This window comes from Streptomyces sp. CHD11 (assembly GCF_018638295.1).
Classification (GTDB): Bacteria; Actinomycetota; Actinomycetes; order Streptomycetales; family Streptomycetaceae; genus Streptomyces.
Genome location: NZ_JABTTS010000026.1, coordinates 115,343 through 173,013, shown reverse-complemented (window position 1 = coordinate 173,013; position 57,671 = coordinate 115,343). Strand labels below are relative to the sequence as shown.

Annotated in this window: 44 protein-coding genes and 1 riboswitch (1 of these 45 cut by a window edge); of the genes, 27 read left to right on the top strand and 17 right to left on the bottom strand. The window is 73.2% G+C overall.

Going from position 1 to position 57,671, the window contains the following annotated elements; all coding sequences use genetic code 11:
• Nucleotides 1–158 precede the first annotated feature (158 nt).
• The 9 genes from HTV45_RS23560 (at nt 159) to fxsT (ending at nt 15,188) form a co-directional block, all read left to right on the top strand.
• Nucleotides 159–1,271, top strand: coding sequence for an ATP-binding protein (locus HTV45_RS23560; RefSeq protein WP_251692643.1), 1,113 nt, complete (start codon nt 159–161; stop codon nt 1,269–1,271).
• On the top strand, nt 1,264–1,635 hold the full coding sequence (locus tag HTV45_RS23555) for a nucleotide pyrophosphohydrolase (protein ID WP_215207846.1): 372 nt from the start codon (nt 1,264–1,266) through the stop codon (nt 1,633–1,635). Before HTV45_RS23560 ends, HTV45_RS23555 begins: the two co-directional genes overlap by 8 nt.
• A 189-nt stretch (nt 1,636–1,824) precedes the next feature.
• Nucleotides 1,825–2,295, top strand: a complete 471-nt coding sequence (locus HTV45_RS23550; RefSeq protein ID WP_215207845.1) for a DUF6099 family protein — start codon at nt 1,825–1,827, stop codon at nt 2,293–2,295.
• 300 nt (nt 2,296–2,595) lie between these two features.
• Nucleotides 2,596–3,519: an LLM class F420-dependent oxidoreductase gene (locus HTV45_RS23545; protein WP_215207844.1), complete on the top strand. Its 924-nt coding sequence runs from the start codon at nt 2,596–2,598 to the stop codon at nt 3,517–3,519.
• A gap of 165 nt (nt 3,520–3,684) precedes the next feature.
• Nucleotides 3,685–5,148: a 3' terminal RNA ribose 2'-O-methyltransferase Hen1 gene (locus HTV45_RS23540; protein ID WP_215207843.1), complete on the top strand. Its 1,464-nt coding sequence runs from the start codon at nt 3,685–3,687 to the stop codon at nt 5,146–5,148.
• Nucleotides 5,145–7,730: a polynucleotide kinase-phosphatase gene (locus tag HTV45_RS23535; RefSeq protein ID WP_215207842.1), complete on the top strand. Its 2,586-nt coding sequence runs from the start codon at nt 5,145–5,147 to the stop codon at nt 7,728–7,730. Before HTV45_RS23540 ends, HTV45_RS23535 begins: the two co-directional genes overlap by 4 nt.
• A 283-nt stretch (nt 7,731–8,013) precedes the next feature.
• Complete coding sequence (locus HTV45_RS23530; protein WP_215207841.1) at nt 8,014–9,567, top strand: hypothetical protein; 1,554 nt, start codon at nt 8,014–8,016, stop codon at nt 9,565–9,567.
• Nucleotides 9,564–10,640: a MoxR family ATPase gene (locus HTV45_RS23525; RefSeq protein WP_215207840.1), complete on the top strand. Its 1,077-nt coding sequence runs from the start codon at nt 9,564–9,566 to the stop codon at nt 10,638–10,640. The genes HTV45_RS23530 and HTV45_RS23525 overlap by 4 nt, the downstream gene beginning before the upstream one ends.
• A complete protein-coding gene (gene fxsT / locus HTV45_RS23520) occupies nt 10,641–15,188 on the top strand; it encodes an FxSxx-COOH system tetratricopeptide repeat protein (protein ID WP_215207839.1) in 4,548 nt (1,515 codons plus the stop codon). It begins immediately after the preceding gene.
• 137 nt (nt 15,189–15,325) lie between these two features.
• On the opposite strand, the gene HTV45_RS23515 is transcribed toward fxsT, so the two are convergent.
• Complete coding sequence (locus HTV45_RS23515; protein ID WP_308309739.1) at nt 15,326–16,633, bottom strand: cation:proton antiporter; 1,308 nt, start codon at nt 16,631–16,633, stop codon at nt 15,326–15,328.
• A gap of 627 nt (nt 16,634–17,260) precedes the next feature.
• Between HTV45_RS23515 and HTV45_RS23510 the strand changes: the two genes are divergently transcribed.
• The 4 genes from HTV45_RS23510 to argF all read left to right on the top strand — a co-directional run bounded on the left by HTV45_RS23510 (nt 17,261) and on the right by argF (nt 21,767).
• Nucleotides 17,261–17,482, top strand: a complete 222-nt coding sequence (locus HTV45_RS23510) for a hypothetical protein (RefSeq protein ID WP_215207837.1) — start codon at nt 17,261–17,263, stop codon at nt 17,480–17,482.
• A 124-nt stretch (nt 17,483–17,606) separates the two neighbouring features.
• Complete coding sequence (locus HTV45_RS23505) at nt 17,607–19,391, top strand: HEXXH motif domain-containing protein (RefSeq protein WP_251692611.1); 1,785 nt, start codon at nt 17,607–17,609, stop codon at nt 19,389–19,391.
• A 74-nt stretch (nt 19,392–19,465) separates the two neighbouring features.
• Nucleotides 19,466–20,689 (top strand): arginine deiminase, encoded by a 1,224-nt coding sequence (locus tag HTV45_RS23500; RefSeq protein WP_215207835.1) that lies wholly within the window; start codon nt 19,466–19,468, stop codon nt 20,687–20,689.
• 70 nt (nt 20,690–20,759) lie between these two features.
• Nucleotides 20,760–21,767 carry an ornithine carbamoyltransferase gene (argF, locus tag HTV45_RS23495; protein WP_215207834.1) on the top strand — a complete coding sequence of 336 codons (1,008 nt, stop codon included), beginning with the start codon at nt 20,760–20,762 and terminating at the stop codon, nt 21,765–21,767.
• Nucleotides 21,768–21,790: 23 nt separating this feature from the next.
• On the opposite strand, the gene HTV45_RS23490 is transcribed toward argF, so the two are convergent.
• Nucleotides 21,791–22,234 (bottom strand): ATP-binding protein, encoded by a 444-nt coding sequence (locus HTV45_RS23490; protein ID WP_215207833.1) that lies wholly within the window; start codon nt 22,232–22,234, stop codon nt 21,791–21,793.
• Between the two features lie 307 nt (nt 22,235–22,541).
• Between HTV45_RS23490 and HTV45_RS23485 the strand changes: the two genes are divergently transcribed.
• Together HTV45_RS23485 and HTV45_RS23480 are read left to right on the top strand one after the other, a co-directional pair.
• Nucleotides 22,542–23,369, top strand: a complete 828-nt coding sequence (locus HTV45_RS23485) for an enoyl-CoA hydratase family protein (RefSeq protein WP_215207832.1) — start codon at nt 22,542–22,544, stop codon at nt 23,367–23,369.
• 75 nt (nt 23,370–23,444) lie between these two features.
• Nucleotides 23,445–25,859, top strand: coding sequence for a bifunctional salicylyl-CoA 5-hydroxylase/oxidoreductase (locus tag HTV45_RS23480; protein WP_215207831.1), 2,415 nt, complete (start codon nt 23,445–23,447; stop codon nt 25,857–25,859).
• Between the two features lie 25 nt (nt 25,860–25,884).
• Here the strand turns inward: HTV45_RS23480 and HTV45_RS23475 are convergent, their stop codons facing one another.
• Nucleotides 25,885–26,709, bottom strand: a complete 825-nt coding sequence (locus HTV45_RS23475; protein ID WP_215207830.1) for a PaaX family transcriptional regulator C-terminal domain-containing protein — start codon at nt 26,707–26,709, stop codon at nt 25,885–25,887.
• Between the two features lie 35 nt (nt 26,710–26,744).
• Complete coding sequence (locus HTV45_RS23470; protein WP_215207829.1) at nt 26,745–28,355, bottom strand: AMP-binding protein; 1,611 nt, start codon at nt 28,353–28,355, stop codon at nt 26,745–26,747.
• 116 nt (nt 28,356–28,471) lie between these two features.
• On the opposite strand from HTV45_RS23470, the gene HTV45_RS34465 reads away from it, so the two are divergent.
• Genes HTV45_RS34465 through HTV45_RS23450 form a run of 3 tightly spaced genes read left to right on the top strand, consistent with a single transcriptional unit; the run spans nt 28,472 to nt 31,256 of the window.
• Entirely contained in the window at nt 28,472–29,986 is a 1,515-nt protein-coding gene (locus tag HTV45_RS34465; protein WP_251692610.1) for an acyl-CoA dehydrogenase family protein, read from the top strand.
• On the top strand, nt 29,983–30,381 hold the full coding sequence (locus tag HTV45_RS23455) for a RidA family protein (RefSeq protein ID WP_215207828.1): 399 nt from the start codon (nt 29,983–29,985) through the stop codon (nt 30,379–30,381). Before HTV45_RS34465 ends, HTV45_RS23455 begins: the two co-directional genes overlap by 4 nt.
• Nucleotides 30,382–30,431: 50 nt before the next feature.
• Nucleotides 30,432–31,256 carry an alpha/beta fold hydrolase gene (locus HTV45_RS23450; protein WP_215207827.1) on the top strand — a complete coding sequence of 275 codons (825 nt, stop codon included), beginning with the start codon at nt 30,432–30,434 and terminating at the stop codon, nt 31,254–31,256.
• Between the two features lie 17 nt (nt 31,257–31,273).
• Here the strand turns inward: HTV45_RS23450 and HTV45_RS23445 are convergent, their stop codons facing one another.
• Complete coding sequence (locus tag HTV45_RS23445; RefSeq protein WP_215207826.1) at nt 31,274–31,468, bottom strand: DUF5999 family protein; 195 nt, start codon at nt 31,466–31,468, stop codon at nt 31,274–31,276.
• A 234-nt stretch (nt 31,469–31,702) separates the two neighbouring features.
• Here HTV45_RS23445 and HTV45_RS23440 point away from each other — a divergent pair, with 234 nt between their 5' ends.
• Together HTV45_RS23440 and HTV45_RS23435 are read left to right on the top strand one after the other, a co-directional pair.
• On the top strand, nt 31,703–32,146 hold the full coding sequence (locus HTV45_RS23440) for a DUF6299 family protein (RefSeq protein ID WP_215207825.1): 444 nt from the start codon (nt 31,703–31,705) through the stop codon (nt 32,144–32,146).
• 107 nt (nt 32,147–32,253) lie between these two features.
• Entirely contained in the window at nt 32,254–33,015 is a 762-nt protein-coding gene (locus HTV45_RS23435; RefSeq protein ID WP_215207824.1) for a hypothetical protein, read from the top strand.
• A gap of 279 nt (nt 33,016–33,294) precedes the next feature.
• Here the strand turns inward: HTV45_RS23435 and HTV45_RS23430 are convergent, their stop codons facing one another.
• Complete coding sequence (locus HTV45_RS23430) at nt 33,295–34,353, bottom strand: CdaR family transcriptional regulator (RefSeq protein ID WP_215207823.1); 1,059 nt, start codon at nt 34,351–34,353, stop codon at nt 33,295–33,297.
• A 550-nt stretch (nt 34,354–34,903) separates the two neighbouring features.
• Here HTV45_RS23430 and HTV45_RS23425 point away from each other — a divergent pair.
• From HTV45_RS23425 to HTV45_RS23415, 3 genes are all read left to right on the top strand, one after another.
• Complete coding sequence (locus HTV45_RS23425) at nt 34,904–36,949, top strand: flotillin family protein (protein WP_215207822.1); 2,046 nt, start codon at nt 34,904–34,906, stop codon at nt 36,947–36,949.
• 70 nt (nt 36,950–37,019) lie between these two features.
• A complete protein-coding gene (locus HTV45_RS23420; RefSeq protein ID WP_215207821.1) occupies nt 37,020–42,047 on the top strand; it encodes a DNA repair ATPase in 5,028 nt (1,675 codons plus the stop codon).
• Nucleotides 42,048–42,276: 229 nt separating this feature from the next.
• Nucleotides 42,277–43,071, top strand: coding sequence for an SGNH/GDSL hydrolase family protein (locus HTV45_RS23415; RefSeq protein WP_308309738.1), 795 nt, complete (start codon nt 42,277–42,279; stop codon nt 43,069–43,071).
• A 20-nt stretch (nt 43,072–43,091) separates the two neighbouring features.
• On the opposite strand, the gene HTV45_RS23410 is transcribed toward HTV45_RS23415, so the two are convergent.
• The 4 genes from HTV45_RS23410 to HTV45_RS23395 are packed head-to-tail and all read right to left on the bottom strand — an operon-like array spanning nt 43,092 to nt 45,807.
• On the bottom strand, nt 43,092–43,934 hold the full coding sequence (locus HTV45_RS23410; RefSeq protein ID WP_215207925.1) for an ATP-binding cassette domain-containing protein: 843 nt from the start codon (nt 43,932–43,934) through the stop codon (nt 43,092–43,094).
• Nucleotides 43,931–44,680, bottom strand: coding sequence for a cobalt ECF transporter T component CbiQ (gene cbiQ, locus HTV45_RS23405; protein ID WP_215207820.1), 750 nt, complete (start codon nt 44,678–44,680; stop codon nt 43,931–43,933). Before cbiQ ends, HTV45_RS23410 begins: the two co-directional genes overlap by 4 nt.
• 6 nt (nt 44,681–44,686) lie before the next feature.
• On the bottom strand, nt 44,687–45,109 hold the full coding sequence (locus HTV45_RS23400) for an energy-coupling factor ABC transporter substrate-binding protein (RefSeq protein ID WP_251692609.1): 423 nt from the start codon (nt 45,107–45,109) through the stop codon (nt 44,687–44,689).
• Entirely contained in the window at nt 45,106–45,807 is a 702-nt protein-coding gene (locus tag HTV45_RS23395) for an energy-coupling factor ABC transporter permease (protein ID WP_215207819.1), read from the bottom strand. Before HTV45_RS23395 ends, HTV45_RS23400 begins: the two co-directional genes overlap by 4 nt.
• A gap of 29 nt (nt 45,808–45,836) precedes the next feature.
• Nucleotides 45,837–46,020: riboswitch (cobalamin riboswitch) on the bottom strand.
• A 176-nt stretch (nt 46,021–46,196) separates the two neighbouring features.
• On the opposite strand from HTV45_RS23395, the gene HTV45_RS23390 reads away from it, so the two are divergent.
• A complete protein-coding gene (locus HTV45_RS23390; RefSeq protein WP_215207818.1) occupies nt 46,197–46,535 on the top strand; it encodes a PadR family transcriptional regulator in 339 nt (112 codons plus the stop codon).
• The gene (locus tag HTV45_RS23385) at nt 46,532–47,470 is read left to right on the top strand and encodes a hypothetical protein (RefSeq protein ID WP_215207817.1); all 939 of its coding nucleotides are present in this window, start codon (nt 46,532–46,534) and stop codon (nt 47,468–47,470) included. The genes HTV45_RS23390 and HTV45_RS23385 overlap by 4 nt, the downstream gene beginning before the upstream one ends.
• Before the next feature lie 66 nt (nt 47,471–47,536).
• Here HTV45_RS23385 and HTV45_RS23380 read toward each other — a convergent pair whose 3' ends face one another.
• The 5 genes from HTV45_RS23380 to HTV45_RS34880 form a co-directional block, all read right to left on the bottom strand.
• The gene (locus HTV45_RS23380) at nt 47,537–49,033 is read right to left on the bottom strand and encodes an AMP-binding protein (protein ID WP_215207816.1); all 1,497 of its coding nucleotides are present in this window, start codon (nt 49,031–49,033) and stop codon (nt 47,537–47,539) included.
• Nucleotides 49,030–49,329 (bottom strand): acyl carrier protein, encoded by a 300-nt coding sequence (locus HTV45_RS23375; RefSeq protein ID WP_215207815.1) that lies wholly within the window; start codon nt 49,327–49,329, stop codon nt 49,030–49,032. The genes HTV45_RS23380 and HTV45_RS23375 overlap by 4 nt, the downstream gene beginning before the upstream one ends.
• Before the next feature lie 47 nt (nt 49,330–49,376).
• Entirely contained in the window at nt 49,377–50,405 is a 1,029-nt protein-coding gene (locus HTV45_RS23370) for a 3-oxoacyl-ACP synthase III family protein (RefSeq protein ID WP_215207814.1), read from the bottom strand.
• A gap of 30 nt (nt 50,406–50,435) precedes the next feature.
• Nucleotides 50,436–51,851 carry an MFS transporter gene (locus HTV45_RS23365; protein WP_215207813.1) on the bottom strand — a complete coding sequence of 472 codons (1,416 nt, stop codon included), beginning with the start codon at nt 51,849–51,851 and terminating at the stop codon, nt 50,436–50,438.
• 160 nt (nt 51,852–52,011) lie between these two features.
• Nucleotides 52,012–52,953: a helix-turn-helix transcriptional regulator gene (locus HTV45_RS34880; RefSeq protein WP_215207812.1), complete on the bottom strand. Its 942-nt coding sequence runs from the start codon at nt 52,951–52,953 to the stop codon at nt 52,012–52,014.
• Nucleotides 52,954–53,127: 174 nt separating this feature from the next.
• On the opposite strand from HTV45_RS34880, the gene HTV45_RS23355 reads away from it, so the two are divergent.
• Both HTV45_RS23355 and HTV45_RS23350 read left to right on the top strand, forming a co-directional pair.
• On the top strand, nt 53,128–53,829 hold the full coding sequence (locus HTV45_RS23355; protein ID WP_215207811.1) for a 4'-phosphopantetheinyl transferase: 702 nt from the start codon (nt 53,128–53,130) through the stop codon (nt 53,827–53,829).
• A gap of 221 nt (nt 53,830–54,050) precedes the next feature.
• Nucleotides 54,051–55,442: a helix-turn-helix domain-containing protein gene (locus HTV45_RS23350; protein WP_215207810.1), complete on the top strand. Its 1,392-nt coding sequence runs from the start codon at nt 54,051–54,053 to the stop codon at nt 55,440–55,442.
• Nucleotides 55,443–55,588: 146 nt separating this feature from the next.
• On the opposite strand, the gene HTV45_RS23345 is transcribed toward HTV45_RS23350, so the two are convergent.
• Nucleotides 55,589–57,331, bottom strand: a complete 1,743-nt coding sequence (locus tag HTV45_RS23345) for an acyl-CoA dehydrogenase family protein (protein WP_215207809.1) — start codon at nt 57,329–57,331, stop codon at nt 55,589–55,591.
• On the bottom strand, nt 57,328–57,671 hold the 3' portion of the coding sequence (locus HTV45_RS23340; RefSeq protein ID WP_215207808.1) for an acyl carrier protein. The gene runs 1 nt beyond the window's last position; 344 of the gene's 345 nt are visible here — the last part of the coding sequence; only part of the start codon is in view: it crosses the right edge, with 2 bases visible at nt 57,670–57,671; its stop codon occupies nt 57,328–57,330. Before HTV45_RS23340 ends, HTV45_RS23345 begins: the two co-directional genes overlap by 4 nt.

Below are 57,671 nucleotides of genomic sequence, written 5' to 3'. Positions count from 1 at the left end.
CGGCTCCGACCTCGGCCTCGTCGTCTGCCGCCACGCCGACCCCTGCTCCCGCCCCGCCCGTGCCCGTGCCCGGGTCGGGGTCCGGGGCCGGCCGGAGCGTGGGTGGCCCGGGACCCCGGCCCGGGGCGCCGACCGGCGGGGCGGGCCGTCGCCCCGCTCTGCCGCGGGTCACCGAGCTGCTGCTGTCGGCGTTCGCCGGGCACCGCGGCGTCACGCTGCCCTTCGGAGCGCTCACGCTGATCGCCGGGCCCAGCGGGAGCGGCAAGACCAGCGCGCTGCGGGCGTACGAGGCGCTCGCCCGGCTCGGCGGCGGGGCCGAGCTGGGCGAGGCCTTCCCGGAGCCCGGCGCCTGCGTGCCGGAACGGGCCCGCGCCGACGCCCAGCACCGCCGCGGTTTCCGTATCGGCTGCACGGCCGACGGACCCGAGGGGCCGGTGCGGCTGGAGATCGCCGTGCAGGCCGAACCCGGACTGCGCATCGTGGGGGAGCGGCTGACGGCGGACGGGCAGGTGCTGCTGGAGACCGCCCTGCGCGATCCGGGCCGCCGCACCGTACAGGCCGCCTGGTACACGGCCGGCACCTCACCGGTGACCCGCGCCCCGCTGCCCGATGACCGGCTCGGCACCGCACTGCTGCCGCTGCGCGTCGCCGGCAAGACACCCGGGCAGCGCAGGGTGCTCGCCGCCGCCGAGCAGATGGTGGTCGCCCTGCGCTCGGTCTTCCCCTGCGACCCCCGCCCCGACCGGATGCGCCGCCCCGTACCGGCCGGGCCGGGCCGGCTGCTCGGCGGCTGCGACAACCTCGCCGACGTCCTGTGGCGCACCCGCGCCGAGTGCGGACGCCGGCACGCGCTCCTGGTGGAGGCGGTACGCGCCGGCTGCGCCGGTCCCGTCACCGACCTGCGCGCCGAGCCGTACGACGCCGGACGGCTGGTCCGTGCCCTGCTCGACCGGGGCGACGGCACCCGCAGCGAGCTGCGACGGCTCGGCGACGGCGAACTGAGGTACATCGCCCTCGCGCTGGTGCTGCTCACCGGCCCCGGGGTCCTGGAGACCGACGTACCCGGCGAGGTACCCGCCGCGCTCCGCACCCTCACCGTCCTCGCCGACGGCCTGGACCGGGACCTCGACCCCGGACAGCGGGCGCATCTGCTGGGCCTGGCGGCGCGGATGTGCGAGCGCGGACACATCCGCCTGGCCGGAACGGTGAGCGACGCCTCATGGGCCGACGGAGTGACCGGCGCGACAGTGGTACACCTGGACCGTGACTGATCCGTACGACGACACCAAGCGCGAGTCCCTCGACCTCGCCCGACTCCAGCGCCGCCTGGCCGAGTTCGCCGCCGCTCGCGGCTGGCAGCCCTACCACACACCGAAGAACCTCGTGGCCGCACTCAGTGTGGAGGCCTCCGAACTCCAGGAGATCTTCCAGTGGCTGACGCCCGAGGAGTCCGCCCGCGTCATGGACGACCCCGACCGCGCGCACCGGGTCACCGACGAGGTCGCCGACGTCCTCGCCTATCTTCTTCAGCTCTGCGAGGTCCTCGGCGTCGACCCGCTGTCCGCTCTCGCCGCGAAGATCGACCGGAACGAGCACAGGTTCCCGGCCGGAAGGCAGCGGTCGTCCCACACGTAGAGAAGGGGGAACCCGTCAACTCCGTTGTCACTCTCCGTATACGATGATGCGGGCTTGCTCGAATTTGTGTCCACAGATTTCGGTCTTCCTCTGGCTTTTTGTCTCACGCTCCCTCACTCTGGGTAGTGTACAAGGGAGTTCGACGGATGCGGACGCGTGGGCAGCGCGTCGGACAGACGGGGGCAGCGCATGGACGCTGTGCGGCTCATCGTGACGAGCAGAAGGGCACTGGCCGCGGCCGGCGGCGTGCCGGATCTGCTGACCGAGGTGTGGCAGGCGCAGGCCCTGGCACAGGCGATAGGCGGCAGGCTGGCGGTGGTCGGCCCGCCCGAACTGCGCGGCGAGGCCCTGGGGCTGACCGAGCTGGCCGGTCGCGGCTGCGGCGTGCTGAGCACCCCGGGGTTCGGTCCGGGAGAACCGCGCGCGGCCCAGCTCACCGAAGTGGGCGAGGCCCGGCAGTGTCTGATGTGCCTCGGCGGTCTGCTCGGCGAGGTCGGTATCGCCCTGGTGGGCATCGCCTGCTCCGTGAACGACGAGGCGATGTACTGGCAGTGCATGGAGGTCATCGACGCGGCGGACGAGTCCCGGGACCGGGTGCTGGAGATGCTCCGCAGGCTGGCGGACCGGGAAGAGGCGTTACCGGTGCGGGAGGCCGGCTGAGCACCACGGCCTTCCGCACCGTCCGGCGCGACGCCGTCGCCGCGCTTCCGTCTGCCCGGCGACGCGGCAGGACCCGGGAACCGGCACGACGACGCCCCGGCGCACACCCCCGGCAAGGGTGCCGGCCGTTCCGGCTCCGCCCGAGCCGGCGATCTTCACCGTGCCGGTCGCCGGCTGCCCTGACGTACCGCGTCACCGTCCTCCGCCCGGCTTCATCCGACCGTGGCCGCGCCGGGGCACGCCGTACGGTCGGCCGTGGCCGTCCACGCCCGTGAGCGTGCGGGCGTGCAGGATGGAGATATGGATCTCCGTATCTTCACCGAGCCCCAGCAGGGGGCCACCTACGACACCTTGCTCACCGTCGCCAAGGCCACCGAGGACCTCGGCTTCGACGCCTTCTTCCGCTCCGACCACTACCTCGGCATGGGCTCCGGCGACGGCCTGCCCGGCCCCACCGACGCCTGGATCACCCTCGCGGGACTCGCCCGCGAGACCCGGCGCATCCGGCTCGGCACACTGATGACCGCCGGCACCTTCCGCCTCCCCGGCGTGCTCGCCATCCAGGTCGCCCAGGTCGACCAGATGTCCGGTGGCCGCATCGAACTCGGCCTGGGAGCAGGCTGGTTCGAGGAGGAGCACAAGGCGTACGGCATCCCCTTCCCGAAGGAGAGGTTCGCCCGCCTCGAGGAGCAGCTGGAGATCGTCACCGGACTGTGGGCCACCGAGCCCGGCCGGACCTTCGACCACCACGGCACCCACTACGACCTCACCGACTCGCCCGCGCTCCCCAAGCCCGTCCAGGCCAAGGTGCCGGTGCTCATCGGCGGCCACGGCGCGACCCGCACCCCGCGCCTCGCGGCCCGGTACGCGGACGAGTTCAACATGCCCTTCGCCTCCGTCGAGGACACGGCCCGCCAGTTCGGCCGGGTACGCGACGCCGCCCGGGAGGCCGGCCGCGACCCGGGCGACCTCGTCTACTCCAACGCCCTCGTCGTCTGCGTCGGCAAGGACGACCGGGAGGTCGCCCGCCGTGCCGCCGCGATCGGCCGTGAGGTCGACGAGCTCAAGGCCAACGGCCTGGCGGGCTCCCCGGCCGAGGTCGTCGAGAAGATCGGCCGCTACGCCGGGACCGGCTCCCGGCGCATCTACCTCCAGTTCCTCGACCTCTCCGACCTGGACCACCTGGAGCTGATCTCCTCCCAGGTGCAGTCCCAGCTGCCGTAGGGGCGCGCACGGCGAGCCGGACCGCCTCCAGCCGGGGGCGGTCCCCTCGCACTCCGTGGCGCCGAAATTCCGTGCGACCTCGTGACCCCTTCCCTGTACGTTGATCGGACGCGCCGGAGTCCCGGTGTGTACGCAGCTCAGAAGGTGTTTCGAGGTGTAACCACCGTGTTCCTGACGATCAGTACCACCGGCTCCGCCGGACAACCCGCGACCGACCTCGGCTTCCTGTTGCACAAGCATCCCGACAAGGCGCAGGCGTTCTCCACCTCCTACGGCACGGCACACGTCCTCTATCCCGAGGCGGACGCCGAGCGCTGCACGGCGGCGCTGCTGCTGGAGGTGGACGCGGTGGCACTGGTCCGGCGCGGCAAGGGCAAGGGGCGCGGCGGCGCACCCGACGCCGCCCTCGCGCAGTACGTCAACGACCGCCCCTACGCGGCCTCCTCACTGCTCGCCGTCGCGCTGAGCGCCGTCTTCTCCAGCGCGATGCGCGGTGTGTGCACCGCCCGCCCGCAGCTCCCGGCCCAGCCGCGGCCGCTGCACATCGAGGTGCCCGCGCTGCCCGCGCGTGGCGGCCCCGGACTCGTCCGCGGGCTCTTCGAGCCGCTCGGCTGGACGGTCACCGCCGAGCCCGTGCCGCTGGACAGCGAGTTCCCGCAGTGGGGCGACTCCCGTTACCTACGCCTGGTCCTGGACGCGGACACGCTCACCCTCGCCGAGGCACTGCGCCACCTCTACGTACTGCTCCCCGTCCTCGACGACGCCAAGCACTACTGGGTCTCCTCCGACGAGGTCGACAAACTGCTGCGGGCCGGCGAGGGCTGGCTGCCCGGACACCCGGAACAGCGGCTGATCACCAGCCGCTACCTCTCCCGCCGCTGGTCACTCGCCCGGCAGGCGACGGAACGCCTGGAGCTGGTCAGGCTGGCCGAGACGGACGACACCGCCGTCGAGGACGTCGACAACGCCGTCGGGGCGGAGACCGAGCAGGAGGAGAAGCCGACGCCCCTCGCCGTGCGGCGCCGCGAGTCGATCCTCGCCGCGCTCCGCGCCGCCGGTGCCGCCCGGGTGCTCGACCTCGGCTGCGGCCAGGGGCAACTGGTGCAGCAGCTCCTCAAGGACCCGGCGTTCACCGAGATCGTCGGCGTCGACGTGTCGATGCGGGCGCTCACCATCGCCTCCCGGCGGCTGAAGCTGGACCGCATGGGGGAGCGGCAGTCCGCGCGCGTGAACCTCCTCCAGGGTTCCCTCGCCTACACCGACAAGAGGCTGCGGGGCTACGACGCCGCCGTGCTCAGCGAGGTGATCGAGCACCTCGACCTGCCCCGGCTGCCCGCCCTGGAGTACGCGGTGTTCGGCGCCGCCCGCCCCCGCACGGTGCTGGTGACCACCCCCAACGTCGAGTACAACGTGCGCTGGGCGAGCCTGCCGGCCGGTCATGTCCGGCACGGCGACCACCGCTTCGAGTGGACCCGTGAGGAGTTCCGCTCCTGGGCGGAGCAGGTGGCCGGACGCTACGGGTACGGCGTCGCGTTCGAGCCCGTCGGGCCCGACGATCCCGAGGTCGGGCCGCCCACGCAGATGGCCGTGTTCCAGGCCGGGACCCCGAAGGAGGCCAAGGCCGCATGACCACCGACGACACCACCGGCTCCCCCGGTCGGGCCCGCACCCTGCCGGTCACCGACCTCTCCCTCGTCGTGCTGATCGGCGCCTCCGGCTCCGGCAAGTCCACCTTCGCCCGCCGCCACTTCAAGCCCACCGAGGTCATCTCCTCCGACTTCTGCCGCGGCCTGGTCGCCGACGACGAGAACGACCAGAGCGCGTCACGCGACGCCTTCGACGTGCTGCACTACATCGCCGGCAAGCGCCTCGCCGCAGGCCGCCGCACCGTCGTCGACGCCACCAGCGTCCAGCAGGACGCCCGCCGTCAGCTGATCGACCTCGCCAGGCAGCACGACGTCCTGCCCATCGCCATCGTGCTCGACGTGCCCGAGCAGGTGTGCGCCGAGCGCAACGCGGGCCGCACCGACCGCGCGGACATGCCGCGCCGGGTCATCCAGCGCCACACCCGCGAACTCCGCCGCTCCCTGCGCCACCTGGAGCGCGAGGGCTTCCGCAAGGTACATGTGCTGCGCGGCGTGGAGGAGACCGAGCACGCGGTCGTCGTCACCGAGAAGCGGCACAACGACCTCACCCACCTCACCGGCCCCTTCGACATCATCGGCGACATCCACGGCTGCTCCGCCGAACTGGAGTCCCTGCTCGGCAAGCTGGGCTACACCGACGGGGTCCACCCCGAGGGCCGTACCGCCGTCTTCGTCGGCGACCTCGTCGACCGCGGCCCGGACAGCCCCGCGGTACTGCGCCGCGTGATGTCCATGGTGAGGTCGGGCAACGCCCTCTGCGTGCCCGGGAACCACGAGAACAAGTTCGGCCGCCACCTGCGCGGCCGCACCGTCCAGCACACCCACGGACTCGCCGCGACCGTCGCCCAGATGGACGCGGAGAGCGACGAGTTCCGCGCCGAGGTACGGCAGTTCATCGACGGACTCGTCAGCCACTACGTCCTCGACGGGGGCGCACTGGTCGTCTGCCACGCCGGTCTGCCGGAGAAGTACCACGGCCGCACCTCCGGCCGGGTCCGCAGCCACGCCCTGTACGGCGACACCACCGGTGAGACCGACGAGTTCGGCCTGCCGGTGCGCTACCCGTGGGCCGAGGACTACCGCGGCCGGGCTGCCGTCGTCTACGGGCACACCCCCGTCCCGGAGGCCACCTGGCTCAACAACACCATCTGCCTGGACACCGGCGCGGTCTTCGGCGGCAGACTCACCGCGCTGCGCTGGCCCGAGCGCGAACTGGTCGATGTACCGGCCGAGCGGGTCTGGTACGAGCCGGCCCGCCCGCTGCGCACCGATGCGCCGGGCGGCCGTGAGGGGCGCCCGCTGGACCTGGCGGACGTGCACGGACGCCGGACCGTGGAGACCCGGTACGCCGGCCGGGTCTCCGTCCGCGAGGACAACGCGGCCGCGGCCCTCGAGGTCATGAGCCGCTTCGCGATCGACCCGCGCCTGCTGCCGTACCTCCCGCCGACGATGGCACCCACCGCCACCTCCCACCTCGACGGGTACCTGGAGCACCCGGTGGAGGCCTTCGCCCAGTACGAGCGGGACGGCGTCGGCCGGGTGGTGTGCGAGGAGAAGCACATGGGTTCGCGGGCGGTCGCCCTGGTCTGCCGGGACGCGGACGTGGCCGCGGGGCGCTTCGGCGCCGACGGCGGCGTGACCGGCTCGCTGTACACCCGCACCGGGCGCCCCTTCTTCGACGACGCGTCCGTCACGGAGGAGATCCTCGGACGGCTGCGCGCCGCCGTCACCGGGGCCGGCCTCTGGGAGGAACTGGCTGCGTCCGACAGCGCCTCCGGCGCGTGCGACTGGATCCTGCTGGACGCCGAACTGATGCCGTGGTCCCTGAAGGCGTCCGGTCTGCTGCGCTCGCAGTACGCCGCCGTCGGGGCCGCCTCCGGCGCGGTCTTCCCGGGCGCCCTGGCCGCCCTGGAGGGCGCGGCGGCCCGGGGCGTCGAGGTGGGCGAGCTGCTGGCCCGCCAGCGCGAACGCGCCCGCGCCGCCTCGGCGTTCACCGACGCCTACCGCCGCTACTGCTGGACCACGGACGGTCTTGACGGTGTTCACCTGGCGCCGTTCCAGATCCTCGCCGTCCAGGGCCGCAGCCTCGCCGCCCTGCCCCACGACCGGCAGCTCGCCCTGCTCGACCGCATGATCGAGCACGATGCGACGGGCCTGCTCCGGACCACCCGGCGTCTGCACGTCGACACGGCCGACCCCGAGTCGGTGCGGGCCGGCGTCGACTGGTGGCTGGAGATGACCGGACGCGGCGGAGAGGGCATGGTCGTCAAACCGGCCGGCGCCGTGGTCCGTGACGCCTCGGGCCGCCTGGTGCAGCCGGGCATCAAGTGCCGGGGCCGCGAGTACCTGCGGATCATCTACGGGCCCGAGTACACCCGCCCGGAGAACCTGGCCCGGCTGCGCGGCCGCTTCCTCAACCACAAGCGCTCCCTCGCCGTCCGCGAGTACGCGCTCGGCCTGGAAGCCCTGGACCGCCTCGCCGAGGGCGAACCCCTCTGGCGCGTCCACGAGCCGGTCTTCGCCGTCCTGGCACTGGAGTCGGAACCGGTCGACCCGCGGCTGTGACCGCCCCCGCGCGCCGGCTCCCGCGTTCCCGCGCGGGGGCCGACGCCCGGACGGTCGTCGCGGCGACCGGGAAGGGGCGGCGGTGTGCCGGCGCCGGCTCCCGGTGTGGCGGCGCGGTGGTCCGGATCGCGGGTGCGAACGATCCCAGCCAGCGACGTCACCCGTGCGAGTGATCCTCACCGTGGGGTGGGGCGGCGGTCTCATTCGTCCCTGGTTAACCGCTGGTAGCCGTGCTAACTTCGCTGACCGGTCAGGCAGACGAACCGGCTCAGGGGGAAAGTCGGTGACAACGGACACGGGGCTCGGTGAACCCGAGCGCGCGCGGGGCAGCCGGGTGCTGCTGGGGCTGACCAACGCCCTGTGCGACCTCGGCTGCATGGAGGACGCGCAGAGCCGGCTGCACTTCGCCGTGGTGCTGGGCGACCTGCTGGGCGGTCAGGTCGACCTGCGGGGCGTCAAATTACGCGAGGACGTCGTCCTGCTCGTACGTGCGGCACTGAACACGGCGGGCGGCGAGAGCGTACTGGTCGAAGTGGTGCGGATCCTCGAGGGAGACCTGGCGGGCGACGAGCTGGACCGGCTGCTCGACGGACTGCTCGGCCGGGCACCGGACACGGCGGGCTCCGACCTTCTGGCCGGCCCCGTGATCTCCCGCGAGGACGAGCTCGGTGCCCGCGCCGTCCTGGCCCGGGGCGACTTACCCGCCACCCGGCTGCGCGACGCGCTCGTGGAGGAACTCAACGGGCGCGACCTGCCCACCGGGCTGACCCCCGATCAGCTCTTCTCGCACGTTCTCGCCCGGACCGCGCAACTGGACGGACTGCCGCCCGCCGTGCTCCTGGTCGACCACGCCGCACGCCTGGCCGCCACCCCCGCCCACCGCGACGCCCTGAGCGGCTGGGCCGGCGACTGGGCCCGCCGGTCCGGCCTGGCCGAACAGCTGGAAAGACGCCGGCGGACCGCCCCTGCCGCGCCGGGCGACCCGGACATACCCTGCTGCCTCGTCATCGCCGTCGAACCGGCGCGCGACGGCACCCGGGACATCGTCGTACGCCCCTGGCTCAACACCGTGCCCGGATACTGGAACCCCCAGCCGGGTGAACCCGCCTGCACGACGCTGGACGACCTCGGTACCGCCGTCGAACGGGCGCTGAGGCAGGGCACCCGGCTCTGGACGGCGCCGCGCGAGCCGGACACCGGAGGGCGCCGGCCCCCGCCGCCGTACATCGAGTTCCTGCTCCCCTACGACCTGCTCAACCACGATGTGGCCGGGCTGACGCACCGGATCGGCGATGGCCAGCCGCTGCCGCTCAGTCTCAAGTACGGCGTCCACCTGCGCAGTCTGGAACGGATGTACTCGGACGACACCGTGATCCGCGACCAGTGGCGGGAGCGCTGGCGCACCCTGGGGGAGCAGGGCGTCACCGTGCACGACTGGCGCGAACCGGACGGCCGGCATCCCGGGGCGTGGCAGGCGGGGCTCGCCGGGGAATCAAGACATACGGCGGTGGTGCTGGACGCCCCCAGCGGCACCGGGGCACTGGCGGCGCTCAAGGCCGCCATCGCCGAGGGGATAGGGCTCGCGATATGGGACCGCAGAGGAGTCTTCGTCGAGGAGCGACGGGAGGTGGTGACCGCGTTGTTCGCCGCCGCCCAGACTCCGGCCCGTATCCCGACGGCCGTCCACCTGCTGCGCAGGAACGCCGAGAGCGACGGCCAGGGGCCGGGTGAGCTGCTCGGCAGGCATATCGGCTTCTTCTGGGACGATCCCACCCGGCCCATCGATTTCCAGCCCACCGACCCCGGCGATCTCGCCAGCGAGGAGGCACCGGCATGACGGCTCAGGAGCAGTCGGCCCCAGGCGGCTGGCGGGTGTTCCACGGCACGGGCCGGGTACCGGCGGTGCCGCCGGCGCTGCCGCAGGCTCCGCCATGGCGGCTGTTCCGTGGCGCCCCGCCCCGCCCGGTGCCCGGCGCCGACACCCAGGCGGCCGTGCGCCGCCTCGGCCCCGGCGACGTCGCGCCGCAGCTGGGCGAGGAGGAGATCCACGTCGTCAACGCCGCCCTGCTGCTGCGCCGGCCGCTGCTGATCACCGGACCGCCCGGGGTCGGCAAGTCCACCCTCGCCTATCTGATCTCGAGGGAACTCGGCCTCGGCCGGGTACTCGAATGGAACATCGTCAGCCGCACCACCCTGCGGGACGGCCTGTACGCCCATGACGCCATGGGCAGGGCGCAGGCCATCGCCGCCTGGCGCGCGGGACTGGGGACCGCGGGCGGCGACGGTCCGGAGGCACCGGTGGACGACGCCGACGAGTCAAGTACGCGTCAACTTCCGCCGCAGCTGGGTGACTTCGTCACTCTCGGGCCACTCGGCACGGCTCTGCTGCCCTACGATCGACCCCGGGTGCTTCTTGTCGACGAGCTCGACAAGAGCGACATCGACCTGCCCAACGATCTGCTGCACGTCCTGGAGAATGGAAGCTATGAGGTCCCGGAACTGGTGCGTGACGCCGCGGACTCGGCCCGCGTCCACACCAGTGACCCCGGGAGCCGGGCGGACGTGCTGGGTGGCCGGGTCGAGTGCCGGGAGTTCCCGGTCGTGGTGATCACCAGTAACGGAGAGCGTGAGTTTCCGGCCGCTTTTCGCCGGCGGTGTCTGCCGCTGGAGATGCGTACGCCCACGCGAGAGCAGCTTCTGGCGATGGTGGAGGGGCACCTCGGCACCCGGCCCCAGGGCACCGAAGACCTGGTGGACCTGTTCGTCCAGCGGGTCGAGGCGGGCGGCACCCACTCGCTCGACCAGTTGCTCAATGCTGTCCAGATGACTACGGCGGGTGGTTTCCAGGCGGATGGGGACGGGCGTAAGCTCGTCGAAATGCTCCTGCGCGACCTCGCGAAGGGCCGCTGAATGAAGGGCTATCCCAGGGAGCACGCATCCGGGCCAGGCGACGGGTTCCCCGTGTCGGGGTCGTCGCCTCCTTCGGCGTTCCCCGAGTCCGCCCACCGGGCGAACGGGCACGGAGCGACGACCAGGGACGGCCCGGACCGGTCCGGGCCACGCTGGCAGGACCTCGCCGACGCGGTCTGGCTGGCCGCGTACTGGGACCGCCACGGCGGCCCGGCCGCCGGCGCGCCGCCCCCGGACCCCGTCCCCGATCCCGCGTCACCCCCGGCGGTCCGGCACCCCGAACCCTCGCCGACGCCGGTAAGGGCGGACGGGGAAGGACCGGACACGCCCGCGGCCGACGAGCCCCCGACCGCCGTCGAGCCTTTACCCCTGCCCTCACCCCTGCCCTCCGCCGATGTATGCCCGGCCTCCGCCGTCCCCTCCCGGCCCCGCACGGCGGCCCCGACGAGCGGCGGATCCGCGGAGCACCTCCTGGCCGGCATCGAGGGCCCCTTCGCCGTGGACGCCGGGCGACCACTGCTGCCCGCCGGCGACCGGTCGCACTACGGACCCGGACGGGTCACCGCGCAATACGCGCGCGCCCTGCACCTGCTGTCCCGCCGCGTCCCCTCCCGCGACGCCCTGGAGCTCGACGAGGAGACCACCGCGGAGCAGGGGGTGGTCGACGGGATGTGGATGCCCTTCCTGCGCCCGGCCCGCACCGCGGCCTTCCACCTGGTCCTCGTCGTCGACGACGCCCCGACGCTGCGGATCTGGCAGGAATCCGTCACCCGCCTCGCCAGGGCCGCCGAGCACAGCGGGGCCTTCCGCACGGTGCGCACCGTCCGGGTGAGCCTGCCGCGCAGCGGGCCCGCCACACTCCGCTGGGGCACGGGGCGGGCCACCTCCGGGATCGGCGAGCTCCTCGACGGCGGCGGCAGCCGCGTCCACCTCGTCGTCACCGACGGGCTGGCCCACGGCTGGGCCGCGCCCGCCGCCGACGAACTCCTCGGCCGGCTCGCCCACTCGGGCCCCACGGCCCTCGTCCACCTGCTGCCGCCCCATATGCGCCGCCGCTCCACGCTCTACCCGTACGAGGCCGTACTGGAGGCCGGCGGTTTCGGCGCCGCCAACGACGCCCTCACCCACTGGCCCCCGCCCGGCGGCCCCGACCCGCTGCGCCCGCTGCCGGACGGAGGTGACGGATCGGTACCGGTGCCCGTGCTCTCACTCAAACCGGGCTCGATCGCGGCCTGGGCCGTCCTGGTGACCGGGGACCGGGGGGTACGCCGCGCCCTGCCGGTCGTGCTCGCCGGCACCCTCGTCAAGGGTGCGCCCGCGCCCGGACTGCGCGCCCCCCGCTTCCCGCGCGCCGCCAGGGCCGCCGTCCGCCGCTTCTCCACCCTCGCCACCCCGGCCGCCCGCAAGCTCGCCGCCCAGCTCGCCGCCGTGCCGTTCGACTTCGACCTCTTCGAGCAGCTGCGACACCGCACCATGCCCGAGACCCGGCCGGACCATCTGGCGGAGATCCTGATGGGCGGCCTGATCGACTGGGAGAACGGCGCCGAGGGCCGGCCCGAGTTCGCCGAAGGAGTACGCGAGGAACTGCTCGCCACCACCACGCGCAGTCAACTCGCCCGGACCGTCAGCCTGGTGGGAGAGCTGCCCGCGGCCGGTGAGCGCGGGGTCGCGCTGCGCGCCGCGCTGCGCGACCCCCTGGGCGCCTCCTTGCCCGACCCGACCGAGCGCGGCTGGGCGCGCAGCGAGCTGGCGGTGATGCGGGCGCTGTCGGGCCCGTACTCCGAGCGGGCCCGCCGGATCGAGCCCCGTCTCACCGGCGGCACCGGGACGGGTACCGCCGACTGGGTGCACGCCGGTTCCTCCGGAGTTACCCCCTCCGAGGTGAACCGCGCTATTGATGGGGGATCGTCCGGCGGAGCGGGAAGCCTGCCCCCGTCGAACGGTCCCGACGACCCAGGAGAGCCCGTGTCAACCCCGGTAACCGACGCCACCCGACCAGACGAAGCCCCGGAGGCTGAGCCGCTCATGCAGAGCACCACGACCGCTACGCCCGCCCTTCTGGTGAACGTTCCCCTCCGGAACACCTCGTTCGTCGGCCGGCAGGCGCTGCTGAGGGCCGTGGAGGACCAATTGGGTTCCCAGGACACGGCGGCCGTGCTGCCGCACGCGCTGCACGGGCTGGGCGGTGTCGGCAAGTCCCAGCTGGCGCTGGAGTACATCTACACCCACCAGCACGACTATCGCGTCATCTGCTGGATTCCCGCCGAACGGGAGAGCCTGATCCTGGCCGCGCTGGCCCAGCTGGCGGCCCAGCTGGGCGTCGCCCCGACGGGGCAGGAGGCCTTGGGCGCGCCCGCCGCCAACACCGCCGTGCCCGCGGTGCTCGAGGCGCTGCGCTCGGGCGCGCCGTACGACAACTGGCTGCTCGTCTTCGACAACGCGGAGGACGTCGAGGCGGTGCGCCAGTACTTCCCGACCAACGGGCCCGGCAAGGTCGTCGTCACCTCCCGGAACCGGGCCTGGGAACGGGTCGCCACCCCGCTCCCGGTGAACGTGTTCGACCGGGAGGAGTCCATCGAGCTGCTCCAGCGGCGCTCCCCCGATCTCACGGCGGAAGACGCCGGCCGGCTCGCCGAGGCCCTCGGTGACCTGCCGCTGGCGGTGGAGCAGGCCGGTTCCTGGCGCGCCGTCACCGGGATGCTGGTGGACGAGTACCTCGATCTTCTCGACCAGCGCAGTCCGGAGATCCTGGAGCTCGATCCGGCCCCCGACTACCCGGTCTCCGTGGCGGCCGCCTGGGACATCTCGCTGGGACGCATCCAGGAGAACAACCCGGGCGCCCGCCAGCTGCTCGACATCTGCGCCAGCATGGCCCCGGAGCCCATCCCGAGGTCGATGCTGCGCGGCAGCCGGGGAGTGAACGTGACGCCCGAGGTCGACCCGCTGCTGCGGGAGTCGATCAAGCTGAACCGCGCGATCCGGGACCTGAGCCAGTTCTCCCTGATCAGGGTGGACCCGCGGTCCGACACGCTCCAGATGCACCGTCTGCTGCAGACCGTGCTCCTGGCCAAGCTGGGCGCGCGGGAGCGCGAGGCGATGCGGACCGCCGCCCATCAGCTGCTGTCGGCCGCCAAGCCCGGCCCGTACGGCTCGTCCCTGGAGTGGCGCGCCTACCAGGCGCTGCTGCCGCACGTGCTGACGTCGCAGGCGGTGACCAGCACCGACACCTATGTGCGTGAACTGGTCTTCGACACCGTCTGGTTCCTCTACACCTGGGGTGACCACCAGGGTGCGGCGGACTTCGCGCGGCAGGCCTGGAGTGCCTGGATCGCGGCCTCCGGCGAGGAGGACTTCCATGTCATCCGGATCATGAAGAGCCTGGGCTTCCTGCTCCGTCAGATCGGCCAGGTGCCCGAGTCGATCCCGCTCACCGAGAAGGCGCTGGAGGTGTCGCGCCGTATCGACGCCGACGCCGAGGAGGTCATCGACTCGCTGTGCGAGCTGGCCGACGCCCGCGGCTACCAGGGGCGCTTCGACGAGGCGCGGAAGCTCACGGAGGAGGCCACCGAGCTGGCCCGGTCGCTGTTCGGCCCCGACGATCCGATGACGCTGCGGGCCACCCACTCCTGGGGCGTGGGCCTCCGGCTGTGCGGCAGATTCCACGAGGTGCTGCCGCTGGACCAGGAGAACGCCCAGCAGCGTGAACTGCTGTTCGGGCCTGCCAGCTTCTTCACCCTCAACACCCTCAACGCCCTCGCGATCGACATGCGCGAGAGCGGCGACTACAAGGGCGCGCGCGACTTCCAGGAGGACGTCCACCGCCGGGCCAGTGTGGCGTTCGGTGAGGAGCATCCCCTCACCCTGCGCATCGCCCGCAACCTCGCGGTGTGCCGGCGCCGTGACGGTGCGCAGGCGGAGGCGGCCAAGCTGTCCGAGGAGACGCTGAGGCGCTTCATCGCCCGGTACGGCTCCGACCACTTCGACTCCCTGACGACGGCGGCCAACCTCTCCGTCGACCTGCGCCTGGCCGGCGACCCGGAGGGCTCCCGTCAGCTCGCGGAGTCGACCGTACGGCGGTTCCAGCAGCGCCTCGGCGGCGACCACGCGTACACGCTGCTGACGAAGGCCAACCTCGCCGCGACCTGGCGGGCGCTGGGCGACCACGACGCGGCCCATGAGCTGGAGGAGGACGTGCAGCACCGGCTGACCCACGGACTGGGAGAGCGCCACATCACCGCGTTGACGGTGGCGATCGGCCGCGCCAACACGGCGTACGGGCAGCTCGACTTCGACCGGGCCCACGCGATCGATTCGGCCAACCTGCCGCTGCTCGCGGAGGTCGCGGGCGAGGACCACCCCCTCACCCTGGCGGTGACCGCGAACCTCGCCCTCGACAAGAGGGGCCTGGGCCGCGGCGCCGAGGCGGAGGAACTCCAGCGCAAGGCGGTGGAGGGCTTCACCCGCCGGGTCCGCCCGGACCACCCGTGGCTCGCCGCCGCCCTCCAGCGGGCCCGCATCGAATGCGACATGGCACCGATGCCCCTGTGACACACGGCCCGGCGCGTCCGTGAGGCAGGGCCCGGTGCTCCGCGGCTCGGGTCCGGTGTCCGGGACGACTCGGGGGCGGGCCCGGGACCGCGTTCGTCCCCGCTCCGCGAACACCGGGGAGCGGAGCGGGCGCCGTGTCAGGGGCCTGGAGCCGCCGTCGTACCCTCCGAGGTGGTCGCACACGGCGGACCGCCGGAGCCGTGCGGGGCGGGCGGGGGCGGGCGCAGGGGTGCGCGCCCGGCCCCGCGGCGCACCAGGATCAGCAGCGGCTGGGTCAGCAGCGTGGTGGCCAGGGCCATCAGCACCAGGACGGTGTAGAGGGGCGCGCTCAGCAGGCCTGCCCGGAGACCCGCGTCGAGGGCGATCAGTTCCGTCAGGCCGCGGGCGCTCAGCAGCACCCCAACGGTCCGTGCGTCGTCGCGGTCCAGCCCGCCCAGCCGTGCCGCCACCGTGCCGCCGCCCGTCTTGGTGACCACGGCCAGCACCGTGACCACGGCGAACGCGGCCCAGCCCGTGCCGTTCACAGCACCGAGGGCGACGGCCTGGCCGGAGACCACGAAGAAGAACGGCAGCAGCAGCGAGCTGATGTCCTGCAGCGGCCGCAGCAGATCGGGATCGAGTGTGCCGCCCTTCTCCCGCGGGCAGACCACCCCGGCGAGCAGGGCACCGCAGATCGCGTGCAGTCCCAGGTACTGCGTCACGGACGCCGTGACGAAGGCGAAGCCGATCAGCAGCGACAGCCGGAACATGGGTTCCATCCGGGTGCGCCACAGCAGTCGGCGCAGCAGCGGACGGGCCGCCGCCAGCGTCAGTGCGACAAAGCCGGCCGCGAGCAACGCCCGCCACTGCCACGGAAGTTCCTGCCCGTCGCCATGTTCCAGCAGGGTGCCTGACAGCACCGTCCAGCCGATCACGTCCAGCAGCCCGGCGGCGGACACCGCCAGCACCCCCGGCACGGTGCCGGCCAGGCCGTTCTCCCGCACTATGGCCGTCAGTACCGGTACCGCCGTTATCGACAGGGCGACCCCGGCGAACACCACGGTTCCGGCGGTGAGACGGGGCATGTCCAGCGCGACCAGCTGCTCCCGGAACAGCAGCGCGCATCCGCTGCCGACGGCCATCGGAACGAGGAAGGCGGTCAGCGCCACGCCCACCGCCGTGCGCGCGCGGGAGCCGAGGACCTTCAGGTCCAGCTCGTACCCCACCGCGAACAGGAACACCACCAGGGCGAACTGGGCCAGTCCCCGCAGGGACGCGCCGATCTCTTCCGGGAACAACAGGGCGTGAACGTCCGGCGCCGCGCTGCCCAGCAGGGAGGGCCCGAGCGCTATGCCCGCGGCCAGCTGGCCGACGATGTACGGCTGTCGCAGGCGCCGGGCCAGCCAGCCGGCGGCATGGCCGACGGTCAGGACGAGCGCCGAGGCGAACAGGAAATGCGTTACCACCGCGTCAGGGCGCACAGGGTCCCCCTGTTGTCCGGTCATCGGGGCCGACGGAGCGGCCGAGGGTGGGTCGTCGCACGTGTGCTCGACCCTCAACCTTTCCAGAATAGGGGCGACTTGACCGGAATCAGGCGGCCCTGCCCTCGCGTCACCGGTGTCACCGGAGGCACACGACGGCGGTCGTGGTCACCGGCCGAAGCAGCGATGCGCGGGCCGTGCTTCCCGAAGCTCGCGGGGGCGCGCGCGGCCCCGGCGGGATCCGGAAGAACTGTTTCCGGCCGTACGGACATGTCTCGGGCCCCTCAGAGGAGCGGGCCGTACCCTGCCGTACCCCGGCCACCGGCCGGAAAGGACGGGCTGCCGCGGGCTTCCCCGCCCGGACGTACTCGACGACGGCCCGGACAGATGTCGCAGGCCACCCCACCGGTCCCGTCCGGCATGCCCCGCACGGGGGGCGCACGGACCAGGGGCCGCGCCGGGCGGCCCGGCGACCGTGTGATGGCGGACGTGACCGCACAAAAGATCGAGTGGCGTGATCGTACGGTTTTCGACCCGGGTAGGAATGGCCATGATGGAAAAGGAACTCGGGCACGGGGCATCGTGTGCCACCGTGCGAGAAGGGGGAGCATCTTGCATCAGCCGCCCGCTCTGCGCCGCACCGCCGACCGGGAGCAGGCCACCGGTGCGGGGACCGATGTCTGGGAGTCGGATCTGACCGACCTCGCGGGCCTGCCCCTGACCGCGCTGGACGAGCTCGCGCCACTGAGCCCGCGTGTCCGGGTGCTCGAAGAGGTGCTGCGCGCACGCGGCGGCATCCGAGGCGGAAACGAGGGCTCCGCCCGAGCCGAGTGACCGTCGCGCCTCGGCGGCGGCGGGGGGCCGGCCCAGGCCCCGGCGGGCCGCCGGCCGCCCTGCCCGCATCCGTGACCGGAGGTCCCACCCCATGACCGGCGAGCCGCGCACCACCCCGTTTCACATGCCCGGCCACCTTTTCGCGGAACTGGCGTCCGGCGGCGGCTCCGCCGCGGCCGTCGCCTTCCTCGAACAGGGTGAGCGGGCCCGCCGGTTGTTGCTGCTGCGCACCCTGTTGAAGCGCGTCCGGGACGTGCGCACTCCGCTGCCCGGGGCCACGAGCGCCTGGAAGGTGTTCAAGGAGGCGGCGGAGCGGGCGCCGGAGCCGGTCGAGGGGCTGCTGCTCGCTCCCACGACCGGCGCCTGGATCGCGCATCTCCTGCGCCGGCTGCACGGTACGGCGACCGGGCCGCCGCTGTGGGCGGAGGCGGCCCGGCTGAACAGCCTCGCGGTGGCCGCCTCGCTGTACGCCGGTACGGAGACATCCCTGCGCGTCGCGCTGGACGACGGCGCCCTGCACCTGCCGGGCCTGGGACTGGCCCGGCTGCCGGACGGGGCCCCCGGTGTCGGCGCGGGCAGAGCCGGCACCCGCGCCGGCGTCATGACGCTGAGCGGACCGGACCGCCGCGGCCGGCCCATCACCCTGACCTGCCGTCCCGCACCCGTGCCGGTGGATCGTTCCGGCCCGGAGGCCCCCGTCCCGCCGCCGCTGCGCACCTTCACGGACCCGGTTCCCGCGGACCCCGGCGCCCCCGGCTGGCACCCGCTGCGCACCCTCACCCACGCCGCCCCGGACGGCCCCGTCGCCATCCCTCTGGAGGATCTGGACCCCTACCGGGATCTGGACGGCCCCGTTCCGCCCGCCCGGCTGGACCACGACGAGGCGGTGGCCTGGCAGCGGCTGTTCGACGAGGCCGTCGCGATCCTCGCGGGGGCGGACGGAGCGGGACCCGGACGGCTCGACCCCGCGTGGATCCGGTCCGTCGTCCCCTGGGCCAGGACCGCCCTGCTGCCTCCGCCCCCGCCCGACGTCCGCGTGTCGGCGTCCAGCGGCGACGCCTACGGCGCCATGGTCGTCTCCCGCCCCTCCTCGGCGCTCGCCCTCGCCGAGGCGCTGGTCCACGAGTTCCAGCACAGCAAGCTCGCCGCGCTGATCCACCTCTTCCCGCTCCTGTCCGACGACCGCGCCGAGCGCTTCTACGCGCCCTGGCGCCCGGACCCGCGTCACCTCACCGGTCTGCTGCACGGCGCCTACGCGTTCACCGGCGTCGCGGGCTTCTGGCGGGACCGGCTCGCCGACCCGGAGTACGCCGGGACGGCCGCCTACCACTTCGCGCTGCGCCGGACGCAGAGCCGCCTGGTCGTACGCACCCTCCTCAGCAGTGGGCGGCTCACCGCGGCCGGCCGCGCCCTGGTCACCGGTCTCGCCCGCACCCTGGACGGGTGGCTGCGCGAACCGGTCCCCGAGCCCGCCCGGACCCGGGCCCGCACCGCCGCCGCCCTGCACCGCACGGAGTGGCGGCTGCGCAACCTCCTCCCGCCGCCGGGGGGCGCCGCCGGCCATGGTCCGCAGGAGCGCTCCGTGCCACCCGAAGCCCGGTCCGGCGGCGGGTCCGCCGCCCCGGACGACCTCCGTTTCCGGTCCGACCGCGCCTCCTGGCCCGACGTCCGCACGCATCTCTTCGGTGTGCCGCCCGCCGAGCCCCGTACGCCGGACGAGCACCTGGCGGCGGGCGATCCGGCGGCCGCCTTCGACGGGTACGCCAAAGGGCTGGAGCGGGAACCCGGGGATCCGCACCTGCGCGCAGGCTGGATCGTGGCCAGGGCCGCGCTGGAACCGGGCCCCGCCGCCCGGAGGGCGCTGGCCCGGCCCGAGCTGCTGCTGCCGCCACCCCCGCCCGCCGGGTGACGGGTGGCGCGGGCGGCACCGCGGATACGCCGAACCGGGGGGTGAACCCGTGGCCGGGTGGTCAGGATGAAGACATGACCTACCACGTCGACTCCGAGGCCGGGCGGCTGCGCCGCGTCATCCTCCACCGGCCGGATCTCGAGCTCAAGAGGCTCACCCCCAGCAACAAGGACGCCCTGCTCTTCGACGACGTGCTCTGGGTGCGCCGGGCGCGCGCCGAGCACGACGGGTTCGCCGACGTCCTGCGCGACCGCGGCGTCACCGTCCACCTCTTCGGTGACCTGCTCTCCGAGACGCTGGCGATCCCGGCGGCACGTGCGCTCGTACTGGACCGGGTGTTCGACGAGAAGGAGTACGGCCCGCTGGCCACCGACCATCTGCGCGCCGCCTTCGAGACGCTCCCGGCGCCGGAGCTGGCCGAGGTGCTGGTGGGCGGGATGACCAAGCGGGAGTTCCTGGACACCCACCCCGAGCCGACCTCGGTGCGCTTCCACGTCATGGAGCTCGACGACTTCCTGCTCCGCCCGCTGCCCAACCACCTCTTCACCCGCGACACGTCCGCCTGGATCTACGACGGTGTCTCCATCAACGCGATGCGCTGGCCGGCCCGGCAGCGCGAGACCGTGCACTTCGAGGCGATCTACCGGCACCACCCGCTGTTCCGGGGGGATTCCTTCCACCTCTGGTCGGAGGGGCAGGCCGACTACCCGTCCACCATCGAGGGCGGCGACGTGCTGGTCATCGGCAACGGCGCGGTGCTGATCGGCATGAGTGAACGCACCACCCCGCAGGCCGTGGAGATGCTCGCGCACAAACTGTTCGCGGCCGGCTCGGCCAGGACGATCGTGGCCCTCGACATGCCGAAGAGGCGCGCCCTGATGCACCTCGACACGGTGATGACGATGGTCGACGGCGACACCTTCACCCAGTACGCGGGCCTCGGCATGCTCCGGTCCTACACCATCGAGCCCGGCTCCGACGAGAAGGAGCTCAAGGTCACCGACCATCCGCCGGAGCACATGCACCGCGCGATCGCCGCCGCGCTCGGGCTCAGCGAGATCCGGGTGCTGACCGCCACCCAGGACGTGCACGCGGCCGAGCGCGAACAGTGGGACGACGGCTGCAACGTCCTGGCCGTCGAACCGGGCGTGGTCGTCGCCTACGAGCGGAACTCCACCACCAACACGCATCTGCGCAAGCAGGGCATCGAGGTGATAGAGATCCCGGGCAGCGAGCTGGGCCGGGGCAGGGGCGGACCGCGGTGCATGAGCTGTCCCGTACAGCGAGACGCTGTATAGATGCTGTATAGAAATGCAAATCTTCGTATAGACTTCCAATAATTCGTGTCCCCCAGTCCTGGAGCGCCCCATGGCGACTGTCCCGACCGCCCTCGCCGGCCGCCACTTCCTCAAGGAGGCGGACTTCACCGCGCGGGAGTTCCGCGGCCTGCTGGAACTGGCCGCCGAACTGAAGGCCGCCAAACGGGCCGGGACCGAGCACCGGTACCTACGGGGCAGGAACATCGCGCTGATCTTCGAGAAGACCTCGACACGGACCCGCTGTGCGTTCGAGGTCGCGGCCGCCGACCAGGGCGCCTCCACGACGTACCTCGACCCGTCGGGCTCGCAGATGGGCCACAAGGAGTCCGTGAGGGACACCGCCCGGGTGCTGGGCCGGATGTACGACGGGATCGAGTACCGGGGGGACAGCCAGGCGAAGGTGGAGGAACTGGCGCGGTACGCGGGCGTCCCCGTCTACAACGGTCTCACCGACGACTGGCACCCCACCCAGATGCTCGCCGACGTGCTCACGATGACCGAGCACAGCCCCAAGCCGCTCACGGACATCTCCTTCGCCTACCTCGGCGACGCCCGCTTCAACATGGGCAACTCCTACCTCGTCACCGCGGCCCTGCTGGGGATGGACGTACGCGTCGTCGCCCCGAAGTCCTACTGGCCCGCCCAGGACGTCGTCGACCGGGCCCGCGCGCTCGCCGTGTCCAGCGGGGCGCGTGTGACGCTCACCGAGGAGATCGCCGAGGGAGTGGCGGGCGCCGATTTCGTCGCCACCGACGTCTGGGTCTCCATGGGTGAGCCCAAGGAGGTCTGGGGCGAGCGGATCGCCGCCCTCGCGCCGTACGCGGTGACCATGGAGGTCCTGCGCGCCACCGGCAACCCGGACGTCCGGTTCCTGCACTGCCTGCCCGCCTTCCACGACCTCGGCACCCAGGTCGGCCGGGACGTGTACGAGGCCCACGGCCTGGAGTCGCTGGAGGTGACCGACGAGGTGTTCGAGTCGGCGCACTCGGTGGTCTTCGACGAGGCGGAGAACCGTATGCACACGATCAAGGCGGTCCTGGTCGCGACCCTCGCCTGAGCTCCCTTCCCGTCCCGGCCCGCTCAGAGAGGGCGCCGCTGCCCGGGCAGCCGGAACCACACCGCCTTGCCGGAGTCGGTGGGACGGTGGCCGCAGGACGAGCTCAGGGTGCGGATCAGCAGCAGCCCCCGCCCGTGCTCCTGCCAGGGGTCGGGCTGGGTGAGCAGCGGACGGGTGAGGTCGCCGGGCGGCGCCGGGTCGGCGTCGTGCACCTCCACCTGGAAACCGGTCGGCAGCAGCCGGACCACCAGCTCGATCGGGGCGCTCCCCGAGGTGTGCTCCACGGCGTTGGCCACCAGTTCCGCCGTCAGCAGTTCCGCCGTGTCGCTGTCGGCGGTGTGCTTGCGCTCGGCCAGTGCCGTACGGACCAGGGCGCGGGCGACGGGCACTGCCGCGGTGGAGTGCGGCAGCGCGACGCGCCAGGAGGTGGAAGCGGGGGAGGGATCGTGCACAACGGGTCCGTTCATGGAGCGGGTGCTCCTGCAGTCAACCGTCAATGGTACGGCGCACCCGGTGCCACCCTTCGAGGGGGCGGCGCCGGAGCCCTGCCCGGGGCGCCGTCCGGGGCGTCGGGCCCCGGCAACGGCGGCCTACCCGCGCCCGGGTCCCGCCTCGCGCACCCGGACCCGCCGTTACCGCCGCGTCGACGAGTCATGACGGATGTGACGGTCCCCGAACGTATCGCGTACCCGTGACGACAGTCACCAAGGAGTGATAACTTCAGGGGGCAGAACTCAGTGAGCAGCGCAGTGCCCGCCCGAGGAGGCCGCCCTCATGAGTCCCTTCACCGGCTCCGCCGCCCGCACCGACCGCTGGGCGCACCTGCGCGTCGATCTCGCCGACGGCGTCGCCACCGTCACCCTCGCCCGCCCCGACAAGCTCAACGCGCTCACCTTCGGCGCCTACGCCGACCTGCGTGATCTGCTCGCCGAGCTGTCCCGCGAGCGGGCGGTACGGGCCCTGGTGCTGGCCGGTGAGGGCCGCGGTTTCTGCTCCGGCGGCGATGTCGACGAGATCATCGGCGCGACCCTCTCGATGGACACCGCCCAGCTGCTCGACTTCAACCGGATGACCGGCCAGGTGGTCAGGGCGGTACGGGAATGCCCGTTCCCGGTGATCGCCGCGGTGCACGGGGTGGCGGCCGGCGCCGGCGCCGTCCTCGCCCTGGCCGCCGACTTCCGCGTCGCCGACGCGGGCGCCCGATTCGCCTTCCTCTTCACCCGGGTCGGCCTGTCGGGCGGCGACATGGGCGCGGCATACCTGCTGCCCCGGGTGGTCGGCCTGGGTCACGCCACCCGGCTGCTCATGCTGGGAGACCCGGTACGCGCACCGGAGGCCGAGCGCATCGGCCTGATCAGCGTGCTGACGGACGAGGGCGGGGCCGACGAGGCCGCCCGAGCCCTGGCCCGCAGACTCGCCGACGGCCCCGCTCTGGCACACGCCCAGACCAAGGCCCTGCTCACCGCCGAACTGGACATGCCGCTGGCCGCCTCGGTGGAACTGGACGCCTCCACCCAGGCCCTCCTGATGACCGGCGAGGACTACCGGGAATTCCACACCGCCTTCACCGAGAAACGCCCCCCGAAGTGGCAGGGAAGGTAGGCCGTGGCCCCGCCGCGGAAACCCGCGAGCCCCGCCACCGGCAACCCGCGTCCGCGACGGCCCAGGAGGTAGCGGATGTTCCCGTCTCAGGCGACCCCATCGCCCTCAGGGGCGCCGGGAGCGGCGCGGCAAGCCACCGACGACCCGCAGCCGCCCGGGGCCCCGCGCCGCCCCCTCCGCGTAGCGATCATCGGCGGAGGCCCCGGCGGCCTCTACACCGCCGCGCTGCTCAAGCGCCTCGCCCCCGACCGGCAGGTCACCCTCTGGGAACGCGACGCCCCCGACGACACCTTCGGCTTCGGCGTAGTCCTCTCGGACGAGACCCTCGGGGGCATCCAGGACGCCGACTCCCACGTCCACGAGGAACTCCGGCGGCACTTCGTCCGCTGGGACGACATCGACATCGTCCACCGCAACACCCGCCACACCTCCACAGGGCACGCCTTCGCCGCCCTCGGCCGCCGCCGCCTCCTGGAGATCCTGCACGCCCGCTGCCACGCCCTCGGCGTCGACCTGCGCTTCCGCGCGGCCGCACCCGACCCGGTCCGGCTCGCGCGGACCCATGACCTCGTCGTCGCCGCCGACGGAGCGGGCAGCGCCACCCGCGAGGCCTTCGCGGAGGTGTTCCGTCCCCGGATCACCCCGCACCGCTGCCGCTACATCTGGCTCGCCGCCGACTTCGCCTTCGACGCCTTCCGCTTCGAGATCGCCGAGACCGAGCACGGTGTGATGCAGTTGCACGGCTACCCCTACTCCCGCCCGTCGCCCGACCACCACCCCTCGACGGGGCCCTCCGGGCCGCGGAACCAGGGGGCCTCCACCGTGATCGTCGAGATGCGGCAGGAGGTGTGGCAGGCCGCCGGGTTCGACGAGATGGACGAGACGGAGTCCGCCGGCCGGTGCGCCAAGATCTTCGCGGACGTGCTCGGCGGACGCCCGTTGAGGACCGGCAACTCGGCGTGGACCACCTTCCGTACGGTCGTCAACGAGCGCTGGTCGCACGGGAACATCGTGCTCCTCGGTGACGCCGCCCATACCGCGCACTTCTCCATCGGGTCCGGCACCAAGCTCGCCGTGGAGGACGCGCTCGCGCTCGCCGCCGGCCTGCGCGAACAACCGTCGCTGGAGGCCGCGCTCGCCGCCTACGAGACGGAACGGCGTCCCGTCGTCGCCTCCACCCAGCGCGCGGCCCGGGCCAGTCTGGAGTGGTTCGAGGACCTGCCCCTCCATCTGGGCCGGCCACCCCGCCAGTTCGCCTTCGACCTGCTCACCCGCAGCCGCCGCGTCACCCACGAGAACCTGCGGCTGCGCGACGCCCGCTTCACCGAGGCCGTGGAACGCGGCTTCGGCTGCCCTCCCGGCACGCCCCCGATGTTCACCCCGTTCCGGCTGCGCGGACTGACCCTGCGCAACCGGGTCGTCGTCTCGCCCATGGACATGTACTCGGCCGTCGACGGCGTCCCCGGCGACTTCCACCTCGTCCACCTCGGCTCCCGCGCGCTGGGCGGTGCCGGGCTGGTGATGACGGAGATGGTGTGCGTCAGCCCGCAGGGCCGCATCACCCCAGGCTGCGCCGGTCTCTACACCGGCAGGCAGGCCGAGGCGTGGCGGCGGATCACCGACTTCGCGCACGCGCAGGCACCCGGGACCGCGATCGGCGTTCAGCTCGGCCACAGCGGCCGCAAGGGCTCGACCAAGCTGATGTGGGAGGGCATGGACGAGCCGCTCGACGACGGCAACTGGCCCCTGGTCGCCGCCTCTCCGCTGCCGTACCGGCCGGGCGGCCAGGTGCCCAGGGAGCTGTCCCGTGCCCAGCTCACCGACATCAGGGAGCAGTTCGCCGCCGCCGCCGTGCGGGCCGCGCGGGCCGGCTTCGACCTCCTCGAACTGCACTGCGCCCACGGCTACCTGCTCTCCGGATTCCTCTCCCCCCTCACCAACCGCCGTACCGACGCCTACGGGGGTTCACCGGAGAAGCGGCTGCGGTTCCCGCTGGAGGTCTTCGACGCGGTGCGCGCGGTGTGGCCGCAGGACCGGCCGATGACCGTCCGCGTCTCCGCCACCGACTGGGCGCAGGGCGGCATCACGGCCGAGGACGCGGTCGCCGTCGCCCGTGCCTTCGCCGCGCACGGCGCCGACGCGATCGACGTGTCGACCGGGCAGGTGGTCGCCGACGAGAAACCGGAGTTCGGCCGCTCGTACCAGACCCCGTTCGCCGACCGGATACGCAACCAGGCCGGCATCCCGGTGATCGCGGTGGGCGCGATCTCCTCGTGGGACGACGTCAACTCCCTGCTTCTGGCGGGGCGTACGGACCTCTGTGCCCTGGGCCGTCCCCATCTGTACGATCCGCACTGGACCCTGCACGCGGCGGCCGAGCAGGGCTACGAGGGACCGGGCGCCGTCTGGCCGGCGCCCTACCGGGCGGGCAGCCGCCCTCCGCCGACCGGCCGCACCGACGCCCCCAAGCCCCGGCTCACGCTGAGTTGAGTGACTGCAAGGCGGCGTGCCCGGGTCAGCCGGCCGGTTCCAGGGCCGCGTAGCCGGCCCCCGCGTCGCGCAGCCGCTCGTGCAGCGCCCGGAAGACGGCCGCCGAGCGCGTGCCGGGCCAGTCGTCGGGAAGCAGCGCGGCCGGCAGGCCCGGGTCGGCGTAGGGGAGGTGGCGCCAGGAGTCCAGGGCGAGCAGATAGTCGCGGTAGGCCTCCTCGGACGGGGTGTCCGTGCGCCGCTCCCAGGTACGCAGTACAGGGGCGTGCCGCGTCAGGAACGCCTCGTGCTGCTCCGCGATCCCGGCCAGGTCCCACCAGCGGGCCACCGCCCGGGTGGTGGGTGCGAAGCCCAGGTGCTCACCGCGGAAGAGGTCGACGTACCCGTCGAGGCGCAGCCGTTCCAGGGTGTGCCGGGTCTCCTCGTACAGCCGGGCGGGGGCGATCCAGACCCCCGGCGCCGCCGTGCCGAAGCCGAGACCGGACAGCCGGGACCGCAGTACGTGCCGTTTCTGCCGCTCGGACTCGGGCACGGAGAACACGGCCAGCACCCAGCCCTCGTCCCCGGGCGGGGCGGTGGCGTAGATGCGGCGGTCGCCGTCCTCCAGCAACTGGCGGGCGTCGGCGGACAGTTCGTATCCCGCCGCGCCCCGGGCGGTACGCGCGGGGACGAGCAGCCCGCGCCGTTTGAGCCGGGACACCGAGGAGCGCACGGACGGGGCGTCCACGCCGACCGCGGCGAGCAGACGGATCAGCTCGGCGACGGGCACCGGGCCCGGCGCGAAGCGGCCGTACGCGCCGTAGAGCGTGACGATGAGAGACCGTGGAGCATGCTGGTCGGACACGTTGATCATCTTAGGTCGTGGGGACGGGGCCACGGTCCCCGGCGTCAGCCCTGGTCGTCTCCCGTGCCGGTGGGAGCCCGCAGCCGGAACCGCTGGAGCTTGCCGGTGGCCGTGCGGGGCAGTGCGTCCAGGAAGACGATCTCGCGCGGGCACTTGTACGGTGCGAGCTCCGTTTTCACGAAGGCGCGCAGGGCCTCGGCATCGCGTGCGGCGCCCTTCCCGAGGACCGCGTACGCCACCACGACCTGGCCGCGGGCCTCGTCGGGCCGCCCGACCACCGCCGCCTCCACCACGTCCGGGTGGCGCAGCAGCGCGTCCTCCACCTCCGGGCCCGCGATGTTGTACCCGGCCGAGATGATCATGTCGTCGGCGCGGGCCACATAGCGGAAGTAGCCGTCGGGGTCACGGACGTAGGTGTCGCCGGTGATGTTCCAGCCGCCCCGCACGTACTCCCGCTGGCGCGGGTCGGCGAGATAGCGGCAGCCGACCGGTCCCCGCACCGCGAGCAGCCCCGGCTCCCCGTCCGGCACGGGAACGCCGTCCGCGTCCTGCACGCGCGCCTGCCACCCGGGAACCGGGACCCCGGTCGTTCCGGGTCTGATCCGCTCGTCGGCGGCGGAGACGAAGATGTGCAGCAGTTCGGTGGCGCCGATGCCGTTGATGATGCGCAGCCCGGTGCGCTCGTGCCACGCGCTCCAGGTGGCGGCGGGCAGGTTCTCGCCGGCCGACACGCAGCGGCGCAGCGAGGAGAGGTCGTGGGCGCCGGCCTCGCCCAGCATCGCGCGGTAGGCGGTGGGCGCGGTGAACAGCACCGACACCCGGTGCTCGGCGACCGCCGCCAGCAACTGTTCCGGACGGGCCTGTTCGAGCAGCAGGGCACTGGCGCCGACACGCATCGGGAACACCACGAGCCCGCCGAGTCCGAAGGTGAAGCCGAGTGGGGGACTGCCGGCGAACACATCGTCCTCGACCGGCCTGAGAACGTGCCGGGAGAAGGTGTCCGCGATCGCCAGCACGTCCCGGTGGAAGTGCATACAGCCCTTGGGCCGGCCGGTGGTGCCGGAGGTGAAGGCGATCAGGGCGACATCGTCGGCGGCGGTCGGCACGGCCTCGTACGGGGTACCGGGCGCGGGACGGTGCGTCAGGTCGTCGGGGGAGTCGCCGCCGTACGTGGCTATCCTCAGGCCCCTGACCTCGGCCTTGGCGAGGTCGTCGACCGCCCGGACGTCGCACAGGGCGTGGCGGATCTCCGCGATCGAGCAGATGGTGCCCAGCTCGTGCGGCCGCTGCTGGGCGAGCACGGTGACGGCGACCCCGCCCGCCTTCAGCACCGCCAGCCAGCACGCGGCGAGCCAGGGCGTGGTGGGGCCGCGCAGCAGCACCCGGTTGCCGGGCACGACCCCGAGGTCCCCGGTGAGCAGATGGGCGAGCCGGTCCACCCGGGCCCGCAGCTCGCCGTACGTCCAGGGCGCACCGGCCGGGGTGCGGAACACCGGGCGGTCGTCGGGCGGGCCGTGCAGCAGCTCGGCGGCGCAGTTCAGCCGCTCGGGGTAGTCCAGTTCCGGCAGGTCGAAGCGGAGCTCGGGCCACTGGCCGGGTGGCGGGAGATGGTCGCGGGCGAAGGTGTCGACGTGCGCGGTGGCCCGTGGATTCATGACGGTTCGCCCCCTCGGCGTGGTGGGCTCGCCTCAGGAGCGTATCGCGTTGGTGACGGCAGTCAACGGTCCGCGATAGCCTCGGGAGCGGACCGGCGGCGAGGAAGGGACCGCAGATGACCGCATTCTCGCTCGAACCGGAACAACTCGCGTGGTGTGCGGAGCTGCGTACCATGGCCGCGCGGCGGCTGCGGCCGCTCGCCGAGAAGGGTGAACCCGGCCGGATCAACCGTGCCCTGGTCGCCGAACTCGGCGCCCTGGGCCTGCTGCCCCGGCTGTTCACCTCCGGTGCGCTCGACCTGTGCCTGATGCGCGAGTCCCTCGCCCACGCCTGCACGGAGGCGGAGACCGCCCTCGCCCTGCAGGGCCTGGGAGCCCACCCGGTGCACGCCCACGGCACCCCCGCCCAGCGTGCCCGCTGGCTCCCCCGGGTGAGCGACGGCAGCGCGGTCGCGGCGTTCGCGCTGAGCGAGCCGGGGGCCGGCTCGGACGCGGCGGCGCTCTCGCTGCGCGCGGAGCGGGCCGACGAGGGCTCCCGGCCGGGCCGGACCGGAGGCGCACCGGTACGGCAGGCCTCCCCACCGGACGGGCACGGTGCCGCGCACGCCCCCCGGGCGCGCACCGGCCCGGCGACGGGCGCGGGTCCGGCGGCGCGCACCGGCCCGGAGGCGGGTGTCGGTCCGGGGGCGGATGCGGGCGCGGGTGCGGGCGCGGGTGCGGGTCCGGGGACGGGTGCGGGTGCGGGTCCGGGGACGGGTGCGGGTCCGGAGGTGAGCACCGGCCCGGCGACAGGCGCGGGCGCGGACGCGCGCACCGGCCCGCCCGCTGGAGACGGTCCGGGGGCGGACGCCGGCCCCATGGCGGGCGCCGCCGCGTCCGGCGCTCCGGCAGACCTGACGGCCGCGCCGGACGGCGCCTCCCGCTGGCGGCTCACCGGGGAGAAGTGCTGGATCTCCAACGCCCCCGACGCCGACTTCTGCACCGTGTTCGCCCGCACCACCCCCGACGCGGGCGCCCGGGGCGTCACCGCCTTCCTGGTCCCCGCCGACCGCCCAGGCCTCACCGGCAGCCGCCTCGACATGCTCTCCCCGCACCCCATCGGCACCCTCGTCCTCGACGCCGTCCCGGTCACCGCCGACGACGTACTCGGCGTGCCGGACGGCGGCTTCAGGGTCGCCATGGACACCCTCAATCTGTTCCGGCCCAGCGTCGGCGCCTTCGCGGTCGGCATGGCCCAGGCCGCGCTGGACGCCACCCTCGGACACACCGCCCGGCGGGACGCGTTCGGCGGCAAACTGAAGGACCTGCAGTCCGTCGCCCACGAGGTCGCCGAGATGGCCCTGCGCACCGAGTCGGCCCGGCTGATGGTGTACGCGGCGGCCGCGGCGTACGACGCGGGCGCCGCCGATGTCCCCCGGCGCGCCGCGATGGCGAAATTGCTGGCCACCGAGACCGCGCAGTACGTCGTCGACCGGGCCGTCCAACTGCACGGAGCGCGCGCCCTGCAACGCGGACACCTGCTCGAACACCTCTACCGGGAGGTCCGCGCGCCCCGTATCTACGAAGGGGCGAGCGAGGTTCAACGGGGCATCATCGCCAAGGAGTTGTACAAGAACCTGGAGGTCAGATGACCGCCGAGCGCGTCAACCCGCCCGCACTCTCCCGGCCGGCCGGCTTCTCGCACGCCGTCGTCGCCACCGGCTCCCGGCTGGTGTTCCTGGCCGGCCAGACCGCCCTCGACGCCGACGGCAAGGTGGCCGGCGACACCCTGCCCGAACAGTTCACCCGCGCCCTCACCAACCTGCTCACCGCCCTGCGCGCCGCCGGCGGTACCCCGGCCGACCTGGCCCGCGTCACCGTCTACGCCACCGACGTCGCCGACTACCGCGCCCACGCCCGCCGGCTCGGCCGGATCTGGCAGGAGCTGGCCGGCCGGGACTACCCGGCGATGGCGGTCGTCGAAGTCGTCCGGCTGTGGGACGAGGAGGCACTGGTGGAACTCGACGGCTTCGCCCTGCTGCCCTGAGGCTCCCGGCGCCCCCGGCGCCCCCGGCCCTCAGGCCCTAGTCTGGCGACATGCCGGAGATCGAGCTCAGCGCGGGCACCGTCGCCTACGAGGACACCGGAGGCGACGGACCGGTCGTCGTCCTGCTGCACGGACTGGTGCACGACTCCTCGGTCTGGCGGAACGTCGTCGCCGGACTGCGCACGGACCACCGGCTGATCGCGCCGACCCTGCCGTACGGCTCGCACCGCACACCGATGACCCGGCCGCCCACCCCCGACCTGGTCAACGAACTGGTCGCGGAGTTCCTCGACCGCCTCGACCTGCGGGACGTCACCCTCGTCGAGAGCGACTGCGGACGCGCCCAGACGGTCGCGGCCCGGCACCCCGAGCGGCTGGCGCGGCTGGTGCTGATCTCCTGCGAGGCCTTCGACAACTACCCGCCGGGGCTGCCCGGCAGGATGCTCACCCTGGCCTGCCGGGTGCCCGGCGGCATCCCGCTCATGGTCCGGGTGCTCGGCCTGAAACCGCTGCGCAGACTGCCGGTCGGGCTCGGGGCGCTCACCAAGCGCCCCGTGCCGGACGAGATCGTCGACCGCTGGCTGCGTCCCCTGCGCACCGACCCGGCGATCCGGCGGGACTTCCGGCACTACGGGACCCATGTCCGGCGTGACGAACTGCTCGAGGCCGCCCAGGGACTGCGGTACTTCGACCGGCCCGCACTGGTCGTCTGGGCCACCGAGGACCGGATGATGCCCCGCGAACACGGCCGCCGCCTGGCCGAACTGCTGCCGCGCGGCCGGCTGGTGGAGATCAGGAACACGCGGACGCTGATCGCCGAGGACCGGCCGGAGCGGCTCGCCTCCCTTCTGCGGTGGTTCGTCGCGGAAGGGTGAACCCGGTGACGCCCGGGTCAGGCGGCGGCCACGAGGCGGTCGGCGGGCATCCGGTGCGGGGCGACGACGCGGCCGTCGGGAAGGAGTTCGCCGGTGTCGTCGAAGACGATCACACCGTCACACCGCAGGCTCCAGCCCTGCTCGGGGTGTGCGGCCACCACATGCGGCGCGACGGGCTCGGTCCGGGGGCAGGAAGACTGGTGGGCACACATGGCGCACCTCCACATAGGTGGAACGGTCCGAAGGGGTCGTACAGGGAGACCATGCTCCGCCCGGGAACGCGGCGGAACGGGTCGCCGCGAAGCGTGACAGCTCCCGGACAATCCCGGGACCGTTCCCCGACGGCCGGCACCGCCCGGCCACCGAAGGGTGACGCCGAGTGGCCGCGCCGCGGCGCACCGGGTACTGGTGGAAGGCCTCGTTCCGCTCATTCACGGAGGTCCTCCATGCCCGTACGCCCTTACCTCGGCGCGATGGCCGGCTCAGCGCTCCTGCTGCTCGGCACCGCAGCGGGGGCACCCGCTGCGACCGCGTCGACCGATCCCGCGGAAACCGTGACGGTGGACGCGGAGGGACGGATCGCCGAGGACGGCTCCCTCACCCTCTCCGGCACCTACCGCTGCCTGGCCGGCACCGGTGACATCTTCATCAGCTCCTCGGTGAGCCAGTCCACTCCCGCCATCCGCTACGGCATCGGGGGCACCCGCGCGGTGTGCGACGGGGAGGAACACCGCTGGGAGAACACCGGCCGTGTACCCGGCGACGTGCTGACGGCAGGACCCGCGCACGTCGAGGCCACGATCCTCGAACTGCGCCCCAGCGGCGGCATCCTCCTGGAGCCCGTCGTCCACGCCGTCGGGAACCAGGACGTCACCCTCGTCCGGGCCTGACCGGCGCCCGGCCGCACCCATGCTGCCGGGGACCGGAAGAACACCGGCCCGCCCGTTGCCGGGCCCGGACATGGACCGGCGCACGGCGGAGTCGTCACGCTGACCCCATGGTCGCTCTCCGTCACACCGTGCTCCTCGCCCCCGTCCCGCTTCCCTGGCTCGGGGACTCCCTCGCCGTCCTGCTGGATCTGGCGGAGGACACCCGCACGGAGGCGGGGCGGGTGCTGCTGCCGGACGGACGGGAGGTACCGGACGTACGGCACGCGGGGGGACGTCATCTCCGGCCCGGAGCGGTGTACGAGAGCACCGCGGAGGGGGAGGCGGGGCGGATCACCGTAGAGCAGTGGAACCGGCGGCGCGCGCTGGAGCTGGCGCTCGCCGGGTCCGAGCCGGACGGCGCCTTCACGGTCCGGGGCACCCTGCACCGACCGGACCGGCCGCGCCTCCTCGAGATCGACGGACGGGCCCGGGTGGAGAACCTGTGGTCCCCGCTGTCCCGGGTGAGCGGCGGAGCACGGCTGCGGTCCGACGACTGGTGGGCGGCGGCCGGCACCGGCCGGACCGCGCGTACGGCCCCGCTGCGGGCGCGTCTGGAGTGCGGCGTCGCCCGGGCGGACCTGCGGGCGGTCCCGGAGCCCGGCGGCCCCGACGGTCACTGGCAGGTCATGGTCACCGTACGGCTCCGGGGCCGGTACCTGCTCCGCCCGGTGGCGGCCGTCGTCCTCCGCCTCGGCAGACGCCGCCTGCGACGGTCCCTGGCCACGGCCCTGGACGAGTTCGCCGCCCGGTGGAACGACGTGGTACCCGGACTGGTGGCGATGGGGCCGGACGCCGTGCGCCAGGAGATCCTGGCGGCGGACCTGACCTGACGCGTCCGCCGGGCCGGTGCCGTCGGCGACGGCCCCGGCGAAGGCTCCGGACGCGGGGGAGCGGTGGCGCGCGACCCTGACAGGCGCGGGACGCAGGCCCGGCGTCGGACGGTGCGGCCACGGCGGGACGCGCGACGCGTCCCGCCGTCGGCGCCGGTGTCCGGCGGGTGTCGTCCGGCGTGGTCGCGGCCCGGGGCAGCGGACGTGCCGGTACGCGGGACGGGACGGGCCCGGCCGTGGGGCCGTGCGCCGGGCGGGCACCGTGCGTCCGGCGGCGGCTCACGGTGTGTCGGCCGGCCAGTCCAGCAGGCGCGCCCCGATCACCGCGGTCTGCAGCATGTAACGGTGCGCCGGATCGGAGGGGTTGGCTCCGGTGAGCCGGTGGATGCGCTCCAGCCGGTAGGTCAGCGCGCGGACGCTCAGCGAGAGCCGCCGGGCGGCCTCGGCGGCGACACAGCCGGAGTCGAAGTAGGCGGTGAGGGTGTCGAGCAGGGGCTCCGCACCGCCCCTGGCGGCGGTCAGCGGCCCGAGGGTGCTGTGGACCAGGTCGGCCATGGCCTGGCGGTCGCGGGCCAGCACCGGGTAGACGAGCAGATCGGAGGCGCGCAGCACCGGATGGTCCAGCCCCAGCCGCTCGGCGATCTCCAGGGAGCTCAGGGCCTCCTCGTACGACTGGACGACCCCGCCCGGCCCGGACTGCGGGCGGCCGATGGCGACCTGGCCGCCGTCCGTGGCGGCGTGTGCCTGCTTGGCGAAGTGGGTGAGCACCTCTTCCTGGTGTCCGGGCGCGATGCACAGCAGCCGCCCGTCCTTGGTGGTGAGCAGGACGCTGCGGTCACCGAAGCGGGATATCAGCGCGTGCTCCACCTGCCGCGGCACCGGGTCACCCTCCTCGTAGGCGACCGCGCCCCGGGCGACGGCCACCGCGTGTTCATGGGACAGCCGCAGTCCGAAGCGCTCGGCGCGCTCGGCGAGCCGGCCCAGATCGCTGCGCCCGTAGAGCAGGTCGTCGATGAACTCCCGCCGGGCGGCCTCCTCCTGACGTACGGCCAGCCGCTGCGCCCGCTCGTACCCTTCGGCGAACGCGTCCACCACCTGCTGTACGGCCGCCAGCGCGCCCTCCACCGAGTCCGCGCCGCGCGGCCACGCCACCCGGGCGGCGGACAGATGCTCGCTGACGAGGAACCGCAGACCCAGGCCCGCCTCCGCCGCACGCTCCCCCAGATGGCGCCGCGAGGCGATCTCGTCCCGGGTGAGGCGTCTGCCCGTCACCGCCACCTCGGACAGGATGGCGGTATAGCCGTCCAGATACTGCTCGGGAATCTCCCGTTGTGTCATGCGGTCACCTCAACTCTTGACGCTTTCCTGATGCGTTCATGTTGACGCACCGGCATGCAGACCCTAGTGAACCTTGCCGGAATCCGGCAATGCGTCCTCCGGACCGCGCGGGGCATCATGGTCCGCGGGGAGCACCGCGGAAGGTTCCGGTGCCGGGCACCGGCAGGTGCCCGGCACCGGAACCGGAGGGGATCCGTGCTGCCCCGACGACGTCGAGCGGTGAAGGGGAGGGACTCGGATGCGCACCAAGGTGAAGCCCGCCGCGGGTCCGTCCGCCCTCCGTCCCCGCTCCGTACGGCCGCCGCACCGTCTCTCACCCGACGAACCGGACGAACCCGGGCCGTCCCGGTCCCCGCACGCACGCGGTGCGGACCGGGACGGTGCGGAGCGCGCGGTGTGCCGGCCCGCGGACGGCATCCGTCCGCGCGGGCCGCGGAACCGCGACGCCCGCTGAGTCGTCTCCCTCGCCACCGGACATACCCCCGCCTCGCCGACGAGGCGCTGTTTTCCCTGACTTCTGCCACTTTCCCAGCCCAGAAGGACGTGTCCCATGGATGCCGCCACCGTGGGCATCGCCGTACTCGCCGGCGTCGCCCTGTTGTTCGTACTCATCGGTCTGCTGCTCGTCACCAAGCTGTTCCGCAAGGTGGAACAGGGCAAGGCGCTGATCGTCTCCAAGCTCCGCAAGGTCGATGTGACGTTCACCGGATCGGTCGTGCTGCCGGTGCTCCACAAGGCCGAGGTGATGGACATCTCGGTGAAGACCATCGAGATCACCCGGGCCGGCAAGGAAGGCCTGATCTGCCGGGACAACATCCGCGCGGACATCCGCATCACGTTCTTCGTCAAGGTCAACAAGACGACCGAGGACGTCATCAAGGTCGCCCAGGCGGTCGGCACCGCGCGGGCCAGCGACCGCAACACGCTCCAGGAACTGTTCCACGCCAAGTTCTCCGAGGCGCTGAAGACCGTCGGCAAGCAGATGGACTTCACCGACCTCTACACCAAGCGCGAGGAACTGCGGTACCGGATCATCGAGGTCATCGGCGTCGACCTCAGCGGCTACCACCTCGAGGACGCGGCGATCGACTACCTGGAGCAGACGCCGCTGACCCAGCTCGACCCCGGCAACGTCCTCGACGCGCAGGGCATCCGCAAGATCACCGAGCTGACGGCCGTGGAGCACGTCCGCACCAACGAGGCCCAGCGCAACGAGCAGAAGGAGATCACCCGGCAGGACGTCGACGCACGCGAGGCGATCCTGGAGCTGGAGCGCCGGCAGACCGACGCCGAGATCAAGCAGAAGCGGGAGATCGAGACCGTGCGGGCCCGCGAGGAGGCCGAGACCGCACGGGTCGTGGAGGAGGAGCGGCTGCGCGCGCAGAGCGCCTTCCTGCGCACCGAGGAACAGCTCGGTGTGCAGCGCGAGAACCAGGCCCGCGAGGTCGCCGTCGCCGCCAAGAACCGTGAGCGGGTCATCGCCGTCGAGAGCGAGCGGATCGAGAAGGACCGGCTGCTGGAGGTCATCGCCCGGGAGCGGGAGACCGAACTGACCCGGATCGCCGCCGAGAAGGAGGTCGAGGCGGAGAAGCGGGAGATCGCCGAGGTGATCCGTGAGCGGGTCGCGGTGGACCGTACGGTCGCCGAGCAGGAGGAGTCGATCCTGAAGCTGCGCACGGTCGAGGAGGCCGAGCGGCAGCGGCAGGCCGTGATCATCGCCGCGGAGGCCGAGGCGCAGGAGAAGCTGGTCAAGGACATCAAGGCGGCCGAAGCGGCCGAGCAGGCCGCCACCCACCGTGCCGCCGAGGAACTCACCCTCGCCGAGGCCCGGCTGAAGACCGCCGACCTGGAGGCGCGGGCCAAGCTGCGGACCGCCGAGGGGGTCCAGGCGGAGGCCGCGGCCGAGGGGCTGGCCGCCGTGCAGGTCCGCGACAAGGAGGCCGAGGTCATCGAGAAGGCGGGCCGCGCCGAGGCCGGGGCCTCCGAGGCCCGGATGCGCGCCGAGGCCGAGGGCGCGCGGGCCAAGGCCCTCGCCGACGCGGAGGCCATCAGCGGCCGGCTCCGCGCGGAGGCGGCCGGCCTCACCGAGAAGGCGGCGGCGATGGCCGCGCTCGACGAGGCGTCCCGGGGACACGAGGAGTACCGGCTGCGGCTGGAGGCCGAGAAGGACATCCGGCTCGCCGGACTGGAGGTACAGCGGCAGGTCGCCGAGGCGCAGGCCACGGTCCTCGCCACCGGACTGGAGAACGCGGACATCAACATCGTCGGCGGGGAGTCGATGTTCTTCGACCGGCTGATGTCCTCGATCACGCTCGGCAAGAGCGTGGACGGCTTCGTCCAGAACTCCGAGACCGCGCAGGCACTCGCCGGTCCCTGGCTGGACGGTTCCGCGAGCTTCACCGACGACCTGAGCCGCGTCCTGGGCTCCGTCTCGACCTCCGACGTACAGAACCTCACGGTCTCGGCCCTGCTGATGCGGCTGATGCAGCAGGGCGGCGAGAACACCGGCCGGTTCAGGGAACTGATCGCGAAGGCCGGTGAGCTGGGCCTCTCGGACACACCGCTGACCGAGCTGAACGGCCACGCCAGGGCCTGACCACCATCGGGCCGGGAGCCGCCGCACAGGGGACGGCGGCTCCCGGCCGCTCCATTCCCGAGAGGCAGTCATGACCAGCACCCACGAGTCCGCGATCCGTCAGGAGACACCCGACGCCGACGGCCGCGCGACCGGCCCCGCTCCGGCCCCGGCGACCGGCCCCGCTCCGGCCCCGGCGACGGGCCCCGCGCAGGACCCTGCCGCGGCCCCCGCGACGGTCGACGGCGGCGCCTACCAGGTACTGCGTGACCGCCTCACCGCCCGCGCAGCCGAACTCGTCCGCCGCGCCGAGGCGCTGAACCACCGGCGGGCGCGGGAGTTCGGCGCCCCCGAGCTGCGCCTCACCGGCACCGAACGGCTGCGCACCGACCGGGGCAGCGTGCCCCGCGACATCGTCGCCGTCGGTGACGTGCTCCTCTTCGGCTACGAGGCCCGGCCCCGGCCCGACCGGGACATCGCGGTCGGTGACGTCCTCGCCCCGCACGACCGCGAGCTGAACCGCCTGGCCGACGACGCCGTGCCCGGACTTCTCGACGACCCGCACTTCGTCCGCGAGTTCGCCGCCCTGCACCGCTACTACCGGCAGGCCCGCCTGCTGCGGCTGCGCCGTGTCGACGGCAAGCTGCTCGCCGTCTTCCAGACCGGCGAGAAGGCCGGCGACATCCGTGTACTGCGCTGGTCGGTGTCCGAGGACGGCCGCGCCGCGTTCCTCGACGCACGCGGCGACCGCGACCACGCGCGCGCCGAGCCCGACGGCATCGACTGGATCCCCACCACCCGCGAGGACCACGTCCTCGGCCGTCACCCCCATGTCTCCGTCCGGGGCGAGGTCTTCGTCGACACCCTCGGCGGCACCCTCACCGTCAAGACCGACAACGACACCGCCACCCCCGACGGCATCCACAGCGAGCCCGTCGACGAGCCCCTGCAGTCCCTCGCCGACGCCGAGATCGCCCACGCCCGCGTCGGCGCCCTGATCCTGCTGCGCGTCCTGCCGTACAAGGAGACCGCACACCGCCACCTGGTCTTCAACACCCTCACCCACACCGTCGTCCGCCTCGACGGGATCGGACAGGGCTGCCGGCGGCTGCCCGAGGACCAGGGCATCGTCTTCCCCGGCGGGTACTGCCTCGCCGTCGGAGCGCACAAGACGTACGAACTCGACACCGACGGCATGGAGTTCGAGCGCGAGGTGCGCTCGCCGCACGGTGAGGACGTGCTGTACGCCTTCCACGCCCCCGGTCGCGGACGCGGCCTGCTGCTGTCGTACAACCAGATCCGCGAGGCGGTCGCCACCCCGATGGCCTGCCACGGGTGGGCGCTGTTCGACGACGGCCTGCTCGTCCTGCTCCGTCCCGAGGGCGACGACGCCGCCCGCGTCCACCCGGTCCAGCTCTGGCACTCGCCCTACGTCTCCGACACCTACGCCGCCGCGCAGCCCGCGGGCGAGGGCGCGCTGGCCCGGGTCGGCAACGCCGATCTCGTACGCGGTATCTCCGACTGCCTGTCCCTGGCCCGCTCCGCCGCGGAGACCGCCCCGACGGCCGAGATCTACACCACCCTGGCGGCCGCCTGCGTCCGCGCCCTGGACACCCACCACTGGCTCGGTGACCCCGAACTGGGGGATCTGCGCGCTCCCCTGGCCGAGGTGCGGGACACCGCCGAGCAGGTGCTGGCCGAGTTCGAGGCCGTACGCGACCTCACCCGCCGGGCCGCCGGGGCGCTCGACGAGGCGGCGGACCGGATCGCCTCCGTGGTGCGCCGGCTGCGCGGCGAGCAGCCCCGCGAGGCCGCCGTCTGGGTCACCGGCCTCACCGAACTCCGCGCGGCCCAGGGCCATCTGCTGGCCCTCAAGGACATGCGGTACGCGGACCACGCCCGCATCGACGCACTCGCCGGCGAGGCCGGGACGGATCTCGCCGGCTTCGGCCGGCGCGCGATCGCCTTCCTGGCCCGCGAGGACGCCTTCGCCACCCACCACACCGACCTCGAACAGCTGCACGCCGACATCGAGTCGATCACCACCACCGCCGAGGCCGCCCCGGTCGCCGACCGCCTCGACGAACTCGCCGGCGGACTGCGCACGGTGACCGAGGTGGTCGCCGGACTCGACATCGCCGACGCCACCGTTCGCACGGCCGTCCTGGAGCGGGTCGCCGAGGCCCTGGGCGGCGTCAACCGCGCCCGCGCCACCCTCGAAACCCGCCGCCGCGGCCTGCTCGACCGGGAGGCACGCGCCGGGTTCGCCGCCGAGCTCGCCCTGCTCGGCCAGACCGTCACCGGGGCCCTCGCCGTCGCCGGCGACCCCGGGACCTGCGACGAGCAACTGACCCAGGTCCTGACCCAGTTGGAGGCACTGGAGTCCCGTTTCGCGGAGTTCGACGACGTCCTCGGCGAACTCGCCGCCCGGCGCACCGAGGTCTACGAGGCGTTCTCCGCCCGCAAGCAGAGCCTCACCGACGCGCGTGCCCGCCGTGCCGAACAGCTCGCCTCCGCCGCCGAGCGTGTCCTCACGACGATCACCCGGCGCTCCGCCACCCTCGCCGACAGCGACGCGGTGAGCACCTACTTCGCCTCCGACCCGCTCGTCGCCAAGATCCGCCGCACCTCCGGTGAACTGCGCGAACTCGGCGACCGGGTGCGGGCCGAGGAGCTCGACGGCCGGCTGCGCTCGGCCCACGAGGAGGCCGCCCGCGCCCTGCGCGACCGCACCGACCTCTTCGCGGACGGCGGACGGGTCATCCGCCTCGGCGACCACCGCTTCGCCGTCTCCACCGAGCCCTTCGACCTCACCGTCGTCCCGCACGGCGACTCCCTCGCCCTGGCCCTCACCGGCACCGACTTCCGTGCCCCCGTCACCGACCCCGCCCTCCTCGCCGACCGCCACCTGTGGAGCCGGCACCTGCCGTCCGAGTCACCCGAGGTCCAGCGCGCCGAACACCTCGCCGCCCGGCTGCTGCACGAACACGGCCCCGACGCCCTGAGCGGCGCCGACGACCTCGCCGCGCTGGTCCGGCGGGCCGCCGAGGAGGCGTACGACGAGGGCTACGAGCGGGGCGTCCACGACCACGACGCCACCGCGATCCTCACCGCCGTCCTGCCGCTGTACGCCGCCGCCGGGACACTGCGTCACTCCTCCGCCGCGCGGGCGCACGCCCTGCTGTACTGGGCGCACGGCACCACGGCCGAGGAGCGCGCCGGCCTCACCCGCCGCGCCCGCTCCCTGGCCCGGGTCCGTGACGCCTTCGGCCCGCCGCCCGCGCTCGGCGCGCTGCGGAGCGAACTCGCCCGCGCGGTGCGGGCGTGGGACCAGGACGCCACCGTCCGCCCGGAGGCCTGCGCGGCATACCTCTTCGACGAACTGACCACCGGCCCGGACGGCTTCGTCATCAGCGGCCGCACCCGCACGCTCCTCGACAAGTTCCGCCGCACGGTCGCCAACGGCGCCTACGACGAGGACCTGCCCGCCCTCGGCGACCTCACCGCCCGCCGCCAACTGGTCGAGGCCTGGCTGACCGCGTACACCACCGCCACCGGCGACGAAGTGGCCCCAGGCGACCTCGCGGAGGCCGTGGCCGCCGAGCTCTGCCCCGGTCTGCCCCGCCACGAGTCGGACGCGACCCTGACCGTCACGGTGGAGGGGCTGGTCGCCACCCACCCCCGGACCACCGACCGCCGGCTCACCCTGCGTCTCGACGAGTTCCTCGCCCGCACCGAGGAGTTCAGGGAGTGCGACGTGCCCGCCTTCCGCGCCTTCCAGCGCCGGCGCACCGCCCTGGTGACCGCCGAGCGCGCCCGGCTGCGCCTGGACGACCACCGGCCGCGCGTCATGTCGTCGTTCGTCCGCAACCGGCTGGTCGACGAGGTCTACCTCCCCCTGGTCGGCGACAGCCTCGCCAAGCAGCTCGGCACCACGGGCGAATCGGCCCGCACCGGCGCCGGCGGACTGCTGCTGCTTCTCTCCCCGCCCGGCTACGGCAAGACGACCCTCATGGAGTACGTCGCCCACCGCCTCGGCCTGGTCCTGGTCCGGATCAGCGGCCCGGCGCTCGGGCACGCGGTGACCTCGCTGGACCCGGCCGAGGCGCCGGACGCCACCGCCCGCCAGGAGGTCGAGAAGATCAACTTCGCGCTGGCCGCGGGCAGCAACACGCTTCTCTACCTCGACGACATCCAGCACACCTCGCCCGAACTGCTGCAGAAGTTCATCCCGCTGTGCGATGCCACGCGCCGGATGGAGGGAGTCCGGGAGGGCGAACCACGCACCTACGACCTGCGCGGCAAGCGGTTCGCGGTCTGCATGTCCGGCAATCCCTACACCGAGTCGGGCGAGGTCTTCCGGGTCCCGGACATGCTGGCCAACCGCGCCGACGTGTGGAACCTCGGCGATGTCCTCACCGGCAAGGAGGACGTCTTCGCGCTCAGCTTCGTGGAGAACGCGCTCACCGCCAACCCGGTGCTCGCCCCGCTCGCCGGACGCGACCGCGCCGACCTGGATCTGCTGATCCGGCTCGCCGGGAACGACCCCACCGCCCGCCCCGACCGCCTCACCCACCCCTACGCGCCCACCGAACTCGAACGCGTCCTCGCCGTACTGCGCCATCTGCTCACCGCCCGCCGCACGGTCCTCGCCGTCAACGCCGCCTACATCGCCTCCGCCGCCCAGTCCGACGGCGCCCGTACCGAACCGCCGTTCCGGCTCCAGGGCTCCTACCGCAACATGAACAAGATCGCCCAGCGGATCCAGCCCGTCATGAACGACACCGAGCTGGCCGCCGTCATCGACGACCACTACACGGCCGAGGCCCAGACCCTCACCTCCGGCGCCGAGGCGAACCTGCTCAAGCTCGCCGAGCTGCGCGGCACGCTCACCGCCGACCGGGCGGCGCGCTGGGCCGAACTCAAGGCCGCCCACGTCCGGGCGCTGACCCCGGGCGGCTCCGACGACGACGCCCTGGCCCGCGCGGTGGCGGCCCTCTCCCTCCTCGGCGACCGCATCGCCGCCGTCGAGTCGGCCATCACCCGGGCCGCCGGTCCCCGGCGCCTTCCGGCCGGCCCGTCGCGGCCCGCGGGCAGCGGGCCGGGGGACGACGGCTGAGCCGGGTCGTGGGGGGTGCCCACGCGCCGGCGAAGCGGGCCGGAAATTCGCTGATCAGACGGCAGGTCAGGGGTTTATCCACGCGCGGAGCCGATCCGGGCAGATCAGTATTCGGGTCATTCCGGATGACTTTCGCCGCGGGAGCTACTGGGCGGTATCGAAGCCTGCTACAACCGAGCTTGCTTCCTCAACTACCGCTGTGAGTTTCGCTTGTGAAGGGCGGAGACACGTGTCAGTGCGTTCCCTCGGAGCAACTCTCGCCACCCTGCTGATGGGTGCCGCGACCGTACTCGGCCTGGCGCGACCCGCCACGGCCGCAGGCCACGACTACGTGGCTCTCGGCGACTCCTACTCCTCCGGAGTGGGCGCCGGGAGCTACACGTCCGAAAGCGGTGACTGCAAGCGCAGCACCAAGGCATACCCCCAGCTGTGGAAGAACGCCAACGCCCCGTCGTCGTTCAGGTTCGTCGCCTGCTCGGGCGCCACGACGACGAGCGTGGCCGGCAGCCAGCTGGGCGCACTGTCCTCCTCGACCACGCTCGTCAGTGTCACGGCGGGCGGCAACGACATCGGCTTCGCGGACGTCATGCAGGCCTGCGTGCTGCAGAGCCAGGCCACCTGTGTCTCCCGGGTCGACACCGCGGTCTCGCAGATGCAGAACTCCCTGCCGGGCAGGCTCGACTCGCTGTACTCCGCCATCCGCTCCCGCTCCCCGCAGGCGCACGTGGTGGTCCTCGGATACCCGCGCTTCTACAAGCTGTCGGGCAGCTGCATCGCCGGCCTCACCGAGACCGAGCGCTCCGCGATCAACCGTGCGGGGGACGTGCTGAACGGAGTGATCGCTAAGCGGGCGGCCGACGCCGGGTTCACCTACTCCAGCGTGGTGGACGAGTTCACCGGACACGAACTCTGCTCGGGCGCCGCCTGGCTGCACAGCGTGACCATCCCGATCGGCAACTCCTACCACCCGAAGGCCGCGGGACAGTCGGGCGGATACCTGCCCGCCTTCCGGTCGGCCGTGTAGGAGCCTGTGGCGCCCGGCGGTCAGAGCTCCCAGGGAGCGGCCATGGCCGCCAGCTCCTCCGGAGTGCGGGGGCCCGCGTCCGATTCGGCCAACAGCCCCCGCACCCGCAGGAAATGACCGGCCGCCACCCCCCAGGGCAGCCGCAGACCGGCGGCCCGGAGGAGATCGGTACGGGCCAGCAGGCCGGAGACGGCACCGGTGCGCACTCCCGACGGCGTGAGCAGGGCGGCGTCGTCGGCCCAGCGCAGCGCGAGATCCACGTCATGGGTGGCCATCACCACCGTGGTGCCGCCCGCACGCAGCCCGTCGAGCGTGGTGAGCAGACGTTCCTGGCCGTCCGGGTCGAGGCCGGCCGTCGGCTCGTCCAGGATCAGCACACGGGGCCGCATGGCGACCGCGCCCGCGATCGCCGTCCGCTTGCGCTGCCCGTAGGACAGCAGGTGCGTGGGACGGTCGGCGAGCGCGGTGATGTCCAGCGCGGCGAGTGACTCCGCCACCCGGGCGCGTACCTCGGTGTCCGGCAGGCCGAGGTTGAGCGGCCCGAACGACACGTCCTGGCCGACGGACGCCGCGAACAACTGGTCGTCGGGATCCTGTACCACCAGCTGCACCGTGGTGCGCAGCGCCGTCAGCCCCTTCCGGTCGTAGCGCACCACCCGCCCCCCGACGGTCAACTCGCCGCCGTTCGCCCGCAGTCCTCCGCTCAGCAGCCGCATCAGCGTCGTCTTCCCACTGCCGTTGCGCCCCAGCAGGGCCAGCGCACGCCCCTCGCGCACCTCGAAGTCGAGCCCGCTGAACACCGGCGGGCCGTCCTCGTACCCGAAGGACGCCTCCCGCAGCGCCACCAGCGCGGACCCGCTCACCACGACGGCCTTTCCAGTACGAAGGTCAGGGCGGCCAGCGCCCCCAGCAGCGCCACGCTCAGCACCGTGAACCGGACGGAGACACGGGCCTCGGGCACCAGCACGCGCAGAGTGCCGTCGTAGCCGCGTCCGGCGAGCCCCGTCTGCAGCCGCGCCGCCCGGTCGAAGGCCCGGACGAACGCGGTGGCCCCGAGCCCGCCGAGCGAACGCCACGCCGCCGCTCGCGTGGTGTGCCCCAGCCTGGCCGCCTGCGCGTCCCGGATCCGGCGCACCGAGTCCAGCAGCAGGAAGCTCATCCGGTAGGTCACCAGAGCGACGTCCACGAGCGGCGCGGGCACTCCGGCGCGCACCAGACGCGGCAGCAGATCCGACAGGGGCGTGGTGAACGCGAACAGCAGCACGCCGAGGGAGGCGGCCGACGTACGGAGCAGCAACTCCGCGGCGCGCAGCTGCCCGTCCGGCGCCGGGGACACGAAGCCCCCAAGCCCGCCGACCTGGACGAGCAGGGGGAGCGCACCGGTCACACAGAAGCCGAGCGGCACCCGGTACGCCCGCCACAGCCGCCGTACGGGCACACCCGCCGGCCCGAGCAGCACCAGGGCCGCGGTCACCAGCACCAGGGCCGCGCCCGGCCAGGCCGGCAGCGACATCGCGAGGACGGTGAGCCCCAGCCCCAGCACGGCCTTCTCCACGGGATGGCGGCGGCGCCACCGACTGCTGTGCGCCGCCGCGTCGATCGCCAGCACGAAGGCTCAGTCCCGCGGCCCGGGGACGGCCGTGCCGCCGCCGGCGGAGTCCGGCGTGGCCCCCGGCAGGGCCCCGCCACCGCCCGCGCCGGCCGTCGCGGCCGTCGCGTCCGGCATCCGCGCAGGCGCCTCCGCCCCGGCCTGCCGCCGCCCGCGCCGCAGTCCGAAGTAGTACGCGAGGACGCCCGCGCCGATCGCCGCCTGAAGGGCGAACAGCGCCGACTCGACCTCGCCGGACGGCGGTTCGTACAGCGGGGAGAACCAGGGTTCGTAGTCAGGGGCGATCTCGGTGATCGCCGTCTCCGCCTCGGCGTCCGCGCCGGCGAAAGGCTCCTCCTTGTGGTCGCCGAGTCCGAACACCAGCGGAATCACGGCGAGCGCCGCCACGAGAAGCAGCAGCAGACCGTTGACCTTCGCGTGACGGCTCATCGGGCCACCGCCCCGGCCGGCCCGCGCCCGGCCACCGAGGCCGCGAGCACCCCCAGGCGGGTCAGCTCCCCCTTGCTCGACCGCACCAGCATGCGCATCACCAGCACGGTCAGCAGCCCCTCGCTCACGGCGAGCGGGATCTGCGTCACGGCGAAGATGGACCCGAACTTGCCCAGCGCGCCCAGGAATCCGCTGCCGGAGTCGGGGAAGGCGAGCGCCAGCTGCACGCTGGTCACGCAGTAGGTCGACAGGTCGGCGGTGAACGCGCCGCAGAACACGGCGCCCATCAGCGGCACGCCCGAGCGGCGCAGGAGCCGGTAGACGCCGTACCCGGCCCACGGGCCGACGACCGCCATCGAGAAGACGTTGGCGCCGAGCGTGGTCAGCCCGCCGTGGGCGAGGAGCAGCGCCTGGAACAGCAGGGTGATGGTGCCCAGCACCGCCATCACCGGCGGCCGGAACAGGATCGCACCGAGCCCTGTGCCGGTGGGATGGGAACAACTCCCGGTCACGGACGGCAGTTTCAGAGCGGACAGGACGAAGACGAAGGCTCCCGACGCGCCGAGCAGCAGGGTGCTCTCGGGATGTTCCCTCACTTCACGGACGAGCGACCGGGCTCCGTGGACGACGAACGGCGCCGACGCGACGCCCCAGGCGACCGCGTGCGCCGGAGGCAGAAAACCCTCGGCAATGTGCATGGCTCAGCAGACCCTCTCCAGCACCTCGTGGATGGTTGACGCGCCTTGGCCGGTCTCCTGGCTGACGGGTACCACCGCCCGTGCTCCGCCTTCCCGGGTCCCGGAGGACCCAGTGGCTGCCCGCGAGGGCCGGAGCCGGACTTCCCGATCACAGTGGCGAGGGCCGCACCGGTATCGCACCGATTTCCCGTCACCAAGGCGTGGCGACAGTAGTGCCCCGACCGCCCCGGTGACAAGCGGACACCGGGGGTGCGCGGACGGTGAGACGGCCGCCGGGTCCCTGCTCTCCCTCGTGCGGCGTGGCGTCGCCCAGTGCTTCCGGGAATCCGGGGAGCGCCCGCATGCCTGGGTGGTGACATTAGTGTGCGCCGCACAGTATTGTGTGCGTCGTGTCCGTAGAAGAACTGACCCTGAGCCAGGCGCAGGAGCTGCGCCGCGGGACGGTGGTGCTCGCGTGTCTGGCGCTGCTCCGGAAACCGCAGTACGGCTATGCGCTTCTGGAGACGCTCGACGACGCGGGGGTCACCGTCGACGGAAACACGCTGTACCCGCTGCTGCGGCGCCTGGAGAAACAGGGGCTGCTGACCAGCGAGTGGAACACCGACGAGTCCCGGCCGCGCAAGTTCTATTCGGTCAGTCCCGATGGATCCCGGGTCCGGGAGGGCCTGGTGCGTGAATGGCAGGATCTCGTCGCTTCGATCTCACGACTCACCAAGGAGAACGAATGAGTACGGGGGTGCTCACCGAGCGCTACGTCCACGAGGTCGTCCGGCGGCTTCCGGCGGACCAGCGTGACGACATGGCCCGGGAACTCCGGGCCACCATCGCCGACACCATCGACGGCCGCGGCGCCGACGACCACCGGGCGGCCGAGCGGGAGGTGCTCGGCGAGCTGGGGGACCCGGTGCGGTACGCGGCCCGGTGCACCGAACGGCCGCTGGTCCTGATCGGGCCCGACCTGTATCCCGCCTATGTGCGTGTGATGGTCGCGCTGCTGGCCGGCGTGCTGCCGGCCCTCTCCCTCGGACTCGCACTGCTGGAGATGGCCGACGGAGGCGGCCCCGGTGCGGCCCTGCGCGTCGGCGCCGGCACGCTGATAGGCGTCGGCGCCCAGGTGGTCGCCGCGGTCACGGTGGTGTTCGGCGTGACGGAGCGGATCCGGCAGCGCCGCGGCACCACGGGCGACCGCTGGACACCGGACGAACTGCCCGACGTCCCGCGGCCCGACCGGGGCGGCCTCGCGGCGCTGACCGCCGTGACGTGGAACGTGCTGCTGTTCGCGCTGATCGTCTGGCAGCACACCGCCGAGCCGTACCGGGCGGACGGCGGCGAACATCTGGAGGTGCTGAACCCGGACCTGTGGGAGGGCTGGCTGTGGCCGGTTCTGGCGGGTCTCGCCGGCCTCGCGGTGGTCGGGGTCGCCCGGGTGGCCGGCCAGGGCTGGACCGTGCGGCTGGCCGGCTGGTACGCGCTCGCCCATGCGGTGTTCACGCTGCCGCTGGCCTGGGTGCTGTACCGGCAGGAGCTGTTCAACCCCGACTTCCTCGCCGACGCCACGACCCTGTGGGAGTCCCGGGAATCGGCCTACGGCGGGGCGGCGGTCATCGTGCTCGCGATCGGCGTCACCTCGGTGGCCAAGGCCTTCCGCACGGCGCTGCGCTGACGGCGGGCGACGGCGGAAAGGGGGGCTGCCCGGCCACGGCCGGGCAGCCCTCCTTTCGTGCTCGTGTCAGGCCGTGCTCAGCGACTCCCGGATCCGGTTGCGGTCGACCTTCCCCGTCGACGTCCTCGGCAACGGCTCGGACACCATCTCGAACGCGCTGGGCACGGCCGCCCGCACCGCCCGCTCGGCACAGTACTGACGCAGTGCCAGGACACCCACGGAGCCGGGCGCGGCCGGCCGGACGCGCGCGTGCAGGCGGTGACCGGCGACCGGGTCCGGGAGCGCGACGACGGCCGCCTCCGCGACCCCCGGGTGCTCCAGCAGAATGCTCTCGACGTGCTGGGTGCTGACCTGGGTACCGCGCACCTTGACCATGTGGTCGGTCCGCCCGAGCACGCTCAGCGAACCGTCCTCGTGCCACCGGGCGACGTCGCCGCTGCGGTAGTACACCACCCCGGGCACACCGTCGCGGTGCGGGGCGAACTTCGGGCCGCCGGGCACGTTGACGTAACCGGTCGTCTGGAAGGGGGTGCTGACGAGCAGTTCGCCCTGGCCGGGACCGGTCAGGGCGCGGCCGTCGTCCCCGGTGATCAGCCAGCGCACGCCGGGCAGGGGGCGGCCGATCGGCAGCGGTGCGCTGACCGGCGCGGTGCGGTCCACCTCGTGGAGGAAGCTGTTGTTCGTCTCGGTGCAGCCGTAGTTGTTGAACCAGCGGGCGTGCGGGAACACCCCGGGCAGGCCCGCCAGCACCCGGGCCGGCATCGCCTCGCCCGCGAGAACCAGGTGCTCCGGGGTGGTCAGCGGGCCCGCCCCGGCCGCGGCCCGGATGAGCAGCTCGAACAGCAGCGGGACGCCCTGGACCAGCGTCACGCGGTGGCCGGCGACCAGGTCGTGCAGATAGCGCGCCGAGGTGCCGCGCTCGGGGTCGGCCAGCACCACCGTCCCGCCGCGGGCGAGGGTGCTCCACACGTCCAGCAGGCACAGATCGAAGTTGAGCGGCGCGTAGTTGAGGACCGCGGAGCCCGGACCCAGGGGGAAGGTGTCCGCCGCCCACGCGGTGAACCGGGCCACGGCCCCCTGGGACAGCGGCACGATCTTCGGCAGACCCGTCGAACCGGACGTGGTCAGCAGGAAGCCGGTGTCGCCCTCGGCGACCCCGGCGGGCGGGCGCGGCGCACCGGCGCCCGGAGCGGCGCCGGACGGGTCCACCACGACGTCCACCAGCGGATCGCCCGTCAGGCCGAGGACCACCGCGCATCCGGCCTGCTGGTACAACTCCTTGAGCGGCAGGTCGGGCAGTTCGTGGGAGGGCAGCAGGAAGGCGCGGCCCGCCATCAGACAGCCCAGGACGAGGGCCACCGCCTCCGGTGACTTCCGCAGGCGCAGGCCCACCGGGCGGCCGGGGTGCGGCGCGGCGGCCTCCACCTGGGCACGGGCACGGCAGGCCATGGCGTGCAGCTCGCCGTAGGTGGTCGTCCGGCCCTCCCAGACGAGCGCGGGGGCGGACGGCCGCCGGGCGGCACGGGCGGTGAACGCCGCCGCGAGGGGCAGCGGGGCGGTCATGAGCGCCCCTGGCCGGCGACCGCGCGCCCGGCCGTGGCCCGGATGGCGCGCACGGTGCGGAAGTTACGTCCGGCGAGCTCCTCGTCGGGCAGTTCGACGCCGTGCTCGTCCGCCAGCCAGGACGCGATGTGGAGGATCCCGAGACTGTCGATCACCGCGGTGGCGAGCAGGTCGTACTCCGGATCCAGATCTGCGGCGTCGAGCCCGGACAGGAAGCGCTCGACGAGGAAACCGGCGATGTCCGCCTCGGAGGGGGCGGGAGGCATCACCGGCGTGGAGGGGGGATCGGCGGCCATGTTCCGTTGGGTCCTTTCGCAGCTGCTGACGTGCTGGGCGGGCCGTCTCACACTTCGACGAGCGTGCAGAACCAGTGCATCCCGGGGGACGCGACACCTGTGAGGGCCACCAGGTCCCCGCGGGCCAGTTCACCGGCCTCGATGTGCCGCCAGAGGCAGACCAGCTGGTCGGCACAGCCCATATGGCCCAGGGAGCGGGCCAGTTCGGCGTTGGTGCGGTCCAGGGGGATGCCGACGGCGTCGGACACCGCCCGGAACGTCTGCCGGCTGTCGTTGATATGGATCAACCGGGCCAGTTCCGACCGGTCCCGCCCCGCGCGTGCCAGGGCCTCGTCGACGACGTCCGCGAGCCGCGCGGTGATCTCCTTCATGAACGCCTGGAAGCGCTCCGGGTCCCGGTCGAAATGCCGGTAGACGGAGGCCATCGGGCTGACGTCCTTCAGCCCGCGTCCCGGCGGCGGCAGCGGCACGGCCGCCCCGCCGTACTCGATGCGGAACAGGTCCGCGTACTCCGGGTTGGTGAACTGCGCCGAGGACAGCCGGCGCAGCCGCGGATGCCCGCGGCGGACGACGGCGGCGACGGCTCCGTCGCTGGCCACACAGCCGTTGAAGTCCATCCGGTTGCCGTGCGCCTCGCTCATCACGTTCACCATGACCACCAGCGCGGTCCCGGTGCCGGGGGAGAGGGCCATCGCACCGGCGGCGTGGTCCAGGGCCGGCGACCATGCCGCGCACGCCTGCGTGAACAGCGTGGTGGGCGTGCCGTGTGCGCCCAGGGCCCGCGCCACGGCCGCCGAGGGGTCCCAGCCCAGGTAGTCCGGGACGTCGGAGTTGCCGACGACGATCAGGTCGAGATCGGCGGGGACGACATCGGCGTTCTCCAGGGCCTCCCGCGCGGCCCCGGCGGCCAGATCGACGGCGGTGACGCCGGGGGCGGCGCGGTGGTAGGTCCGGTAGCCGAGGGCCATGACCGCCTCGGGATCGGGAACGTAGCCGGCCGCCGTCGCCGCCACCTCATGCCGCTCGCCGAAGGCCATGCCCATGGCGACGATGCCCGGTTCCGATGACGTGTCCATGCGTGGTTCCTTCCTGCCGGACGGGGTGGATCAGCCCGTCCGGTCCTTCGACGATCGGATCAGCACGGCGTCGTCCGCGGGGGTCAGGACGGGTCCCGCGTCATCGGCCGGGAGCTCCTGGACCTGATCGAGCGGAACGTCCAGGAGAGCGAGGCGGCGCCGGCCCAGGTGCAGGGTGAGCGCCAGCACGGCCATGGCGGCGGCCAGGACCAGCACGGCCGGCGCCACGCCCAGTGAGTCGGCGAGTACGCCGGCCACCAGCGGTCCGGTCCACTGCACGGCCTGGAAGCCGAACTGCCCGGTGGCCGCGACCCGTCCGAGATACGCGTCGGGGACCAGCCGGATCTCGTAGGACTCCGTGACGACGTTCATCGGGATCATGCTGGTCATGCCGACCATCAACACCAGGCCGATCTGCCAGGGCCGGGGCGCGACCGCCACCGCGGCGAAGGAGGCCGTGAACAGCCAGGCGGACAGCAGCAGGACGCGGCGGGCGCCGATACGCCGCATCAGCCACGGACCCAGCACGGCCCCCATCACGCCGCCGGCGACCGCCAGGGAGGTCACCGCGCCGATGGTGGTCGGTCCGCCGCCCCGGTGCTGCACCATGACCACGAAGAGCAGGGTGAAGCCCTGCGCCACCGCGTTCAGTGCGGCGCCCCAGACGAGGGTGAACACCAGGTAGTCGCTGCGCCGGATCATGCGCAGCCCGTCCTTGACGTCGGCGGCCAGGCCCGGCCGGTCCTCCCCGTCGTCCTGTCGGTCCGGGCCGAGCGGCCGGCGGATGAGGAACGAGCTGAGGGTGATGAACAGGAAGGAGATGGCGTCGAACAGGAACGGTATCCAGCGTGCCATCGAGTACAGCAGGCCGCCCAGCGGGGCGCCGAGGAGCTGGGCCAGCATGTCGCGGCCCATGCCCTGCGCCGTGGCGTCGGCGATCCGCTCCTTCGGCACGATCCGGCGCAGCACCGGCGAGGTCACGCCGGATCGCAGCCCGGCCCCGAGTCCGCTGACGAACGCCAGCGTGTCGAGCCCCAGGACCGAGGGGTCGCCCCGGTAGACCAGCCAGGCGACGGCCCCCATCGACAGCGCCTCGACCAGCGCGGCCAGGCCCAGCAGAAGGCGTCGCGACACCCGGTCCGACAGCGCCCCGCCGAGCACCAGCGTGCCGAGCCGGCCCAGCATGTGCAGCACCGTGATGGTGCCCGCCTGTGCCGCCGATCCGGTCACGTGCAGCATGAGCAGGGGGAACGCGAGCGTCGAGACGCTGTTGCCGAGCGACGACAGGCCCTCGCCCGACCACCAGACGACATAGTCGCGGTCGCGCCACAACGACGGTGGCTTCCCGTTCTGTCCGGTGTCACCGCCCGCTTTCCCGGAGTCCCCGGCGCTCCGCCCGGTGTCCTCGGTGGTCTGTTCGGCGTCCTCGGGACGTGACCGCGCCATCGTCGTCCGTTCCCCGTCCGTCCGTGCGTTCCCTGGTCCGGGCCGGTGCCGCGGATCCCGACCAGCATGCTGGCCGAAGCGCCACCGGCCCGGCCAGGCAGCGCACCGGCAACTCGGGGGGAGGGGAAGTTGCCGCCGGTGCTGCCGCCCCCGGCAGCCGTCAGATCCAGCCGCGTTTGGCCGCCTGGTATCCCGCCTCGAACCTGCTGGCCGCCCCCAGCCGTGCGCACAGTTCGGCGACGATCCGGCGCACGGTGCGCAGCGAGACGCCGAGACGCCGGCGGATCGCCTCGTCGTTGAGGCCGCGCGCCATCAGGCGCAGCAGTTCCTTCTCGCGCGGGCTGAGCCCGTTCCCGTCGAGTCCCGGCCCGCTGGAGTCGAGCGGTATCGCGCTCTCCCAGGCCCGCTCGAACAGGGAGCTCAGCGCCTCGACGACCCCCGGAAGGGTGATCTGGACGACCCGGTGCCACGGGTCGCGCGGATGGGCGGGCAGCAGTGCCAGGGAGCGGTCGACGAGGAGCAGGTGCACGGGCAGCGACGGAACGGTGCGCACCCGGCAGTCCGGTTCGGCCTCCCATACGGTGCGCAGGGCGGAGCGGGTGTCACCGCGCACGCTGTCCGTGGTGACCGCGCGGTTCGCCACACCGCGGGCCGCGACCCTCCGGTGCAGCTCCTGCGCGGGTTCCAGCCAACTCGCCGGGGCGGGCCCGTCGGGCAGCAGGGCCAGCCACTCGGTGTCCGCCGAGCGGGACAGTTCGTGCAGCCGGCCGGTGACGGCCGCGTGGCCGCTGACGTACTCGAAACCGGGCTCCCGGCCGCCCGGCCACGCCTCGGAGTACCGGTCGATGAGGGCCGTGACGGCGGCGCGGTCCTCCTCGAACTCCCGCAGCCGGTCCTCGATCCCGGACATCTGCCGCAGCAGCAGCGCCTTGAGGGCCAGGCGGGGGTCCACCAACTCGCCGAGGTCCTCGCCGGACGTCCGCAGCAGGCCCAGTTCCGTCAGTCGCTCCAGCGCCGTGCGCACGTCGTCGGCCGGAACGCCCAGGCGGGCGGCGAGTTCGTCCGCTTCCCGGTACCGCCCCGCGATGAGCTGCGTATACACCGGACGAGTCAGTCCATCGAGCCCTAATCTCCGCAAGCTGGAGTCACACCCCCGTGTCCCCGTCATTCCGTCACTCCTCGGGCCGTCGGCCGTCTCTACACGTCGTTCGCATATGTGCGGGAGTATCTTCGGCGCCGACCGTACCAACCGACGTCGATCTCAGCGGGGGACGTAGTGCCCGACCACCTGGTTCCCGCAGGCGTCGAACTGTGCGAGGCGTACGGCGACACCGGTCCCGAAGCGGCGGCCTGCCTGTTTCCCTCCGAACAGGCCGTGGTGCGGGGCTCGTCCGAGGAGCGCCGGCGTGAGTTCACCACGGTCCGGGGCTGTGCGCGCAGGGCGCTGGCCCGGCTGGGAATCCCGCCGGAACCACTCGTTCCGCAAGTGTCGGGCGCTCCTCGGTGGCCCCGGGGGGCGGTCGGCAGCATGACCCACTGCCCCGGCTACCGGGCGGCCGTCGTGGCCCCGGCCGGGACGTACGCCTCCCTCGGGATCGACGCCGAACCGGCCGAACCGCTGCCCGCCGCCGTCGCCGGGCGCCTCCTGCCGGGCGCCGGGCACCCGGCGGCGGACGCTCTGCGCGCGACGCTCGGACCACCGGCGGACCGGCTGGTGTTCTGTGCCATGGAGGCGTCCTACAAGGCGTTCTCCCCCTGGCTGGGGCGCCGTCACGGCATCCGCGACTTCGTGGTGAGCGTGACCGGGGATGGCTCGTTCCGGGGTGTGGCACCCGGGCGGCGGCACCGGTTCGAGGGGAGGTGGGCAGTGCGTTCCGGCTATCTGGTGGCGGCCGTCTGCCTGACCGCCGAGGATTGGTCCGGACCGCTGTCGGAAGGTGTTTCCCCCGGCAGTGGATGGCAGGAAGCGGTCATGTGACGCTTTCCTGCCGAGAGGGGAACTCCCGCTCGTTGTTTTGGTCGAGTAGGGTCCGGTCTTGGCCAAAACAAGAATGTATTGCAGTTGACTTTGTGGGGATCCGGTCAACCGTCTGAACCGGCCGATCGGCCGATGAGGGGAGCGACCCGCCGCTGTGCGAGGTTTTCACGGGGATAGGTGCGGGGGGTCGCACAGTTTGCTTTCCAAGGGGGATTCTGTCAATGGTGATTCACGCCGGATTTTTTTCCTTCGGCAGAATGGATGTACATCAGCTACGTGAATTCCTGGTGAACCAGCGACGGGTTTCAGGCTGGACCCAGGAAGAGCTCGCGGAGCGTTCTGGTGTGAGTGTCCGCACGATCCGGAACCTGGAGACCGGCTCCAACACCAACCCGCGCCGGAGCTCCGTCGAGCTGCTGCTCAACGCCCTCGGCGGCGCGCCCGCCGCGCCCGCCGGCCCGACCGTCTGGGACACCGGGGACGGATCACTCGTCCCCGCGCAGCGGACCCGGTCCGAGCAGGACGGGGCGGAACTCGCGCCCTGGCACGGACCCCGCCCCCTCGGCGACCCGCTGGTGGGGCGTGAGACGGACATGCGGCACATCCTGGCCTCCGCGCAGCGCAGCCGGCTGATGGTCCTGACCGGACCCGGCGGCGTGGGCAAGACCCGGCTCGCGCTCGCGGCGGCGTACCGGCTGCGCCCGCTCTTCCCGGACGGCGTCGCGGTCGCCGAACTGCGCGACTGCGCGCCGGAACATCTCGAGCCGGTGCGCAGCCGCACCGAACTGGACGCTCTCACCGGGAATCTGACCGGTGACCTCGGCGGCACCGGGCGGCGGCTGCTCGTCCTGGACGGCGCCGAACGCGTCGTCCGGCAGACCGCCCGCCTCGCCCGCCGGCTCCTCGACGAACACCCCGGGCTGCATCTGCTCGTCACCTCGCGCCGGGCCCTGGCCGCCGGGGCGGCCGAGAGCTGGGAGGTCGAACCGCTGCGCGTGGGCCGCCCCGAGGACCACGGCGCGGGCATGCCGAGCGCGGTGGAACTGCTGCTCCGCCGGGTCCGCTCCAGCCTGCCGACGCTGGACCTCGCCCCCCACCTGCCGCAGGTGACCATCCTCTGCCGGCTGCTGGACGGTATGCCGCTGGCCATCGAGATCGCCGCCCAGCGTCTGCGCTCCCTGCCGCTCAGCACGCTGCTGCGGGAGGAGACCCTGTTCCCGTTGCTCGACCAGGTCGACGCGGGCGCGCTGAGCACCCACCGCACCCTCTCCGAGAGCGTTCGCTGGAGCTACGACCTGCTGCCCGCGCCCCACCGGGACCTCCTGCACGACCTGGTCACGCTGCCGGACCCGTTCGCGCTGGACGACGTCCTCGCCGGCCACCGGGGCTCCGTCGGATCGGCGCCCCAGCTGTCCCACCGGCTGGCCGAACTCGTCGACGCGTCACTGGTCCAGACACTGCGTCAGGGGCAGTACCGGTACCGGGTGCACGCTCTCGTCAGGCACGTGGTGGCACGTGCGCGGTCGCAGTCCGCCGCCCCGGCCGGACAGGGAGTGGAGGAGTACCGCGCTCTCACCGTGTCCGCGGCCGGCGCGGCGCATTCCGCCGCCTGACGTTCTCGTCCGCGAAGTGGCCGGCCCGTGTTCTTTTCCTGGGGCCGGCCACCCGGCGGCCGTACCCGGCCGGCCCTCCCGGACGGGTACGGCCCGCGGTGCGGGTCCCGTACCCGGGTGGACCGGCCGAGTCCCGCGGCCGCGGATCATGCCGGACGGCAGGCCGCCCGGATCGCCCGGAGGGAGAAGTGCTCGGGGCCGTCCAGACACGCGAGCATCAGCTCCTCCACCGGCGCCAGCAGTGCCCCGTCCGGCTCCGTGGCGTGCCCCAGGCGGGACAGCAGCCGCTGGAGGACGAGCACCAGCCAGGCGGTACCGGCGGGCGCGGTGCGCTCCCGCTCGAAGGAGTACAGCCACGTGTACAGGCAGGACGCCGCCGCGTGGTACAGGCAGTGCTCGGCGGCGGCGTCCTGCGCCTCGGCCGTGGCCGCGTCCAGGGTGCCCGCGGCGATCCGGGAGTAGAACCCGCCGCGCAGCAGCGAGAGGCGGTCCAGCACCTTGGTCAGGGCGCCCGCCTCGGCCGGGCGCAGCTCCTGCCCGGCGATCAGCCGCGCCCGCGCCACGGCCGGTTCCCAGCCGCGGGTGATCTCGTCCTCGGCGGCGTTGGTCAGCCGCAGCGCGCGTCCCGAGGGCTGCCAGAGGGGAGCCTCCCGGGCATCGTCGAAGAGCTCCCGCAGCACGGTGTTCCCCTCGCGCGCCGGCCGGTCGGCGATGCGCGCCACCGTGGGCAGCTGCGAGGCGATGCCGTGCAGGTTGACGTGCGTGGTGCCCTCGAAGATGCTCGCGATCGCATGGTCGCGCTGGAGCTTCTGGAAGACGCCCGAGGCGACCTCCTCGCGCAGATAGCTCCGCGCGCCCAGCACCCGCCCGGCCTCCGCCACCACCTCCTCGGCCAGGGTCGGTACCAGGTACTTCACCACCGACGACCACAGGCTCAGCCGGGACGGCGCCACCGACAGCGAGCGCGTCACCGGCAGCGCCGTGCACTCGGCGATCAGCAGGTCCAGGTGGGCCCGGACCAGGTGCCGGCGGATCACCGGGATCCGGTAGATCGCCTCGCCGTACAGCTCCCGCTCATGGGCGTACCGCAGCGCGATCCGCAGCACCGAGTCCATCGTGCCCACCGACAGCGCGCCGATCGCCGTCCGCGTGATCTGCAGCACCTGGAGGATCCCGGCCAGGCCGCCGCCCGGACGGCCGAGCAGACAGCCGCCCGGAACCGGTGTGCTCCCGAAGGAGAGGCCGCTGAGGTCGTGGCCGCGCAGCCCGACCGTGCGGACAAAGGGTCGGTTGCCCCAACTGCCCTCGGCGAGCTGAGACTTGTCGAGCAGCAGCAAGGACGATCCGACGCCCTCGACGTTCGCGTACACGGTGACGAAGCGGCCCCGGGTGGCATTGCCCACCGGCCACTTCTCTCCCGTGAGGAGATAGCCGTCGCCGTCCGGCACCGCGACCGTCCCGTTGGTCCCCAGATCACTGCCGTGGTCGGGCTCGGAGACCGCGAAGCACGCCAGATCCCCGTCGAGCAGACCCTGCGCGACCCGCTTGCGCTGCTCCTCGTCGCCCCACAGCCACACCGGGTTGACACCGAGCAGCGCCGAGCCGAACATCACCGACACGGTGAGGTTGCGCCGGGCCAGGACCCGGGTCAGCAGGAAGAGCTGTTCCAGATTGCGCAGCCCGCCGCCGAACGCCTCCGGCACCAGGTACCGGGCGAAGCCCCAGGAGCGCAGCAGCTCCACGGCCCCCTCCGGCAGCGCGTCGCGCTCCTCGTGCGCCACGATCTCCGCGAAGCTGAACGGGCCGCTTTCCGCACCGGGATCGCCCAGGACCCGGTCCAGGTCCGCGGCGAGCGCGTGGGACGGCCGGTCGACGTCCTGACCGGTCATGCCGCGGGGCCGCCGATGTCGTAGCGGGCGAGAAGCAGCTCGACCTCGTCGTCGGTGGCCAGCGTGGCGTGGCCCGCCGCCACCTCGCCCACGACGAAGTCGATGACGTCGCCCACCCGCTCCAGCTTCATCGCCTCCTCGGGGGTCAGCGACCGCAGACCGTACAGGTCCTCCAGGTTGTAGCCGAGTTCGGCGAGGACCAGCGAGTGGAAGCCCAGGTCGCCGATCAGATGGTGTTCCGCGGTGACCTCGGGGAGCTTGCGCGGGGCGATCAGCCGGGTCATCCCGAGCACCACGGGAGCCACGGCCTCGGTGGCGCTTGCGGCAGGGGTGTGAGTCA

Excerpts from the sequence above, each read along its gene's own strand:
- HTV45_RS23550 (WP_215207845.1), top strand. The coding sequence starts at position 1,825 with ATGGACGCTGTGCGGCTCATCGTGACGAGCAGAAGGGCACTGGCCGCG.
- HTV45_RS23545 (WP_215207844.1), top strand. The coding sequence starts at position 2,596 with ATGGATCTCCGTATCTTCACCGAGCCCCAGCAGGGGGCCACCTACGAC.
- HTV45_RS23535 (WP_215207842.1), top strand. The coding sequence starts at position 5,145 with ATGACCACCGACGACACCACCGGCTCCCCCGGTCGGGCCCGCACCCTG.
- HTV45_RS23525 (WP_215207840.1), top strand. The coding sequence starts at position 9,564 with ATGACGGCTCAGGAGCAGTCGGCCCCAGGCGGCTGGCGGGTGTTCCAC.
- fxsT (WP_215207839.1), top strand. The coding sequence starts at position 10,641 with ATGAAGGGCTATCCCAGGGAGCACGCATCCGGGCCAGGCGACGGGTTC.
- HTV45_RS23505 (WP_251692611.1), top strand. The coding sequence starts at position 17,607 with ATGCCCGGCCACCTTTTCGCGGAACTGGCGTCCGGCGGCGGCTCCGCC.
- HTV45_RS23500 (WP_215207835.1), top strand. The coding sequence starts at position 19,466 with ATGACCTACCACGTCGACTCCGAGGCCGGGCGGCTGCGCCGCGTCATC.
- argF (WP_215207834.1), top strand. The coding sequence starts at position 20,760 with ATGGCGACTGTCCCGACCGCCCTCGCCGGCCGCCACTTCCTCAAGGAG.
- HTV45_RS23490 (WP_215207833.1), bottom strand. The coding sequence starts at position 22,234 with ATGAACGGACCCGTTGTGCACGATCCCTCCCCCGCTTCCACCTCCTGG.
- HTV45_RS23485 (WP_215207832.1), top strand. The coding sequence starts at position 22,542 with ATGAGTCCCTTCACCGGCTCCGCCGCCCGCACCGACCGCTGGGCGCAC.
- HTV45_RS23480 (WP_215207831.1), top strand. The coding sequence starts at position 23,445 with ATGTTCCCGTCTCAGGCGACCCCATCGCCCTCAGGGGCGCCGGGAGCG.
- HTV45_RS23475 (WP_215207830.1), bottom strand. The coding sequence starts at position 26,709 with ATGATCAACGTGTCCGACCAGCATGCTCCACGGTCTCTCATCGTCACG.
- HTV45_RS23470 (WP_215207829.1), bottom strand. The coding sequence starts at position 28,355 with ATGAATCCACGGGCCACCGCGCACGTCGACACCTTCGCCCGCGACCAT.
- HTV45_RS34465 (WP_251692610.1), top strand. The coding sequence starts at position 28,472 with ATGACCGCATTCTCGCTCGAACCGGAACAACTCGCGTGGTGTGCGGAG.
- HTV45_RS23455 (WP_215207828.1), top strand. The coding sequence starts at position 29,983 with ATGACCGCCGAGCGCGTCAACCCGCCCGCACTCTCCCGGCCGGCCGGC.
- HTV45_RS23450 (WP_215207827.1), top strand. The coding sequence starts at position 30,432 with ATGCCGGAGATCGAGCTCAGCGCGGGCACCGTCGCCTACGAGGACACC.
- HTV45_RS23445 (WP_215207826.1), bottom strand. The coding sequence starts at position 31,468 with ATGTGTGCCCACCAGTCTTCCTGCCCCCGGACCGAGCCCGTCGCGCCG.
- HTV45_RS23440 (WP_215207825.1), top strand. The coding sequence starts at position 31,703 with ATGCCCGTACGCCCTTACCTCGGCGCGATGGCCGGCTCAGCGCTCCTG.
- HTV45_RS23435 (WP_215207824.1), top strand. The coding sequence starts at position 32,254 with ATGGTCGCTCTCCGTCACACCGTGCTCCTCGCCCCCGTCCCGCTTCCC.
- HTV45_RS23430 (WP_215207823.1), bottom strand. The coding sequence starts at position 34,353 with ATGACACAACGGGAGATTCCCGAGCAGTATCTGGACGGCTATACCGCC.
- HTV45_RS23425 (WP_215207822.1), top strand. The coding sequence starts at position 34,904 with ATGGATGCCGCCACCGTGGGCATCGCCGTACTCGCCGGCGTCGCCCTG.
- HTV45_RS23420 (WP_215207821.1), top strand. The coding sequence starts at position 37,020 with ATGACCAGCACCCACGAGTCCGCGATCCGTCAGGAGACACCCGACGCC.
- HTV45_RS23400 (WP_251692609.1), bottom strand. The coding sequence starts at position 45,109 with ATGAGCCGTCACGCGAAGGTCAACGGTCTGCTGCTGCTTCTCGTGGCG.
- HTV45_RS23395 (WP_215207819.1), bottom strand. The coding sequence starts at position 45,807 with ATGCACATTGCCGAGGGTTTTCTGCCTCCGGCGCACGCGGTCGCCTGG.
- HTV45_RS23385 (WP_215207817.1), top strand. The coding sequence starts at position 46,532 with ATGAGTACGGGGGTGCTCACCGAGCGCTACGTCCACGAGGTCGTCCGG.
- HTV45_RS23380 (WP_215207816.1), bottom strand. The coding sequence starts at position 49,033 with ATGACCGCCCCGCTGCCCCTCGCGGCGGCGTTCACCGCCCGTGCCGCC.
- HTV45_RS23375 (WP_215207815.1), bottom strand. The coding sequence starts at position 49,329 with ATGGCCGCCGATCCCCCCTCCACGCCGGTGATGCCTCCCGCCCCCTCC.
- HTV45_RS23370 (WP_215207814.1), bottom strand. The coding sequence starts at position 50,405 with ATGGACACGTCATCGGAACCGGGCATCGTCGCCATGGGCATGGCCTTC.
- HTV45_RS23365 (WP_215207813.1), bottom strand. The coding sequence starts at position 51,851 with ATGGCGCGGTCACGTCCCGAGGACGCCGAACAGACCACCGAGGACACC.
- HTV45_RS23350 (WP_215207810.1), top strand. The coding sequence starts at position 54,051 with ATGGTGATTCACGCCGGATTTTTTTCCTTCGGCAGAATGGATGTACAT.
- HTV45_RS23345 (WP_215207809.1), bottom strand. The coding sequence starts at position 57,331 with ATGACCGGTCAGGACGTCGACCGGCCGTCCCACGCGCTCGCCGCGGAC.